At 46.4% G+C, this 57,671-nt stretch carries 48 protein-coding genes (2 of these 48 cut by a window edge); 31 read left to right on the forward strand and 17 right to left on the reverse strand.

What is annotated here, in order from left to right:
- The 6 genes from OXH39_19195 to OXH39_19220 form a co-directional block, all read left to right on the forward strand.
- Nucleotides 1-2,318 carry the 3' portion of a hypothetical protein gene (locus OXH39_19195; protein ID MCY3552587.1) on the forward strand. It extends 1,081 nt beyond the left edge of the window, so only the last 2,318 of its 3,399 coding nucleotides appear in the window; its start codon lies beyond the left edge, outside the window; the stop codon is at nt 2,316-2,318.
- Nucleotides 2,319-2,525: 207 nt separating this feature from the next.
- Nucleotides 2,526-3,377, forward strand: coding sequence for a sugar phosphate isomerase/epimerase (locus OXH39_19200; GenBank protein ID MCY3552588.1), 852 nt, complete (start codon nt 2,526-2,528; stop codon nt 3,375-3,377).
- Nucleotides 3,378-3,443: 66 nt separating this feature from the next.
- Nucleotides 3,444-6,410 carry a M28 family peptidase gene (locus OXH39_19205; GenBank protein ID MCY3552589.1) on the forward strand — a complete coding sequence of 989 codons (2,967 nt, stop codon included), beginning with the start codon at nt 3,444-3,446 and terminating at the stop codon, nt 6,408-6,410.
- Nucleotides 6,411-6,818: 408 nt separating this feature from the next.
- Nucleotides 6,819-9,809, forward strand: coding sequence for a T9SS type A sorting domain-containing protein (locus tag OXH39_19210; protein MCY3552590.1), 2,991 nt, complete (start codon nt 6,819-6,821; stop codon nt 9,807-9,809).
- A 70-nt stretch (nt 9,810-9,879) separates the two neighbouring features.
- A complete protein-coding gene (locus OXH39_19215; protein ID MCY3552591.1) occupies nt 9,880-12,612 on the forward strand; it encodes a T9SS type A sorting domain-containing protein in 2,733 nt (910 codons plus the stop codon).
- Nucleotides 12,613-12,739: 127 nt separating this feature from the next.
- Nucleotides 12,740-13,915, forward strand: coding sequence for an ABC transporter substrate-binding protein (locus tag OXH39_19220; protein MCY3552592.1), 1,176 nt, complete (start codon nt 12,740-12,742; stop codon nt 13,913-13,915).
- Between the two features lie 94 nt (nt 13,916-14,009).
- Here the strand turns inward: OXH39_19220 and OXH39_19225 are convergent, their stop codons facing one another.
- Nucleotides 14,010-15,131: an endonuclease/exonuclease/phosphatase family protein gene (locus OXH39_19225; GenBank protein ID MCY3552593.1), complete on the reverse strand. Its 1,122-nt coding sequence runs from the start codon at nt 15,129-15,131 to the stop codon at nt 14,010-14,012.
- 369 nt (nt 15,132-15,500) lie between these two features.
- Between OXH39_19225 and OXH39_19230 the strand changes: the two genes are divergently transcribed.
- The 5 genes from OXH39_19230 (at nt 15,501) to OXH39_19250 (ending at nt 20,120) form a co-directional block, all read left to right on the forward strand.
- Nucleotides 15,501-15,821 carry an SAM-dependent chlorinase/fluorinase gene (locus OXH39_19230; protein ID MCY3552594.1) on the forward strand — a complete coding sequence of 107 codons (321 nt, stop codon included), beginning with the start codon at nt 15,501-15,503 and terminating at the stop codon, nt 15,819-15,821.
- 177 nt (nt 15,822-15,998) lie between these two features.
- The gene (locus OXH39_19235; GenBank protein MCY3552595.1) at nt 15,999-17,573 is read left to right on the forward strand and encodes a DNA methyltransferase; all 1,575 of its coding nucleotides are present in this window, start codon (nt 15,999-16,001) and stop codon (nt 17,571-17,573) included.
- A 4-nt stretch (nt 17,574-17,577) separates the two neighbouring features.
- Nucleotides 17,578-18,357 (forward strand): TdeIII family type II restriction endonuclease, encoded by a 780-nt coding sequence (locus OXH39_19240; protein ID MCY3552596.1) that lies wholly within the window; start codon nt 17,578-17,580, stop codon nt 18,355-18,357.
- Nucleotides 18,347-19,372, forward strand: coding sequence for an aminoglycoside phosphotransferase family protein (locus OXH39_19245; GenBank protein MCY3552597.1), 1,026 nt, complete (start codon nt 18,347-18,349; stop codon nt 19,370-19,372). The genes OXH39_19240 and OXH39_19245 overlap by 11 nt, the downstream gene beginning before the upstream one ends.
- Nucleotides 19,373-19,391: 19 nt before the next feature.
- On the forward strand, nt 19,392-20,120 hold the full coding sequence (locus tag OXH39_19250) for a creatininase family protein (GenBank protein MCY3552598.1): 729 nt from the start codon (nt 19,392-19,394) through the stop codon (nt 20,118-20,120).
- A 154-nt stretch (nt 20,121-20,274) separates the two neighbouring features.
- Here OXH39_19250 and OXH39_19255 read toward each other — a convergent pair whose 3' ends face one another.
- On the reverse strand, nt 20,275-21,063 hold the full coding sequence (locus OXH39_19255) for an aldolase/citrate lyase family protein (protein ID MCY3552599.1): 789 nt from the start codon (nt 21,061-21,063) through the stop codon (nt 20,275-20,277).
- Between the two features lie 224 nt (nt 21,064-21,287).
- On the opposite strand from OXH39_19255, the gene OXH39_19260 reads away from it, so the two are divergent.
- From OXH39_19260 to OXH39_19320, 13 genes are all read left to right on the forward strand, one after another.
- The gene (locus tag OXH39_19260; protein MCY3552600.1) at nt 21,288-22,058 is read left to right on the forward strand and encodes a hypothetical protein; all 771 of its coding nucleotides are present in this window, start codon (nt 21,288-21,290) and stop codon (nt 22,056-22,058) included.
- Nucleotides 22,059-22,178: 120 nt separating this feature from the next.
- The gene (locus tag OXH39_19265) at nt 22,179-22,667 is read left to right on the forward strand and encodes a type II toxin-antitoxin system VapC family toxin (GenBank protein ID MCY3552601.1); all 489 of its coding nucleotides are present in this window, start codon (nt 22,179-22,181) and stop codon (nt 22,665-22,667) included.
- Nucleotide 22,668: 1 nt separating this feature from the next.
- Complete coding sequence (locus OXH39_19270; protein MCY3552602.1) at nt 22,669-23,007, forward strand: ribbon-helix-helix domain-containing protein; 339 nt, start codon at nt 22,669-22,671, stop codon at nt 23,005-23,007.
- A gap of 19 nt (nt 23,008-23,026) precedes the next feature.
- Nucleotides 23,027-23,275 carry a hypothetical protein gene (locus OXH39_19275; protein MCY3552603.1) on the forward strand — a complete coding sequence of 83 codons (249 nt, stop codon included), beginning with the start codon at nt 23,027-23,029 and terminating at the stop codon, nt 23,273-23,275.
- A 41-nt stretch (nt 23,276-23,316) separates the two neighbouring features.
- Nucleotides 23,317-23,580: a hypothetical protein gene (locus OXH39_19280; GenBank protein ID MCY3552604.1), complete on the forward strand. Its 264-nt coding sequence runs from the start codon at nt 23,317-23,319 to the stop codon at nt 23,578-23,580.
- A 45-nt stretch (nt 23,581-23,625) separates the two neighbouring features.
- On the forward strand, nt 23,626-25,446 hold the full coding sequence (locus OXH39_19285; GenBank protein MCY3552605.1) for a trypsin-like peptidase domain-containing protein: 1,821 nt from the start codon (nt 23,626-23,628) through the stop codon (nt 25,444-25,446).
- A gap of 59 nt (nt 25,447-25,505) precedes the next feature.
- Complete coding sequence (locus tag OXH39_19290) at nt 25,506-26,126, forward strand: hypothetical protein (protein MCY3552606.1); 621 nt, start codon at nt 25,506-25,508, stop codon at nt 26,124-26,126.
- A 23-nt stretch (nt 26,127-26,149) separates the two neighbouring features.
- Nucleotides 26,150-26,755 (forward strand): hypothetical protein, encoded by a 606-nt coding sequence (locus OXH39_19295; protein ID MCY3552607.1) that lies wholly within the window; start codon nt 26,150-26,152, stop codon nt 26,753-26,755.
- 279 nt (nt 26,756-27,034) lie between these two features.
- The gene (gene pyrR / locus OXH39_19300) at nt 27,035-27,604 is read left to right on the forward strand and encodes a bifunctional pyr operon transcriptional regulator/uracil phosphoribosyltransferase PyrR (GenBank protein ID MCY3552608.1); all 570 of its coding nucleotides are present in this window, start codon (nt 27,035-27,037) and stop codon (nt 27,602-27,604) included.
- Nucleotides 27,601-28,893, forward strand: coding sequence for a dihydroorotase (locus OXH39_19305; GenBank protein ID MCY3552609.1), 1,293 nt, complete (start codon nt 27,601-27,603; stop codon nt 28,891-28,893). The genes pyrR and OXH39_19305 overlap by 4 nt, the downstream gene beginning before the upstream one ends.
- A gap of 9 nt (nt 28,894-28,902) precedes the next feature.
- Nucleotides 28,903-30,051, forward strand: a complete 1,149-nt coding sequence (carA, locus tag OXH39_19310) for a glutamine-hydrolyzing carbamoyl-phosphate synthase small subunit (protein ID MCY3552610.1) — start codon at nt 28,903-28,905, stop codon at nt 30,049-30,051.
- A gap of 132 nt (nt 30,052-30,183) precedes the next feature.
- Entirely contained in the window at nt 30,184-33,465 is a 3,282-nt protein-coding gene (carB, locus tag OXH39_19315; protein MCY3552611.1) for a carbamoyl-phosphate synthase large subunit, read from the forward strand.
- A 162-nt stretch (nt 33,466-33,627) separates the two neighbouring features.
- The gene (locus OXH39_19320; protein MCY3552612.1) at nt 33,628-34,395 is read left to right on the forward strand and encodes a DNA helicase UvrBC; all 768 of its coding nucleotides are present in this window, start codon (nt 33,628-33,630) and stop codon (nt 34,393-34,395) included.
- 97 nt (nt 34,396-34,492) lie between these two features.
- Here OXH39_19320 and OXH39_19325 read toward each other — a convergent pair whose 3' ends face one another.
- Nucleotides 34,493-35,122 (reverse strand): hypothetical protein, encoded by a 630-nt coding sequence (locus OXH39_19325; GenBank protein ID MCY3552613.1) that lies wholly within the window; start codon nt 35,120-35,122, stop codon nt 34,493-34,495.
- Nucleotides 35,123-35,435: 313 nt separating this feature from the next.
- Between OXH39_19325 and OXH39_19330 the strand changes: the two genes are divergently transcribed.
- Nucleotides 35,436-36,863, forward strand: coding sequence for a sigma-54 dependent transcriptional regulator (locus tag OXH39_19330; GenBank protein MCY3552614.1), 1,428 nt, complete (start codon nt 35,436-35,438; stop codon nt 36,861-36,863).
- 26 nt (nt 36,864-36,889) lie between these two features.
- Here the strand turns inward: OXH39_19330 and nagB are convergent, their stop codons facing one another.
- The 5 genes from nagB to OXH39_19355 form a co-directional block, all read right to left on the reverse strand.
- Entirely contained in the window at nt 36,890-37,681 is a 792-nt protein-coding gene (gene nagB, locus OXH39_19335; GenBank protein MCY3552615.1) for a glucosamine-6-phosphate deaminase, read from the reverse strand.
- 122 nt (nt 37,682-37,803) lie between these two features.
- Nucleotides 37,804-38,592 (reverse strand): sugar phosphate isomerase/epimerase, encoded by a 789-nt coding sequence (locus tag OXH39_19340; protein ID MCY3552616.1) that lies wholly within the window; start codon nt 38,590-38,592, stop codon nt 37,804-37,806.
- Nucleotides 38,593-39,873, reverse strand: coding sequence for a tetratricopeptide repeat protein (locus OXH39_19345; GenBank protein ID MCY3552617.1), 1,281 nt, complete (start codon nt 39,871-39,873; stop codon nt 38,593-38,595).
- A gap of 138 nt (nt 39,874-40,011) precedes the next feature.
- Nucleotides 40,012-40,806 (reverse strand): hypothetical protein, encoded by a 795-nt coding sequence (locus OXH39_19350; protein MCY3552618.1) that lies wholly within the window; start codon nt 40,804-40,806, stop codon nt 40,012-40,014.
- A 455-nt stretch (nt 40,807-41,261) separates the two neighbouring features.
- On the reverse strand, nt 41,262-42,053 hold the full coding sequence (locus tag OXH39_19355; GenBank protein MCY3552619.1) for a LamG domain-containing protein: 792 nt from the start codon (nt 42,051-42,053) through the stop codon (nt 41,262-41,264).
- 305 nt (nt 42,054-42,358) lie between these two features.
- On the opposite strand from OXH39_19355, the gene OXH39_19360 reads away from it, so the two are divergent.
- The 4 genes from OXH39_19360 (at nt 42,359) to OXH39_19375 (ending at nt 46,126) form a co-directional block, all read left to right on the forward strand.
- Complete coding sequence (locus tag OXH39_19360) at nt 42,359-42,967, forward strand: NAD(P)H-dependent oxidoreductase (GenBank protein ID MCY3552620.1); 609 nt, start codon at nt 42,359-42,361, stop codon at nt 42,965-42,967.
- 176 nt (nt 42,968-43,143) lie between these two features.
- The gene (locus OXH39_19365) at nt 43,144-43,869 is read left to right on the forward strand and encodes a ribonuclease HIII (GenBank protein MCY3552621.1); all 726 of its coding nucleotides are present in this window, start codon (nt 43,144-43,146) and stop codon (nt 43,867-43,869) included.
- A gap of 23 nt (nt 43,870-43,892) precedes the next feature.
- Complete coding sequence (gene thiI / locus OXH39_19370; GenBank protein MCY3552622.1) at nt 43,893-45,050, forward strand: tRNA 4-thiouridine(8) synthase ThiI; 1,158 nt, start codon at nt 43,893-43,895, stop codon at nt 45,048-45,050.
- 80 nt (nt 45,051-45,130) lie between these two features.
- Entirely contained in the window at nt 45,131-46,126 is a 996-nt protein-coding gene (locus OXH39_19375) for a glycosyltransferase family 9 protein (protein ID MCY3552623.1), read from the forward strand.
- A 22-nt stretch (nt 46,127-46,148) separates the two neighbouring features.
- Here OXH39_19375 and OXH39_19380 read toward each other — a convergent pair whose 3' ends face one another.
- Genes OXH39_19380 through OXH39_19390 form a run of 3 tightly spaced genes read right to left on the reverse strand, consistent with a single transcriptional unit; the run spans nt 46,149 to nt 49,479 of the window.
- Entirely contained in the window at nt 46,149-47,234 is a 1,086-nt protein-coding gene (locus OXH39_19380; GenBank protein MCY3552624.1) for a dipeptidase, read from the reverse strand.
- A 32-nt stretch (nt 47,235-47,266) separates the two neighbouring features.
- Nucleotides 47,267-48,310 (reverse strand): iron-containing alcohol dehydrogenase, encoded by a 1,044-nt coding sequence (locus OXH39_19385; GenBank protein ID MCY3552625.1) that lies wholly within the window; start codon nt 48,308-48,310, stop codon nt 47,267-47,269.
- A gap of 29 nt (nt 48,311-48,339) precedes the next feature.
- On the reverse strand, nt 48,340-49,479 hold the full coding sequence (locus OXH39_19390) for a hypothetical protein (protein ID MCY3552626.1): 1,140 nt from the start codon (nt 49,477-49,479) through the stop codon (nt 48,340-48,342).
- 295 nt (nt 49,480-49,774) lie between these two features.
- On the opposite strand from OXH39_19390, the gene OXH39_19395 reads away from it, so the two are divergent.
- Nucleotides 49,775-50,509 carry a Stp1/IreP family PP2C-type Ser/Thr phosphatase gene (locus tag OXH39_19395; GenBank protein ID MCY3552627.1) on the forward strand — a complete coding sequence of 245 codons (735 nt, stop codon included), beginning with the start codon at nt 49,775-49,777 and terminating at the stop codon, nt 50,507-50,509.
- An 80-nt stretch (nt 50,510-50,589) separates the two neighbouring features.
- Here the strand turns inward: OXH39_19395 and rsfS are convergent, their stop codons facing one another.
- From rsfS to OXH39_19425, 6 genes are all read right to left on the reverse strand, one after another.
- A complete protein-coding gene (rsfS, locus tag OXH39_19400) occupies nt 50,590-51,045 on the reverse strand; it encodes a ribosome silencing factor (GenBank protein ID MCY3552628.1) in 456 nt (151 codons plus the stop codon).
- Nucleotides 51,046-51,101: 56 nt separating this feature from the next.
- On the reverse strand, nt 51,102-51,710 hold the full coding sequence (gene yqeK, locus OXH39_19405; GenBank protein MCY3552629.1) for a bis(5'-nucleosyl)-tetraphosphatase (symmetrical) YqeK: 609 nt from the start codon (nt 51,708-51,710) through the stop codon (nt 51,102-51,104).
- A 42-nt stretch (nt 51,711-51,752) separates the two neighbouring features.
- Nucleotides 51,753-51,986, reverse strand: coding sequence for a DNA gyrase inhibitor YacG (yacG, locus tag OXH39_19410; protein MCY3552630.1), 234 nt, complete (start codon nt 51,984-51,986; stop codon nt 51,753-51,755).
- Between the two features lie 60 nt (nt 51,987-52,046).
- Nucleotides 52,047-52,661 (reverse strand): nicotinate-nucleotide adenylyltransferase, encoded by a 615-nt coding sequence (gene nadD, locus OXH39_19415; GenBank protein ID MCY3552631.1) that lies wholly within the window; start codon nt 52,659-52,661, stop codon nt 52,047-52,049.
- A 96-nt stretch (nt 52,662-52,757) separates the two neighbouring features.
- The gene (locus OXH39_19420) at nt 52,758-53,525 is read right to left on the reverse strand and encodes an SIS domain-containing protein (protein ID MCY3552632.1); all 768 of its coding nucleotides are present in this window, start codon (nt 53,523-53,525) and stop codon (nt 52,758-52,760) included.
- Between the two features lie 475 nt (nt 53,526-54,000).
- Entirely contained in the window at nt 54,001-54,198 is a 198-nt protein-coding gene (locus tag OXH39_19425; protein ID MCY3552633.1) for a hypothetical protein, read from the reverse strand.
- Between the two features lie 625 nt (nt 54,199-54,823).
- On the opposite strand from OXH39_19425, the gene OXH39_19430 reads away from it, so the two are divergent.
- Nucleotides 54,824-57,671, forward strand: partial view of a leucine-rich repeat domain-containing protein gene (locus OXH39_19430; protein MCY3552634.1) — the 5' portion only. The gene runs 305 nt beyond the window's last position; the window shows 2,848 of its 3,153 coding nt (coding positions 1-2,848); its start codon is at nt 54,824-54,826; its stop codon lies off the right edge, out of view.

Raw genomic sequence — 57,671 nt, forward strand, 5'->3', positions numbered from 1 at the left:
GAAAACTGAGTCCGTTGGCACTAAAGCGTCCATCTCCGGTGCTGCACAAGCAGGAACGCGAAGACAAGGTTTACGCGACACTTGAAGAGAGTGCTGTTCAGATGAGACATGTTTTCAATCGGGATGCACGTATTCTTGGACTTATTGCCGAAGCAGGATCAGGAAAAAGTTACACAGCAGAATCCTATGTCCTCAACGGTGGGGCAATCAGTCTAACCGCGAAATCTCTTTTAGCTAACAAGGTGGAACAACGCTTTCAAAAACGGGACTTGCCATCGGTTGCCCGCAGGAAAACTCGAAGATACTTATGGGAGCAGGTGAAGGAGGTACCCATTGAGGTGCGGATGGCGAACCCTTTTCAACGCGGCAGTGTTTGTGAGGATCCTGAGCGATGTGCCGCGCTTGAGAATAGGGGTGGGAATCCAAGTGAAAGTATCTGTCCGCAGTGCCCAGTCTATGCGGAGTGTCAGGAGCGCGGCTATTTATCGCAATTCACCACATTAAAAGATGCCAAGGTACAGATATCCAGCCCGGCTAGGCTATTTTTGGATCCACAACATTCAGAAATGGTAGAAGAAATACTTGAGCAAGTGGACGACACAGAGCGACTTTGTATCATTGATGAAGCGGAAGCGTATACGATGTTTTTACCGTGCGATATATCAAAGAGCACCTTGGAAGCGTGGCGTGTGAACTGGCAAGGAAATGCCTTGGGTAACTTTGCAAATGCCTTGCTAAACGCGTTGGAAATCAAAACCGGATTTAATGATAATGCTGTCGGGCGGGTCCGCGCAGCGATGCACGCATTTGAAGGACAAGAAGAAACACTCGTCGAACAGATGTGTCAAGTCAATATACCCGGTAAAGTGGTGACGCGCGACTTTGTTGATGATGAATCCGGAAAAGCATTGGCACGTTTTACTATTGAGTTTAAAGACGGAGCCTCTGCTTACGTTCCTTTGGACGCTGCCGCTGCTGATAAACTTATGGCAAAAGGGCTACCTGTTTTTGAACTTGATACCTCTGAACTAAACGAAGACATAAAAATCCCAATGTCGATGACACAAGCGATCGAATTGGGGATCTTGGACGTGTCAAGCGTGGAGAGTATTCGGGCACTGCCGACAGTGTATAAGAATGCGAACTGGACGTTTTGGCATCAGCTCAAACGTTTTTTTGCATATTACACATGGGATGCCGATGCTCCAATGTCGTGGACTGGATATAACATGAAATTCTGGGTGCCACCAGTATTGCATCCGAGTGTCAAACGTCTTCTGTTCATGTCCTCAACGCTTTCTGAGCGCGATCTCCGTAGGGCGTTTCCAGATGAGGAAATTGAGGTCTCCCATATCAAACCGACAGCCTGGCTCCCGGGAAATCGGGTCTTTCAGATTCGCACAGGTATCTATCCACGAGAAGCGGTCTTAAACTACGACACCGATTGGGATGTTCTCGGTATGTCTGAAACGGGGCGGCGCTTTTTTCTCGGTATCCAATCGGAAATTGAGAAGGATCCGAGCGTTAAGCATGCAATCATCACCTCCGCACCGGTAACGCGACATTTGCAGAACATCGCAGCAAAGGAGAATGTCTGTTTTGTGACAGGTTTCAAAAAGATAGAAGAGTCAGACGACTCTCCTTTTGAAACAGCAGAAGTCATTTGGATAGTCGGCGCACCGTATTGGACCCCGGGTATTATTTGGAAACGGGCGCAGATTTTGTTTGGAAATGACGAAAAACCCCTCTGTTATGATCGGGTAGTGGAATCTGGTATCTATAAAGACGAACGTGTCCAGAGCATTTATGAACGGAATACCACCGGTTTACTTACACAGATTGTAGGCCGAGCGGGGTTGAACCGCTTCCCAAACAAGACAGTGGTATTACTCACGAGTTCGCCCTTGCCCAACATCACTGATAGACCTGAAACATTGCTTTTCGACTGGGAAGATTTTGAGATCGCTGGTGGGTTAGATAAACTCGCTGAGACAATAGCGGCTCGCGAGCATTTTGAAATTGAACGGGACAACCTCACTGCGGAATCCAGCAGGGAGGAGATAGAACATGTTTTGGGAATCTCCAAAAGCCAAGCAAATCGTGTGTTAATGAAACTTAGGGGCGGGAAACTCCAACGTATTCCCTTCCGCGAGCAGATTTTCTCGCTTCTCTCCAGTGGAGAGAAAAAGACAGCAAAACTCATTGAAGCTATTGAAGGACATCCAGGTTCCATAAAAAATGAACTCAAGCGTCTCGTTGATGCTGGTGAGATTGTGAAAGTCCGGCGGAGTATGTATGCTCTCCCACCTCAGCCATAAGTGTGGTTTTCAACCTCGCTTTTGCAAAATTACTCCTACCGAACCTTGACTATTAGACCTCGGCAGGACTCTTTAGCGAACTGTTGCTGGCGAATACCCAATAACAGAATGTCTCTGGAAAGCTATCCGAAAAAACTTGAAAACGCTTTGCAATTTGTGCTAAACTAAAAAAATATTACACGCTATTTTTAAGGAGAACAACACACAATGCCAAAGTTTGGTGTAAATTTATTACTCTGGGCAGATAAGTTTGACAGAGAGACTGCAGACCTGATTCCTAAAGTTGCTGAAATGGGTTTTGATGGTGTCGAAATCCCTATCTTCGATCCAGATACAGTGGACATCCCTTATACCCAAGCATTACTGAAGGATACAGGTTTAGAACCCATCGGATGTAATATCATGGCAGGGGACAGAAATCCAATTGACGAGGATCCTGCTATTCGCGAGAACGGAAAAACCTATCTCAAACGTTGTTGTGAAATTGTTGCTGAATTGGGTGCCGATACACTCGTCGGACCGATGTATAGTGCTGTTGGTAAACTCGTTGGACGCGCCAGAAACGAACAGGAATGGGAATGGTGCGTCGAAGGTATACAAGAGGTCGCAGAATTCGGCGGCAAGCACGGTGTCACGCTCGCGAGTGAACCGCTCAACCGGTTTGAAACCTATTTTGTTAACATCGCTGCAGATGCTGTTAAACTTTGTGAAGCGGTGGATAATCCATACTTCAAGGTGCATCTGGATACGTTCCACATGAACATTGAAGAAAAAAATCAAGCGGATGCTATTATTGCGACTGGCGATTTCTTGCATCACGTTCACTGCTGTGAAAACGATCGTGGGACACCGGGGACAGGACTTGTAGATTGGGACGGTGTGTTCGGGGCACTTGCGAAAGTGAACTACGACAGATGGCTCGTGATTGAATCATTTACACCGGCTGTAAAGGAAATCGCGGCTGCGACGTGCATCTGGCGCGACATCGCACCGAGTGCTGAGAGTCTTGCGATAGATGGGCTCGCGTTTCTCAAACAGAAGGCAGCTGAGTATTTGTAGTATACAGAGCGACCAAAATCGTACAAGTTTTTATAGTAAATTATGCCGGAGGTAGGAGGATTCGAGATGCATTGCATCAAACGGATCGGTTTTTTCTGCGTGATATTCTTTGCCATTTCTCTGTGGAGCGGAGTCGTGGCACAGCACGCGATGTCAAACGAAACAGAGGTAGATTCTGCTGAAGAATCCCAATTTCTCAGCAATATTCGACAACTCACTTATGATGGAAAACGTGCTGGTGAAGGTTATTTCTCCGAAGATGGTAACGCCCTTATCTTCCAAAGTGAACGTGAATCGGACAACCCATTTTATCAGATCTATCTTTTAGACCTGCTGACGGGTGATACACATCGCGTCTCTCCGGGTGTTGGTAAGACAACTTGTGCATTCTTTCGTCCAGGGACCGATGAAGTGCTTTACGCGTCAACACATCACGATGCTTTCGCGAAGGCGAAACAGGAAGAGGAACTGAAATTCCGGGCATCGGGGGAGGAAAGACGCTATAGTTGGGATTACGATGAAGCGATGGACATCTTCTCAGCAAATCGAGATGGCAGCAATCTCACACAACTGACAGATGCCCCAGGTTATGATGCTGAAGCCTCATATTCACCTGATGGTAAACTGATCGTCTTCTGTTCGCTTCGAGATGCATACCCTAAAAATCAACTCTCTCCGAAAGAACTAAAGCAGCTGGAGGTAGATCCTGCCTATTTCGGTGAAATTTATATCATGAATGCCGACGGTTCTAATCAGATACGCTTGACGGATTCACCCGGATACGATGGTGGTCCCTTCTTTACCCCTGATGGACAGCACATCGTCTGGCGGCACTTCACAGCTGATGGCAGTCAAGCGGACATCTATACGATGCGGATAGACGGTTCAAATGTGAGGCGACTGACCGATTTCAAGAGTATGTCCTGGGCACCTTACTTCCATCCGAGTGGTGCTTACGTTATCTTTGCTTCCAACAAACTCGGATTCTCTAACTTTGAGTTGTATCTCGTTGATGGGAGGGGCAGACACGAACCGGTTCGGGTTACCACAACCGACGGATTTGATGGGCTTCCTGTCTTCTCACCTGACGGTAACCAGCTATGCTGGACCTCGCATCGAAACAGCCAAGAGGTTTCGCAACTCTATATCGCAAACTGGGATCACCAAGCCGCTTTAGAGGCAGTGTTGGATGCACCGAAAAGCCAGAATTCACCCGCGCATCCTGTGCGAACGGTTGCTGACTCCGAATCTTCCAATAAAACCAAAATGAGCATCCGACAACACATCGAATTTCTGGCTGACGACGCGCTGGAAGGCAGGATGACCGGTTCCAAAGGGGCAGAGCAGGCAGCAGCGCATATTGCCACTCAATTCGCACAACTTAATCTCAAGCCGATCGGCGATAAATCGGATTACTTTCAAGAATTTGAATTCACAGCGGGAAGACGGCTTATAGATGGAGAAAATCACTTTCAGATCACAGGTCAAGTACACGGCTCCGAGCAAGTGATGGAATTCAGTGTGGAACGAGACTTTCAGCCGCTTTCCTTCTCTCGTAACGGTGTTGTTGAAGGTGAAGTCGTATTTGTCGGATACGGATTATTTGTGCCTGGTGAGTTAGGCGAAGGCTACAATGCCTATGCTGGCTTGGATGTAAAGGATAAAATCGTTGTTGCACTCCGCTATGTTCCTGAAGAGGTTGAACCGGAACGCCGTCAACAGCTGAATCGATATGCGGGACTCCGCTACAAGGCGATGCAGGCACGGGAGCAAGGGGCTAAAGCATTTCTCGTCGTTGCCGGTCCGAACTCTCCAAATGCAGGGAAGTTGATCCCGCTTGATTTCGACAGTAGCCTCGCGGATTCAGGGATTGTTGCCGCCTCAATAAGCGATACTGTGGCGAATGCGCTTTTTGCGCCATCAGGTAAAGACCTAAAAGATGTTCAATCCGGGCTTGACGTGGAAAATCCACACTTTCTCGGACAATTTCCGTTACCCGATGTCAAAGTCAAAATTGTTGTCTCGGTTGAAAAAGTTAAGAAAACCGATCAGAACGTGGTTGCCCTTCTGCCTCCATCCGAACTAACAGACGATACTGAATATATTATTGTCGGGGCGCACTACGATCATATCGGTTACGGTGAAATCGGTTCCCTCGCACGGAAAGGTGAAGAAGGACAGATTCACAATGGAGCAGATGATAACGCTTCCGGCACCGCTGTTGTACTGGAATTGGCGACGACACTCAGTGAGGCGTTCCAGAAACACCCAGAAAAGTTCCGCAGAGGGGTCATCTTCGCACTCTGGTCGGGTGAGGAACTCGGACTCATCGGTTCTACCCATTTTGTTAATCAACCCGTTATTCCTTTAGACAAAGTGGCGGCGTACGTCAACTTTGATATGGTAGGACGACTCCGTGACAACAAACTTATCTTACAAGGGGTTGGTTCATCTTCTGTGTGGACGAAATTGATTGAAAAACGGAATGTTCCCATCGGCTTTAATCTGACCCTACAAGAGGACCCTTATCTGCCAACAGACGTAACCGCCTTCTATCCAAAGGAGGTACCGGTGCTCAGTTTTTTCACGGGTGGACATGAAGACTATAATCGTCCAACGGACGATCCAGAGACGCTTAACTATGACGGCATAGAGCGGATTTCGGATTTAGCACACGGCATCGTTTTAGATTTAGTCGGTGCCACTGAACGTCCCGAGTACGTCCGAGTGGAGCGAAATCAATCAGAGGAAGGGAGTCGTGATACGCTCCGTGCATATCTTGGCACGATCCCAGATTATACAACCGAAGGCACCGGTGTCAAACTCTCCGGCGTTCGCGCAGGGGGTCCCGCCGATAAAGCGGGTTTAAAGGGCGGCGATATCATCGTCCAGTTTGGTGGACAGGAGATTACCAACATCTATGATTATACTTATGCACTTGACGCTGTGAAAATTGGGGAACCTGTTGAAGTTGTTGTTCTACGAGACGGGAAACGAATGAAGTTGACCGTTACCCCTGAAGCGCGGAATTAAGTTAGGACTTACGCATTTTTTTATGAGTCCCTACTATAGTACGCAAAATAGGCGAGGTTACATAGAGTTTAAGAATTTATAGTGAATCCCAAAAATAAAACAACATATTCGTAGCATAAACTTTTAGTTTGTGCCAGTCTGAATGCCCGTTAGAGGCATTCAGACTGTTTAAGAGTGCCCAATTTATCGTAGGTTTTACTATAATAAGGTATTGTTCACCCAACTTGCTACCTATATGATTTTGGACCCACGGATACTGTTTTTCAGCAAGCAGCATTCATTTTTGCGAAAAATTCGGAGTGTCCTGTGTTATTTTCGGTGCGAAGAGGCACAACCTAACAGGTTTGCGGCGTACTCGCCCAGATGCGACGTGCATCATGCTACAAGGTGGCAACTCAGGTTATTGTTATGAAACTCAAAGTGTTTTTCAGTCTGATGTTGTTGATGTTGTCAACGTTTCTATATGTATTTGACACAACTGCTGAAAATGAACCCTACACGCAATGGAATCTCCCCGAAGGTGCTAAAGCGCGGCTCGGTAAAGGCGGGATAAATGATATAACGTGCTCATCAGATGGGGCGTTGCTTGCTGTGGCGAGTCAGATCGGTATATGGATTTATGATGTACAGACACGCGAAGCACTTGCCCTGCTCACTGGGCATATCGGGTCGGTAGAGCGTATAGCGTTCAGTCCGGATGGAAAAACAATCGCAAGTGGCGGTCAGGACAACACCTTGCGTTTATGGGATGTGGATACACAGACAGAAATCGGCACACTTGAGGGGCATACCGGGGGACCAAATAGTCTATTTTTCAGTCCGGATGGACGCAGCCTCGCAAGTCGGGATGATGATCAAACTCTGCGTTTATGGGATGTGGATACACAGACGCAAATACACACACTTGAAGGATATACAGGGACGGTAGAGAGTGTATCTTTCAGCCCGGATGGCAAAACTATCGCAACTGGTGGTCAGGACGAGATTGTGCGTTTATGGGATGTTACGACGCGAACAGAAATAGGACTTCTTGAAGGGCATACCGAATATGTCAGTAGTGTCTCTTTCAGCCGGGATGGCAAAACAATTGTAAGTGGGAGTTATGACGGCACCGTGCGTTTGTGGGATGTAGAGACACAGACAGAAATAGGACTTCTTGAAGGGCATATCTGGCCTGTCAGTAGTGTCTCTTTCAGTCCGGATGGCAAAACTATCGCAAGTGGGAGTCATAACAATATTAACAACAACGTGCGTACGATTTACAACAACTGGGGGTATGACAGCCCTGTGCGTATATGGGATGTCGAGACACGGACAGAAATAGGTGTGCTTGCGGGGAGTTCCAACTCGTTCTCAAGGGTATCGTTCAGTCCGGACGGTCAGACAATTGCACAGATGACTATGTGGTCGGGCTACAGGGTGAAATTCGGGGATGTGGATACGCTGACAAGAACAAACAGATATAACTTCTTTGAACATCGCGTCTTCGATCATATTATATGGGATGTCTTGTGGGTTGTTGCTGCGCAAGCAGAAAATATATACACCATACTTAACGGACATACCGATGCTGTCTTAAGTGTCGCGTTCAGTCCGGATGGAAAAACAATCGCAGCAAGTGACGGTGATTACCCTAACTACTACAACCACTTTATTCGTATGTGGAATGTTGCGACGCTGACGGAAATAAACACACTTAGTCGTTGGGGTGATCGCAGTTTCGGTCTCACACGTGTCTCGTTCAGTCCGGGTGGAAAAACAATCGTCAGTATGTGTGGGCAGCAGGTAATATGTTTGCGGGATGCTGCGACGCACACAGAAATAGGCAAGCTTGAGATACCGGGTCACTGGGTAAATTTTGCTGTTTTCAGTCCAGATGGACACACGCTCGCAATTGGAGGGCATCAAAGTATTGAAATTGTGTGGTTGTGGGATGTGGAGACGGATACGAAAATAGGCATACTTTGGGAACATATTGGGGTGGTCAAAAGTGTATCGTTTAGTCCGGATGGACGCACCCTCGCAACTGCAGGGAGTATTGACGGCACAGTGCGTTTGTGGAATGTCGAGACACAGACAGAGATCGCTATACTTCGCGGGCATACCGGGTGGCTCAATGATGTGTCGTTCAGTCCGGATGGCAAAACAATCGCCAGTGGGAGTCATGACCGCACAGTGCGTTTGTGGGATGTGGGGACACGGACGGAAATCGGCAGACTTCAGGGGCATACCGCGGCTATCAATAGTGTTTCTTTCAGTCCGGATGGACGCACATTAGCCAGTGGGAGTCATGACGGCACAGTGCGTTTGTGGGATGTCGAGACGCTGATAGGAAAGGGCACCCTTAAGGGGCATATCGCTGCTATCAATAGTGTCGCGTTTTCTCCGGGTGGCAAAACAATAGCCAGTGGGAGTGATGATGGGACGGTGTTGTTGTGGAATATCACATCCGCTGACCATAGTAATACACAGGTTGACGCGACAGCACTGCTTCTGGGTGGCTCCCTCACAGCACAGATAGACCCCGGCAATGATGTGGATTACTTCAGTATCCCAATAGAGGTGCGGGGGCAACTCACACTTTGGACGACAACGACAGGTACCCTTGATACGATAGGCACATTGCAAAATAGTGATGGCACCACACTCGCAACGACTGCCAATGAAAACGGGGGTGAAGCCTTAAATTTCAGAATAGAACAGGTTGTGGAACCGGGGACATATTACATCAAAGTCGAAAGTTCTGAGCAAAGGACTGGCGACTATACACTTCACGCGGCGTTTATGCCTGCGACAGATGTCAACGCTGATGGTGTCGTGGATGTAGTAGATCTTATGATCGTCGCTGAGAACTTTGGTCGGTTGGATACACCGCTGACAGGGGATGTCAACGGCGACGGTGAAGTCAACCGTGAGGACATCAATGCAGTTTTAGACGCACTTGAGGCAGTAGCAGCCGCACCTGCCGCTGTATCCGCAACCGAAAGTCTCCAACGATGGATTGACCAAGCCAAGCAACTCAACCCGACAGATGCGCGTTTTCAAAAAGGAATCGCTGTGCTTGAAAATCTCCTAACGACACTTAGAGACACAGAGACGGTGCCGAAAACAACGGCACTCTTGGCAAACTATCCAAACCCGTTCAATCCTGAAACCTGGTTACCTTATCAACTCGCGAAACCCGCAAATGTCACACTGACGATCTATAGTGTGGAAGGTGCTTTAGTTCGGATACTATCACTCGGACATCACCCCGCGGGTCTGTATCATAACCGCAGTCGTGCGGCGTATTGGGATGGTCGAAATATGATGGGTGAACCTGTCGCAAGTGGTCTGTATTTCTATACGCTCACCGCAGGCGAGTTTACCGCAACGCGGAAACTATTGATACGCAAGTAGGGGCTGGGTTACCCAGCCCCTGCCATATCGTTTATAATAACCGACTTGATAATTACGAAGGAACAGTTCAATGCGTGAAACTCTGGTAAGACAGCAAATGTTAGTCCTTTATACGATCGCGCTTTTCTTAATGAGCCTATTTTTAGGGACACCTGCAATTGCAGAACGGGAAACGACGACATATCACTGGGAAATCGGTGAAGAACCTTCCGGGCAAGAAACAGTCTTTGTTCCCCAACCGATAGAGGTGGAAATCGAAAATACAGGGATCAACGCATTCTTAACAAGCAGCGCGAGTTACACACTATTACGGAGATACAACGTCTATTTATCGCCTGAATGGGATGCGGATAAAGCCTATCTACTTCTGCTGGCATTACAAGATATGACATACGGGTATGGTAGTCATTCTCCCCCTTGGTACCGGAACCCGAGTTATTGGGTATTGAGTGATGCGCATGTGGCAGAAGACATTGATCTGGGTCCCGATGTGGAAGTCGCACAAGGGAGTCTTCGGACAATAACAATCGCATCAGAGACTTTCACGTATGCACATCCGTTTGTCGCAAAAATAGATGGCATTCGAGGACGATATTTTTCCAAGCGACTGTGGCGAGCCGCCCTCAGATTTGCGACATACATACCCGGAGAAGGCATCCAACACCGCGCGATAGACAACATGCTACAGAGATACTATGGTGTTACGGTGCATGTCCCCGACTATGAAGTCTTAACGGAGGAACCGGCACATAATTTTAGCACATTTACCTATGAAGAAATCCTTGGTATCATGATAATGTTTGAAGAATATCCATCCGGCATGCATGTAACGCCAGGATTGAAATATCTGATCAGACGGGCACCCGATCCGTTTGTTAAATACACCGCACGCGCACATACGGGTGCGGGCTATATAGAGTTTACCGACGAAGCTTTTATAGATGGGATCACACACGAAACACAGCGGATCATTCTCCATGAAAAAGCACACTTCTTGTGGGATTATCTATTTGACAGGCAACTCAAAGCAGACTGGATTCAACTCGGCGAGTGGTTTTATGACGGTGAAAGGTGGATGACAACGAATCAGACCGAGTTTGTCTCCGACTACGCACATGGCGAAAATCCAAATGAAGATATGGCAGAAAGTATCGCTTACTATATCGTCACCCCAGATAAACTCAGGTCAAGATCGCCCGCCAAGTATGAATTCATACAGAACAGGGTTATGCACGGCACACGCTATATTTCTACGATACGCGAAGACCTCACCTTTGTCGTCTATAACTTATATCCCGATTATGTCTACCCCGGAGAAGTCATACGGGTTGATGTTACAGTGACAGGTGATTCAGAAGGAAAAGGGTCTAAACACGTTGAGGTTGAAATAGAAACCCATACAGAAAACGACTTGGATTACTCAACAGGTGGGTCTGTCGTCTTTCGATTGTTAGATGGGGATCAAGATCGTCCCGGTTATTTCGCTGTCCGATTACGCCCTGTAAGGGCAAAACAGAGCCATATATTGCGCGGACACAGGACTGTTCAATCGCATGAACCTAAAGGGCATTACACAATAACACAGGTGTATACATACGATGTGAATAGGCTCACAAGATATAATTCGGGGGGCTTCGGCTTGCAAATCTATATCAATAACGTATACGAAGACTTATACCCACCCGAATATGTGCCGAATTCCGCAAAGTTGTCCGTCTCAGACGCATACACCGAGAGAAACGAGCATTTCTACGCCGTAACCGCAACATGGCAAGTGAAAGAGGATATAACACTCTCCGGGTCTACTTATATAGAGCCAGAAAAAGGACAGAATCTTATCCCAGGGTACTACTACTACCTACAGCCCGAACCTTGGAGTGGACATCTGGTGCGTGCGCGTCGGGTCAGGCACGAAGGCGATATTTGGACATTGAGATCAACTTTTTACATCCCACATTATATGCCCGGTGGGGTATATGAATTAAAAAGTCTCTACTTTGAGGATAATATAAATAAGGAGAGTGCTTGGTTACCTAAGATTGATGAGCAGATACAAAAGGTAACAATAGAAACGATGACCCCGGATACAACACCGCCTACCCTCGATGTTAACAGGATCACTGTTGATGCCGAACCCGTAAATCCAGCAAATCCAAATGGCGAGACGCTCGTCACAGTCGCGTATTATGTCAAAGATGATATAAGTGGGTTTGAAAGAGGGCATATCGCTATCAGAGACCCGTTGGGAGGGGAACGAAGTTATTCTTTTCAGGGACCATACACTTATCGCGGGACAAATGAAATCTATTTTCAAGAGGACCCAACTGTTTATCGAAAATATACGAGTTTTATCCACTTGCCGGAAGGCAGTTTTCCCGGTGTTTGGGGGGTTATCGGAATAGGTGTTATGGACAAAGCAAGGAATAACATTAACCATGATTTTACTGAAATCACGCGCTTTGAAGTGGAAGAAGGAGCTGCTGCAGCCCCTGTAATTGCCGTACTTCCTGACAACACGCAACTTCTCGCAAACTATCCGAATCCGTTCAACCCGGAGACGTGGATTCCTTATGACTTGTCTGAGGCTACGGATGTGACGCTGACGATCTATGCTGTCAATGGACAGGTGGTTCGAGAGTTGGCACTGGGGCATCAGCCAGCGGGGATATACCAGAGCAAAAGTCGTGCGGCGTATTGGGATGGTAGAAACAGGCTCGGTGAACCTGTTGCCAGCGGTGTCTATTTTTATACTTTGACAGCAGGCACTTTCACGGCAACGCGGAAACTATTGATACGCAAATAGTATCAAATGACTATAGGATAGCTGGAAGGAGACCTATGTTTATTGACTTCCCAGCCAATAGAAAATTGAACAGGCTAACAGCCTATTCTACAGAAATTGTCCAAACTATAGGTTAAAGGAGATATTTATGAACACGAAAATTTTTAGGTTAATGCTATGCGTATTCCTTTCACTCTCAGTCGCGTTGCTGTCAGGGTGTGAACGAATACATGACATGGGGATGACTGACGAGATGATCCCTCCCTCTGATACCGACACAATGCCCACGCTTAAAGTGGGTTTGATTCATCCGCAGCCAAATTATACCAGTTTTGGTAAAGGGGCTGAACTCGCTCGAGGTGAAATCAACGCAGCGGGTGGTGTCCTCGGTATGCAGGTGGAATTCGTCTATAAAGAGGAAGTGACCGCCACCGTCGCTCAGGATGCCGCAGAATTAGCTGAAATGGAAGGGGTTGTTGCGATATTGGGGCCTCTCTTTTCGAGTCATGCTGTGAAAGTTGGACCGGTTATCAATATCCCAGTACTTTTGGGCGCAACAAGGGCAGAGGTGACGGCAGACGCGACTGACCCAAACGATTTTATGTTTCTCATTGCAGGCTCCAATGTGTTACAGGCGGAACTTTTGGCAAAAGTTATAAGTCAACAAGGAGCGAGCACCGCTGCAATGATTTGGCAGAACGCGGATGTCTATTCTGAGGGTTTTGTGCAATCATTTAAGGCAAGTTTTGAAAAACTTGGTGGGAGCGTAGTTGTCGAGCAAACCTATGAGAGTGGAGCAATGATGTTTACCGAACAACTGACTGCTGTTAAGGCTGCAGCCCCTGATGTCCTTCTTCTCGCCAGTTTTCCACCAGCGAACCCACATATAATGAAACAGGCACGGGATATGGGAATTGAATCTACCTTTATTGGTAGCGATGGTTGGGACGATCCGCTGATGTCTACGACTTTGGAGGATAATGAACCTGTTGACGGTTACTATTGTACCAACTTAGATCCGGATGGTGTAGATTTTAATGCTGCTTATAAGGCGAAATACGGCTCTGTTGACGGCATTGCAGCAGCAGGCTATGATGCCATGAGAATCTTGAAAATGGCGATCGAGGCAGTGGGATCAACGGATGATCCAGCTGCGATTCGAGATGCAATCACTAAAATCACAAACTACGAAGGTGCTACAAATATCTCTCATTTTGATGCGAATCGCAATCCAGTCAAAAGTGTCGGGGTACGGCAAATTCTTAATGGTATGCCGCAGGATATGATAATTGAGGCGGCACCTGAGATTAGTAGAGACGAGTAAGTCTAAAACGTGTCAAATTAAAAGCGCGCTGCAACGGTTTTTCAAACTACGTCGTAGCGCGCTTTACTTTTTTAGAAGGTCAAACGATTTTATACTACTCAAACGCGAGATGTGCAACGACTCCCGCGTGGTCGGAGGGCCACAATCCAGAGGCCAACTGTTCTAAAGGTGTATCCCCTACGGTGTGTGTTAAGACAGAAGCAGATGCCTCAAGGTTGCGGACGAAAATCTGATCAATCCGCATAAAATGGGCACTCTCCGCATTCAAGAGGTCATCAGCTTGACAACAGGTATTGCCGGTTCCCTCAGAGTCCATCTGCCAAACATCAACATATCCCGCCGATAATAAAATTTGGTAAGCAGCACCATCGGGGGCCGCTGTATTAAAATCCCCTAACAGGATGATTGGCAAAGTTTCGTCTTGAAGGTTATTTATGAGTTCTTGTGCTTGCGCCACCCGGCTTCCTTTCCCTAATGCCTCTGCCTCCAAATGTGTATTGACAACGCGGTAAGTCGTACCTGAGACAGTGGCATCTATAGCGACGTAGCCTCGCAAGACTTCGATGAAGAGATCGTCAATCGTAAGTTTACTGTTATAATTCATGCTCACAGGGCGCGAGACAGTGACATCGCTTCGGGCGAGAATTACATCAAAATCGGTTAGACGGATGTCGTCATATTCGGTAAATGATCCCATTGGCATTTCAATATCAAAATTTTGGACTTTCGCGGCGACCTGATAGTTTAAACCTTCCGTTTGAAGGGCTTCCATCATAATTTCGAGAAAATCGAAGAGTACTTCTTCAGCAGGCTCTCCACCTGTGAGTCTATCTCCCGGGCTCTGTCGGCGAATCAGTGAAATCTCTTGTAACCCGATGAGATGTGGTTGATATACTTTTATAGACTTAGCGATCGCCGCTGCGCGTCCCGGAAAGTCTGATGCTACAACGTTGTTATACATATTAGCGACTTCTTGGGGCACCTGTAACAGATTCTCTACAGTTAAAAGTCGGTCAGTGCTACCTCCGACGTAAACGTTGTAAGTCATCACTGTAAGCGGCTCCGCTTCAACTACGGCACTGTCATCCGGTAGCATCGGGGCTGATATTCTTTCGCAACCCGAAAGAACCAATAGGATGCCAAACAATAGGAGAATAATTTTTATGGAACTATCAAACTTCAAATACCGACTATAAACATTCATTTTTTTTAACATATTTACCTCCAGTGCCTCTATTTCTACATTGTGGCACACTGACTATAAGAGCAATCTTCTGATCACAACTGGTATTAATTTATTCCGGTGTGTTTTACACGGGAAATAGTGGAAAAAAAGAATAACACAAACCGGATAGTGTGTCAAACGAAATTGCTTGAACATCACTCACTGCTTTCGCTTGACATTTACCTGCATTTCCACTATACTTAAGGCAGTTCTAAAAGACTCATGGAGGTATGTATTGTGGTAAAATTCTACTATCAATTCTGTTTTCGTTGTTGGAAGTTGGCGTTTGCAAGTGTCCTGATGACAGTAGTTCTTCTTATCGGATGCAGTCAAAAGACAAGCGCACCGGAGATCCCTCAAATGACATCGCTCACTGGGACAATTGTGGAAATCGACGATCACGGCAATGCCGTGACCGATCTGGAAATTGCCCCATTTACCGAACGCGGTTGGAAACTCGGTGACACGCTTGAAGCGACGTTTGCAACAGGACAGAAAATTCAGATAAAATTCGTTGAAAACTATGGGGATGTTCCGGTCGGGGACTACTTGGGACGGTTTTCGACCTCTACCAAACAATTCAAGATTGCGATTAACATGGGCAACATCGTTGAAGCCTTGAAGTTGAAAAACCAGAGCAAAGTGATGCTTCAGAAAGTAGAATCACCCTCAACCAATTAGGAATTACGCAGAGTACGCTTTCGTAGCATGATGCACGTCGCATCTGGGCGAGTACGCCGCAAACCTGTTAGGTTGTGCCCTGAAACCGACTGCATTTTTTACAGGGTCCTCCTCTCACAGAGTCTGCGATGAGCAAAATTGCGTAAGTCCTGACAATTAAACGGAAACATACGAAAGATGCTTCTTACACTTAAACAGGCAAGCCAATGGGCTTCAGCACACCTCAACAAAAACGTTACACCCGCAAATATCACCTATTTAATCCAATATGGGAGAATTGACTCCGTTGTTAACAACGGATCAACATTGGTTACTAAGCAAAGCCTTGAAGATTACTACAGTTTGAACCGTCGAGAAACACGATGGAAAGATGAACTCGGGGACGATTTGAACTGGACGCTGTCTTTTGAAAAAATCAAAGAAGCAGAAACAACAAAACACGTTCATCGGTTACATCCATACAAAGGTAAATTTATTCCTCAATTAGTTGAATATTTTTTGGATGCACATACCGACAATTTTAAGCAAAGTGTTTATTTTCAACCGGGGGATATTGTGCTTGATCCGTTCTGCGGGAGTGGGACTACCTTAGTCCAAGCAAACGAACTCGGTATGCACGCTATTGGTGCTGATGTCTCGGCGTTTAATGCTTTCATCGGCAATGCTAAGGTCGCGACTTATGATTTGACCCATTTGTATGCGGAGAGTCAGAAAATCACGGCAGCCCTCAAAAATTTTGTCGCTACATCTGGGATAGCCGAATTTGAATCTAAACTTGCGGAAATGCTCGTTGATTTTAATAATAAATATTTTCCAATTTCCTTCAAACGCCAAGTCAGATTGGGTGAAATAAATCAGAAACAGTATGGAGGTGAGAAGGAAGCCGCTTTTTTAGAAACGTACCGTAAACTTGTTGCCGAGTACCAAATTGACATACAAATGCCAACTGATTCCGCTCGCTTTATGAAGCAATGGTACCTTCCAGGGGTCAGAGCCGAGATTGATTTTGTCCACAATGAAATTCGCAAAGTAAAAGAGGTATCAACACAAAGAGCTCTAATGCTTATCTTAAGTCGGACTATCCGTTCTTGCAGAGCCACAACGCACGCAGATTTAGGGACATTGCGGAAGCCCGTGACGACGACCTACTATTGCCGAAAACATGGGAAGGTCTGCAAACCGCTTTTCTCAATTCTCAGTTGGTGGGAGCGGTACTGTAAGGATAGTGTACAACGATGGGTTGAATTTAACAGATTAAAAACGGATACTTTTCAACACTGCATAACGGGCGATTCGCGGACAATTGACTTCTTCACGATGTTGAAACAGGTAGATATGCAATTCGCGCAGATTGCGCAAAAACAAAAAATCAAAGGAATTTTTACAAGTCCTCCGTATGTTGGACTGATCAACTATCATGAGCAACACGGTTATGCCTATGATCTCTTCGGTTTCAAAAGGTTAGATGAATTGGAAATTGGTCCACTGTTTAGAGGAAAGGGACGTGAAGCAAGAGAATCTTACATTCAGGGTATAGCAGGAGTTTTCAAGAATTGTCAGCGGTTTTTGGCTGACGATTACGATGTCTTTGTTGTTGCAAACGATAAGTTTAATATGTATCCGATTATCGCTGAGATAGCGGGCATGCACATTGTCAATCAGCACAAGCGTCCTGTCCTAAATCGAACCGAAAAGAATCGAGAGTCAGCGTATTCCGAGACAATATTCCACTTGAAAAAGAAAAAGGATTGAAGGGATGCATTCACAACGGCAGTTAATGATCAAAGAGAAGATTAAGGATTGTATGCTCGAAAAGTTCCAGTCGTATAGTCCTGAAACAAGTTACATGCCATTTCACCATCGTTTGCTTGGTAAAGATCGGATGGCTTTATATTCTTTCATTCACTCCTTGAATACAAAATTTGGCACCTCATTTTACGAACCGGTAGCAATGGCTTTGGCAAGTGAAAGGTTTAGGGTGGTCAGAACTCAAGTTAAACCCGCTGACAAAATTAGCACTCAAGCACATCAAAGGATCCAAACAATCATTGATGGATTGGGAACCGCGGATAGAAACCCAAATAAGCCTCTGGAAATCCAGGAAATCAGAGAAGTATGTCGAGCTGGAACTTTAGAAAAGGTTAAACTAACGCGAGTGGATATTTGGTTGGAAAACTATGAGGGTGAGTTGTTTTTATTTGACCTAAAAACTGTGAAACCTAACAAAGGTAATTTTAAGGAGTTCAAACGAACTCTTTTGGAGTGGACCGCCGCCGAATTAGCACGAGATCCAGGGGCAGCTGTAAACACAATGATTGGCATTCCTTACAATCCTTACGAACCAAAACGTTATGAACGATGGACATTGAAAGGAATGTTAGATTTAGAGCACGATATTTTGATAGCAGAAGAACTCTGGAATTTTATCGGTGGTGAAGGAACTTACACAGATTTGTTGGATGCCTTTGAAATGGCTGGTATTGAGTTAAGACCAGAGATTGATAGTTATTTCGAGAAATTTACATATGAAAGTTGACAATACTTTTGATAAAACGGAGCTAAAAAAATCCCTCAGTACTGCCTACGCACTACCTTTGCAGTCTATAACCTTTTTTCCTGAAGGTGAGGATAGTTACGGCTACATCGTTGTGTCTGAAACCGGAGAAAAGTATTTTGTCAAAGCCTCTACTTCTGTCCCAGATATCTGTCTGCAGGCAGCGTTGCGCTTGCGGCACCAGGGCAACATATCCGGCATTGTCGCGCCTTTGGAAACGAAAGGTGGCGCGCTAAGTATTCCGTGGAGAGATTTCCGGGTCTCGCTGTTTCCATTCATTGAAGGTAAAAGCCGGTGGGATTTATGGAAGGTCGGAAAAGATTTCACCGATACGGAACTCTCACAAACAGCGGCATTGCTCGCGACAATCCATGGAAGCACAGATGCAATTGCCTTTAACAGCCTTACAGTCGCAAAGTATGACTTGCCTTTACGACATGAACTTCACATAGTGCTTGAGGCACCGGAGAAGATACCGGCTCGGAATGGATACCAGAAGCGGCTTCTTGAAGCGATTATGCAACACAGATCAGAGGTTCTACAGACGCTTGAGAGATACGATGCATTAGGGCGTTCGGCGACAGCACAACAAACCCCCTTTGTGATTACACACGGCGATCCGACACCGGGAAATCTGATTTTGGATACTGAAAACCAATTACACTTAATTGATTGGGATGGTGTCTGCTTAGGTCCGCCTGAAAAAGATTTAGTCTCTTTCACAGGTGAGCGATTTGAGATAGTTCTGGAGGAGTATCTCACGGGGAGACAGAGAGACGTTTCCTTACACACAGACATTTTCGGTTTCTATATCTATGAATGGACACTTAATGAAATCCGAGATTATGGGACCAAGATCCTTTTTAAGAACAACGACGTGCAACAGAACGAATACGATTGGGAAAGTTTGCAAGACTATCTTCCGCCTAATCAGGCATTGATGGAAGACGGTATTGCGGCTGTCCAAAGCACACTTAATAGGTGTGGTGTTCTATGAAAATAATGGAGGTTAAACAATGTCTCAAATCAAATCCGTGCTACTTTGGGAAAACCAACGGCGATATTTCCGAGAGGCAATTGATGCTGGCACACTCAAAGGCGCGATTATTCCGACCGGTAGCACAGAACAACATAACGAACATTTGGCGATGTATCACGACACGCAAAGCGCGGTATATGTCTCCAAATTAGCGGCTGAAAAATTATTTCCACAAGTTATTGTGACAACACCTTTGGCGATTGGTGTATCTGAACACTGGATGGACCATAAGGGGACTCTCACGCTTCGTGCGGAGGTCTTCGGTGAGGTGTTATACGATGTCGCTGATAGCATGCGTCGGCACGGAATTGACAATATCCTGATTGTGAATGGACATGCGGGTAATGCGGGACCAGTCCATGAACGCTTAGATGGATACCGAGAGAAACTCGGTATCAATATCGAATTTCACTCCTATTGGGAGGCATACACTCCAGAGTTAGTTAAGGAGCAAATGGAATCCGGCATTTGTCCTGGGCATGCTGCAGAGTTTGAGACAGCATTTGCGCTCGCTGCTTTTGCGGAAAACGTTGATTGGAACGATGTAGATTATGACAGCGCAAAACTCACCATCTCCAACGAAGGACAGGCGACAGCCGACCGCGAATATCATCATCAGGCAAAATTAGCGACAGCCGAAAAAGGGCAAGCGATGATCGATGTCGCTGTGGATTGGGTAGCAGAGAAAATGCAGTCAATGCTTTAATAGTAGTTGTCAATCGTCAGTAAGAATAGTTGTCAGTCGTCAGTCAAGAGGGTCTTGGAGCAGTTACGTTCTTCGTAAAGGTTGGACGGCTTTAAGACTATAAAGAGACTTAGGATTACCAAAAACCTCTTGTAACTGACAACTGACAACTACTCTAATGTCCCTCAAGAGCCTTCCTTACCCCGTCACCCTGTTCCCGCCACCAACTATAGAGGATGGAAATGTCGGTGCCGATGCAGAAATGCCGAACCCCCATATCCAGATAGCGTTTCGTATCGTCGGCACTTCCAATTTCGGCGCGCGGTGGTACCCCCATTTTTACGGCAGTCTTGAACACCCGGTCGTGTGCCTCTTGGATTTCAGGCGCACCGCGCTGACCGACCATCCCGATGCTCATCGAATAGTCTGAACCACCCCACTGAATCATGTCAACACCTTCAACAGACAACACCTCTTCAAGGTTTTCAACAGTGCCTTTCTTCTCAATCATAATGACGTTGACGACATCACGAAGAGCTTGGACGTATTCTGGCCCACCTCCGTAACCCATATAGGAAAATCGGCGGGTTGCTACCCCATAGCTACCCCCATCTTCTGGTGTATCCGCGCGCGTGATACGAACGCATTCTTTTACATCTTCAACGTTTTGGCAATCCGCATAAAGCACACTCTGGAAACCTGAACCGATCGCACGTTGTGCAATGAAACCGCGTGGCTCTTGGTCGACTTTAATCATTGTAGAGATGTTGTGGAGTTCAGCCGCCCGACATAGGTTGTCCAGATCGTATAGATCAAACGGACCGTATTCGCCTACGAATTCCACGTAATCATACAAACCTGTATGTCCAATCGCCTCAACGATGGAGGGCCAAGTGGTATGGATGTGTGTACCAACCGTGGGTTTGTCAGCGTTGAGTAGTTCTCTAAACGTGTTTTTTCTCATAAGTTGCTCCTCTGTTTTTGAATATAGGACGTAGCCTTAAGCCTACATTAACATTAGCAGAGATATGTACTTTTTTCAACAATTTTCGGATTCCAACCGATGTCCAAAAACGCTTGTTTATAGACACAATTTCTGTTAAACTTGTAGTATCTGACTCGGATTAATTGATTTTTCTAAATGCTCTCCCTTCAAGATATAGATAGAGGTTTTTCATGAAAAGTTTGATGAAATTACCAACAAATTTTGATGATTATTTGACGATAGAAAACGCCGATCTTCGTTTCAAGGAAGCGACTGAGGTTGCAGAACGCGTCATCGGTGCCGGTGTAGAAATCTATCCGAATATGGACCATGCAGCGATTTTCTGTGATCCGCCTCATCTCGTTGCTGACGGTTTGAAGCAGCTGGGTTACGTCAATGGGTGGGATGCGCGGTGTTATCCGTCGCCTGTTGATGGCTGCGATTATATCAATGTCTCTGCGCAATTACCTGTGGATAGTGCTGCGCGCGGTGACGGATGGTTTGATTACGTCGCCGTCGTGCATCCCGTTGACAGAGCAGCACTGCAACACATGCTCGGTCAGGGATATGGAAATCCGTTTATCCATCATTTGACATGGGGACTCGTGCCTCTGGAACGCACCACCACTGATGATTTTGAATACGCCAGTCAAGTTGTACCATTTATGGTAAAGAAGCGAGAAGTCATCGGGAATGCAATCGGTGATGCGCCCGGTACTCTGATTATCGCGTTGCCAGAAAATGTACTCGCTCACCCAAAATTTGAAGAGACTTTACCGAGATGGCTCGGTAATCTTGATGAAGAGGAGTATCAAGTTGAATCGATGCAAGGTGGCGGTTTCCTGATCCAGTTCTTTGTGCTAACGGGGGGCAGGATTGAGGTTGCGTTGCGTGTAGATACGACACAGACCTTTAACCCGAAAAGCGTCCATAAAATCTCCGAAGACGAAATCAGTGCTGTGCAGGGAGAATAGCGAAAATTAACGCTGCTCCGTTTACGTTGACAATAGAGATTTTAAGTGATATACTTAACATAGTTTGTGGAGGATAGCAAAACACCTCAAAACCTTTTACACCCCTGGAGAATATAAACCTTGCAGCAGGAGACGAAGAAACGCATCTATATTGACACGTCAATTCCTAGCTCCTATTATACACTACGGACCGACGAAGATGCCCTGGCAAAACAAAGAAGAACTCAGAATTGGTGGAACGAATATGCGAATCAATTTAGTCTAACGTCAAGTGTTGCTGTTATTGGGGAACTTACCCGTGGAAGAAGTGAAGCAACACAAATGCGACGCGCTTTAATTGAAAGCATTGAACTGCTACCAATTACAGACCGGATCCTGCAAATTGGAAGAATCTACACAGACCGACTGATAATGCCACAAGACCCACATGGTGATGCACTTCACGTAGCAATTGCCTCATTTCATAATGTGGATGCCATACTCACTTGGAACTTGGCACATATTGCAAATCCTAATAAGATTCATCTCATCCAGCGAATTAATCAGGAATTGGGTTTGTCCACTCCTGATTTAACAACTCCATTGGATTACTTAGGAGGCACTGACTAAAATGGAAAACGAAAAGACTATAGAATGCAGCATAATGGAAGAAGTTCACGAAATGAGACGTAAAGTCTCTGCGGAATTTGGGCACGATCTTAACCGATTGGTCGCATACTACCAAGAAGTAGAGAACGAAATGCGGAAGTCTGGCAAATACAAGTTTGCAGCTCTGCCAAACGAAAAGCCTGAATTTGAAGAAGATGTTTTTGACTCGACAGTTTTTGTCCAGTTGGCTCCTGAAGAACTTGAAGCTATTGAAACACTTGCCAAGTCGCGTGGAATGTCTCCTGCAAATTTAATTCGAGAGTGGGTTGTCGAACGTATTGATCAAATACATGCCACGTAAAAATATAGGAGGTGGCACGATGCAGGGAGAAATTCACTCCGCGCCGACACTCACCTACCCTTCCTCGGATGGCAAACCTATGGCAGAAACAGACAGACATCGTAAATTGATGGTGAATTTCATTCAGATGCTTGAACACCATTTCCGAGAGGTTAATAACATTTATGTATCTGGGAACCTACTGATATATTGCGAGGAGGGAAACCCGCGAAAATCTGTTGCTCCAGATGTATTTGTCGTTTTCGGTGTCGGGAAAAAAATGCGGTAGAAAGACTGAATGTAAGTTTCCCAAACAAGGAGGATGTTTGAATGAACAAAATGTCGAAAGTTTGGCAAGATTTAATCTCGTCAGGTTATAGAATTGATGTACACAACAAGTCAAAAGATCATTACATAGACTACGACAATGATGGAAAACTATTGGTGAAACACAACGAAGTAGTTATATTTACTATAACGGCTACAAAAACAGAAGAAGGAGGCCAGATTCTGGAACATTTTGAAGAATCAGATGAATCACCGAGAGATTTAATGGAGGAATTTCGCTTGCGAATGCGAGAAGAGTTATTATAACTGTCCATTATTTTCTATCCTAATGATATTGTGAGAGTGCCTCTTATGAAACGAACTTCTCCCCTTACTTTATCACTACCGCTTGTTGTGGTCCTTTTCTTATCAAACGGAAGTCTTGCACAAAACTACGTTCACTATGCAACCCTTACAGGAAATATACTCCACAGAGGGCACACACTTGGTGTCGAAAGTTTGGCATTCAGTCCTGATGGGCGTACGCTCGCAAGTGGAGGTTTTAGGGAAGTTATCTTATGGGATGTAACGAAAGGACACCACAAAGTCACTCTTATTGGACACACCAGTAGTGCTGAAAATGTTGTTTTCAGTCCTGATGGGCGTACGCTCGCAAGTAGTGGTGCTACTTTAGACGATAGTATCTATCTGTGGGATGCTATTTCCGGTGGACACTTAAAAACTCTGATGGAAGATCCTCCGATGGGTGTTGATAGTTTAGCATTTAGTCCTGATGGGCACATGCTGGCAGCTGGAGGTTTCGGGAGTGGATCCCCTAATCCTGGAATCGTTATTCTATGGGATGTCGGTACAGGACAGCATAGAAAAACGCTCATCGGACACACCTTGTCCGTCTATAGTTTAGCATTCAGTCCTGATAGTCACATACTTGCTAGCAAGAGTTTTGACGGGACCATCCGCCTATGGGATGCTAACACAGGACAACACAGAAAAACGCTTAAGCATTCAACGGGTATGGGTAATTCTACTGATGTAGTTTTCAGCCCTGATGGGCATACACTTGCTAGTGGAGGTTGGCAGGAGATTCGTTTATGGGATACTAACACAGGACGACATAAAAGAACGCTCACTGGGAATATAAATAATAATGTCCATAGCACAGTTTTCAGTCCTGATGGCAGTATGATCGCCGGGGCAAGCCATCTAGCACATCTATGGGATGCTAACACAGGACAACACAAAAAAACACTCAAGCGTCCGATTTACCCGAATGGTCCCATTAATAGTGTAGTTTTTAGTTCTGATGGCTATACACTCGCGGGTTGGGCCTCTTATGTCGATAACATCTACCTGTGGAACTCTGGTACAGGGGCACATCTGCAAACCCTCATTGGACATACAAATGAGGTGCATAGCGTAGTTTTCAGTCCTGATGGACGCGTTCTGGCCAGTGCAAGTAATGGCACAATCCGCTTATGGCAAGTAAATACCCCGCGATCGGTGGATCCAAATCCTTCTACACCGCCAAAATCTACCGCAGACCAAGTCTATGACAACGCCATCCGCTCCGTAATGTGGATAGTCAACCCGGGAATAGGTGAAGGCAGTGGTGTCTTAATCGACAAACAATTCAGACTCGCCATTACCAATGCCCACGTTACAAACGAACAGGATACAGTTGACGTATATTTCCCCGCGCTTGATGAAAAAGGTGAACTCATTAAAGATCGGAACTTCTACCTGACAAGTAGCGGCGTATTAAAACGCCTGGGCTATTATACCAAAGGACACGTTGTCGCGAAAAACGAGGAGACAGATCTCGCAATTATCAGCCTTGAGGGTCTTCCCGAAACGGTTCGCGAGATTGACTGGAACTTTACCACACCAACAACGAATACTGGCGATTTGGTTTACATCCTTGGCAATCCAGCTGGACAAGAATTATGGCGGTGGACGCTCGGTGAATATCTCAAAGATCATGGAGATTTCTTGCACATCCAATCCGATGTGTTTGGTGGTAATAGTGGCGGACCGGTGCTTAACAAACAGGGTGTCCTAATTGGCATTGTCGCACGGAGTGATAGACACATGAATGCATTGGCTACCCCCGTGAGGGACCTAAACCGCTTGCTGTCTGAATCGCAATTGAAACATTCACGATCCCTGAGATAAAATTGGACATGCAGGAGCACTGTCTGTTATACTGACGCTCTGGAAGGAGGTCATCTTAAATGGCATATAGCGATTTTACTTTAGAAGCAGCGGTAGAAACGTTTCATCTGGAAATTGTTGAACCTGTAGGCATTTTCTCTAATTTAGAGAGTGTTGATCCGGGAGACGATTTCACAACGCGGCTCACAATGAGAGCCCAGTTAGCCGATGCTATAAACACAGATAAAGCGAAGTCGGAATTGATTATCTCTAATGTCATCGCTGAACTCCGCCAACACCACAATTGCCGCATCAGTTTCTTTTCAGGAACCGATTTCGATGTTGATGCGGAAAACGGATTAACCGGTGTGTGCGATTTCTTGATCAGTCTATCACCGACGCAGCTTTTTATCAGAGCACCTGTTGCTATCCTCGTTGAAGTCCCTCCGATTGCGGGAAAGGATGAGTCTATAATCATTGGTCTTGGTCCATGCGTCGCGAAGATGGTCGCTGCACAACACTTCAATGCAAAAAAAGGGAGTGAAATCCCTTGTATCTATGGGGCTACGACCAAAGGCACAGAGTGGATGTTTCTCAAATTGGAAGAGCAAAGACTCAGTATAGATCTAACGTCCTACCCAATTACACAATGCGATCAAATCCTCGGTATCCTCTCAAGCATGGTGGAGCAAAAGGCATAAGTCCTTATCGGAGGAACTAACAAATGGCATATAGTAATTTTACATTAGAAATGGTGCGAACAGCGTTTCAATTAGAAATAGTTGAGTCCGCAGACATTTTTTCTCAAGCATCAACAGTAGCACTACGGGAACGTTTCACAGACGAGTTAGCGGAAAGGGTGGAATTAGCCATCTCCAGTGGTACAGAGAAAGCACGCTCGGAGCTGATCGTGGCTGATGTGCTGTTTGAACTGCGAAAACATTTCGATCACCGTATCAGTTTCTTTTCAGGGATTGAGTTTAGCGTTGATACTGAACAAGGATTAACAGGCGTATGTGATTTTTTAGTGAGTCTGTCTCCACTACTCTCTTTCTTAGAGGCACCCGTTATCATTCTGGTTGAAGCAAAACGTGAGAATTTGATAGTCGGTCTCGGTCAGTGCGCCGCCGAGATGATCGCAGCACAACGTTTTAATGCTGAGAGAGATAATAACATTCCTTGCATCTATGGTGCCACAACCTCCGGAACAGATTGGAGGTTTCTTAAATTGGAAGGCGAAAGACTTTATATTGATAGAGTGGTCTATCATATCTCACAGTGTGACAAAATCCTCGGCATCCTCGCAAGCATGGTGAAACAAAAAGTGTAATCTTGGAAACCTGATGTCGCGCGTAAAAAATAAAAAAGTTTGCAATTAACATATAAATATGATATAATATAAAAAACTAAGGTGTTGAATGTCAAAAAACCCTTTTTAATCCAATCCAGAGAGGTTGAAAAAAGGATGCAAGATCGGAATTTGAATCGGAGCCAAAATTTAGACTGTAAAAATGAATCGGTTGGATGATGCCTTTCTCGTCTCATCAGACGGGAGGGGCTTTTTGTTTATTATGAGAACTCAAACAATAAACTGACACAGGACAAAAAGATGCCAATAACAGTTTCGCTGGGGCGTGAAAAAGCACAAGTGATGAATCCTGAAGAAATTCGCCGAGCGCTGCTCAGAATCGCTCACGAAATTTTAGAGCAAAACCATAAACACATCGGGGATCTTGTATTTGTCGGCGTAAAAAGTCGAGGGGACTTCATTGCACACCGCATTGCTGAAAACCTTGAACGCATCGAAAATATTGAAGTTGATGTCGGGGCGATTGATGTCACGCTCTATCGAGACGATATTAATCTCCATGAGACACAGATCCAGGTCAGCAATACCGAACTTCCTTTTGAAATTACCGGTAAATGGGTCATTTTAGTAGACGAGGTGCTCTATACAGGGCGAACCGTTCGCGCCGCAATGGACGCACTTATGGATTTCGGTCGTCCAGCTGCAATCCAATTGGCTACTCTAATCGATAGGGGACATCGGGAATTGCCAATCGCTGCAGATTACGTTGGGAAAAATGTACCGACTTCCCGAAAAGAATTCGTTCGGGTACAACTTGCTGAAGAAGGTGGAATAGACTCAGCCATCATTTATGAAAGGGAAGCGGAATGAGCGACGCGTTTATTACTAACGGACGTATTATTGATCCTGCGAATAATATTGATGAGGTCGGTGCTCTCTTCATTGCCGACGGTAAAATTGCCTGGGTCAATGGTAACGGGAAACCCCCTGAACCGCAGACGGCTGATGTGTATAATGCAACGGGGCTCGTTGTTGCCCCGGGTTTAATTGATATGCATGTCCATCTCCGTGAACCCGGGTTTGAGCATAAAGAGACGATTGCTACTGGTACGGCGGCAGCAGCCGCGGGCGGATTTACTTCGGTTGTCTGCATGGCAAACACATCACCAGTCATAGACACGCCTGAGAAGATTGAGCAAATTTACGACATCGCACACGAGACTGCAGAGACAAACGTATTTCCTTTCGGTAGTATCACCAAAAATCTTGCGGGTGATGAACTCACGGATATGCGCGGGATGCATGCTGCTGGTGCGGTTGGCTTCAGTGATGATGGCGTTACTGTCATGAATGCCGCACTCATGCGCGATGCGCTCGCCTTGAGTGCGGAAATCGGTTTTCCAATCATGGTTCACTGTGAGGAGCACAATCTCAACGCAAAAGCAGTGATGAATTTGGGAGAGACTTCTCGCAAACTCGGCCTTATCGGCAGCCCGAATGCTGCGGAGGACATCATCGTTGGGCGCGACATCATGTTGGCGGAAATGACAGGAGGCCACCTCCACGTGCTTCACGTCAGCACTGCCGGAGCCGTTGAGTTAATACGCCAAGGGAAACGACGGGGTGTTCATGTAACTGCTGAGGCGTGCCCGCATCACTGGGTTCTTACGGATAAAGAAGTGGAAAAGCAGGGAACGAATGCAAGAATGCATCCGCCCCTACGCACGCAAAACGATATTGACGCAATTATCAAAGGTTTACGTGATGGCACGATTGACGCAATCGCTACTGACCATGCGCCACACACGCCAGAAGAAAAAGCGCGAGGAATGCTTGATGCCCCAAACGGAATTATCGGTTTGGAGACATGTGTACCACTTGTGTTTACACACCTCGTCCGACCAGGATATCTCACGGTCACAGAGGCGATTGCGAAAATGACATCTATTCCAGCAACCATACTCGGTATTGATCGTGGGACCCTCTCTGTCGGATCAGTTGGAGATGTCACTATGATTGATACGGATTTAGTTAATCAGGTTGACGTGACAAAATCTCGCTCAAAAAGTCAAAACACCCCTTTCGCAGGCTGGGAGCTTAGAGGGTGGCAGACAATTACACTCCGAAGTGGAGTCGCGATTGGGAAATCGCTCTTATAGGAGGAGAGTATGAAAGCGATTCTCGCGTTAGCGGACGGAACAGTTTTTGAAGGCGAGCAATTTGGGGCGACGGGTGAAACCCTCGGCGAGGTTGTCTTTAATACAAGTATGACGGGTTATCAGGAAGTTTTGACCGATCCCTCTTACAAAGGACAGATCGTGACGATGACATATCCGTTGATTGGCAATTACGGTTGTAACGAAACAGACGTGGAATCTGTCGGTCCGCAGGTGGAAGGGTTTGTTGTTCGTGAATACAGCGCGTACCATAGCAATTGGCGTTCAAAATGGAGTTTAGATTCCTACTTATCAGAGCACGGTATTATTGGGATCCAAGGGATCGATACTCGTGCACTCACCCGTCGCCTCCGGGTTCATGGGGTAATGAATGGATGTCTCTCTACGGAAGATCCAAACCCTGAGCATCTTGTAGAGAAAGCTAAAGCGTGGCACGGCTTAGTAGGTTGGGACTTGGTACAGCGCGTAACATGTCCCAGTTCGTACGCATGGCAGAAGAGTTGTCAGTTACAAGAGGGGTCTGTAACTTCCACAAATACCTCTTTAACCGAAAACCGAAAACTGAAAACCGAAAACTATAAAGTCGTTGCTCTCGATTTTGGGATAAAATATAACATTTTGCGTCAACTCACCGAACACGGATGTCAGGTGCAAGTGGTACCAGCAAAAACGACTGCTGAAGAGATTCTCGCAGCGGAACCGGATGGTGTGTTCCTATCGAACGGCCCGGGCGATCCAATGCCAGTTGACTATGCAATTGAGACAATCCAAGGATTAATAGGCAAAAAACCTCTTTTCGGTATCTGTCTGGGGCATCAACTTTTGGGACTTGCCCTTGGTGGAAAAACGTTCAAACTGAAGTTTGGACATCGCGGTGCGAATCAACCCGTCAAACATCTCGAGACCGATCGGGTTGAAATCACCTCGCAAAACCACGGGTTCTGCGTTGATATTGATTCACTACCAAATAGCGTTGACGTTACACATATCAATCTAAATGATGACACACTTGAAGGGATACAGCATCGGGAGTATCCCATTTTTTCTGTCCAGTATCATCCGGAGGCATCGCCCGGTCCGCATGATGCAAGTTATCTCTTTTCACGTTTTACAGAAATGATGGACGGAAAGAGTCATTAGTAGACACGGGTCGGTTGCAAGAGGTGTTTTTTTACAAAAGCCTCTTAACTTTAACCATCAACTCGACTCCGTTATAAATGTTAAGGCACGAGTTGATGGTTAAGACTGATAACTGATAACTAAAAACTAATCATGCCAAAGCGAACAGACATAAAAAAAATCTTAATTATCGGATCCGGTGCGATTATTATCGGGCAGGCGTGCGAGTTTGATTACTCCGGAACCCAGGCGTGTAAGGCACTTAAGGAAGAAGGGTATGAGATTACCCTTGTCAATAGTAACCCTGCTACTATCATGACCGATCCAGACTTTGCCGATCAGACGTACATTGAACCGATTACTGCGGATACAGTGGAGCTTGTAATTGCCAAGGAGCGACCACAAGCGTTGCTGCCGACCCTCGGTGGACAAACCGCTTTGAACGTATCTGTTGAACTTGCAGAATCGGGGGTGTTAGATAAGTACGCGGTTGAACTGATTGGCGCAAAACTGCCCGCTATCCAAAAAGCGGAAGACCGCGCTCTCTTCAAAGAGGCGATGGTGAAGATTGGGCTGGAAGTCCCTCAGAGCGGTATTGCACATTCTGTGCAAGAGGCACTTGCACTTATTGAACAGATCGGCTTCCCCGCGATTATCCGTCCTGCGTTTACGCTCGGTGGTACGGGTGGCGGTATCGCTTACAACATCGAAGAATATGAAAAAATGGTCACGACGGGACTCGCCCTCAGCCCAATCAGTGAACTGCTCATCGAAGAGTCTGTCATCGGGTGGAAGGAATTCGAGTTGGAGGTAATGCGGGATGGAGCGGACAACGTCGTCATTATATGTTCCATTGAAAACGTTGATGCAATGGGAGTCCACACTGGTGATAGTATTACCGTCGCGCCTATCCAAACATTGACGGATAAGGAATACCAACTGATGCGGGATTCGGCAATTAAGATTATCCGTGAGATTGGCGTTGACACCGGCGGCTCCAATATCCAGTTTGCTGTCGATCCGAAAACTGGGAAACAGGTGGTTATTGAGATGAACCCCCGCGTTTCTCGGAGTTCTGCGCTTGCATCAAAAGCCACTGGATTTCCAATTGCGAAGATCGCAGCGAAACTCGCTGTCGGTTATAATTTGGATGAAATTCCGAACGATATTACCGCTGAAACGCCTGCCTGCTTTGAGCCAACAATTGACTATGTTGTGGTCAAGATTCCGAGATGGGCATTTGAAAAGTTCAAGGGAACTGATGAGACACTCACGACGCAGATGAAATCTGTCGGTGAAGCGATGGCTATCGGTAGAACCTTTAAAGAGGCGTTACAGAAAGGCTTACGCTCGTTGGAAACCGGCTGGTCCGGTTTAGATAACCACCCACTTGATGAACTCCCTTTGTCTGAACTTCCGAGCAAACTGAGTATCCCTAATGTTAAAAGGATCTTTTATATCAAAGCTGCCCTTGCACGTGGAATGAGCATTGAGGAAATCCATGCCTACACACATATCGACCCCTTTTTCCTCTACAATTTGAAAGAAATTGTAGACTTTGAAAAGACTTTGTCGGAACCCGATACACGGCAACATATAGGGCAGTGTTTGCAGAGTTCTGCGGCAAGTCAGGGCCCCCGGGAACATGAAACAGATGGCACAACCACGAAAAAACTCCTTCATCAGGCAAAGCAGTTTGGATTTTCCGATCGCCAACTGGGTGATATCTATGATGTGTCTGAAGAAGCCATTCGCAAATGTCGAACAGGACTTGGTATTGAGGCGACTTTCAAAACCGTTGACACCTGTGCTGCTGAGTTTGAAGCGGAAACACCCTACTATTATTCTACTTGTTCCAGTGAAGACGAGGTGCGCCCATCTGATAAGCCCAAAATCATGATTCTCGGTGGCGGTCCAAACCGTATTGGACAAGGGATCGAATTTGACTACTGTTGTGTTCATGCTGCCCTTGCACTCAAAACCGATGGTTATGAAACCATCATGGTAAACAGCAATCCGGAAACTGTCAGTACCGATTACGACACTTCTGATCGACTCTACTTTGAACCATTGACGTGTGAAGACGTTCTGAATATTTATCACAAAGAGAAACCCATAGGAGTCATCGTTCAGTTTGGTGGACAGACCCCGCTGAACCTTGCTGTTGCACTCAAAAATGCAGGCGTGCCGATAATTGGCACAAGCCCTGAAGATATAGCACGCTCCGAGAATCGGCAGCTCTTCAAAGAGGTGTTAGACGACGTTGGATTAATGCAACCCCCCAACGGTACTGCGACTTCAAGTGAGGAAGCCGCACCTATTGCGGCTGCACTCGGTTACCCTGTGATTGTCCGTCCGTCGTACGTTTTAGGTGGGCGTGCCATGCAAATAGTTTACGATGAGGAACTCCTGCATGAATACATGCAGTCTGCTGTTCAAGCGTCGCCAGAGCATCCTGTGCTTATTGACAAATATCTTGAGGAAGCGATTGAAGTTGATGTTGATGCGATATCCGATGGAGACCTTACTGTCATCGGTGGAATCATGGAGCACATTGAAGAGGCAGGCATCCATTCAGGAGATAGTGATTGCGTGTTGCCACCATATACACTCGTAGATGAACAGATTGAAAACCTTAAGACATTCACGTACGCTTTGGCGAAAGCACTGCGGGTGCGTGGCTTAATGAATGTCCAATATGCCATAAAGAACGATGAGATTTATGTGCTTGAAGTGAATCCGCGTGCCTCGCGAACCATTCCATTTGTGAGTAAAGCGATTGGTGTGCCATTGGCAAAACTTGCGGCACGCGTGATGGCAGGCAAGACGCTTGCTGAAGTCGGATTTACACGCGAGATTGAACCCGCGTATTTCAGCGTCAAGGCACCAGTATTTCCCTTTAACCGCTTTCCCGGCTCAAACACGCGCTTGGGACCTGAAATGAAGTCGACTGGAGAGGTTATGGGAATTGATACAGATGTTTCTCGCGCCTTTGCGAAGGCACAAAAGGCGTGTGGTTATACGCTGCCTATCGGCGGTAAGGTTTTTATCAGTGTTAAAAATAAAGACAAGCGTGCCATTATCTTCATTGCCAAGAAACTGACTGACATGGGCTTTGAACTCATCGCCACACATGGGACAGCAAAGGTACTGCTCCGCAACGGAATGGAGCCAGAACTCGTTTTCAGTATCGGTAAAGGCAGACCGACGATTCACGATTATATCAAAAATCATGCGGTAGATTTAATTATCAATACACCAACCGGCGATTTGCATCGTCCCAATGAACTCCTAATTCGCGAAATGGCGATAGCGCATGATATTCCGATTTTCTCAACGATACCCGGTGCAGCAGCAGCCGTCAACGCCATTGATGCGTTGCAACGTGGAGATATTACAGTCACGCCTCTTCAAGATTATTTTCAAATGCTTTAATAGTTATCGGTTATCAGTTTTCAGTTAAGCGTATGTCAGTTGCAAGCGTTCTCACCTACTATAAGGAGTTACCGACAACCTTGACCAAGAACTCGTCTACAGATAATTTTGCTAAAGCGCGAGTTCTTGGTCAAAACTGACAACGATAAAAAGGATATACAAATGGCGAACGATTCTATACAAAGAAATACTCGATGGGTTCAGACCTTTGATCGAATCCTTGAAATGCTGAACCTTGACCCAGACCGTCCGGTGAGTGTTTTACAGATTGAAGACGGTAGGGAGGTTGTCGTTGTACAACCCAATGCCTTCACCATCTCGCGTATTTACGCGACCGGTCGACCCGATGGTATGCGTCCGCACGGTATGGATTCCTATTATGATTATTTCTTCGCGAAATTGAAAACTTATGAAGAAGAACACAACACGCATGAAGGATTTCAATTAGAGTCGGAGGAATGGGAAATGCTCTTTGAGGAATCTTTTCATCGATACACCCGCTATCTTCTATTTGCAGGCATCAAACGGTGGAAGGATGTCCGGCGTGATACTGCTACCAATATCGCTGTAACGAATTTGGCACGCCAATGCGCGCCCTCCGAAATTGCTTGGCGGAGTTACCAGTATAAGGGCTATATGCTCATGATGCACAGCATCGCCAATGCAGAATTGAGTCTACAGGAAGACGACACAACGACAGCACTACAACACATTGACACAGGGATTCGACAGATTGGAGAATTCTGCGGTGAATGTTTACGCGAGGAACACGGCGAGGCAGAGAATATTACGCGTGAACGCTATCTCAGTAATCTCATAGAATTTCGATCCGATTTGGAATCACTTGATACAGAGGAGACTGACGCAGAAAGTGACGAAGAGGATATTTTGGCAGAGTTGGAAAGATTGCTGAACGAAGAAGATGCGTAGTGTGGTATCTGTGAGAGTTATTTAAGGGCACATCGGGACTATGGTTAACATTAAAGTGTCCCGAGTCCTTTTTAAAAAAAGTTAATGTCGTAGAATGTTATACCTCGTCTTCGTATGGTGCTTGTACGAGGATGCCTCCAAGAAATAAAAAGGCGATACCTCGAATTAACACATGCAATTGGACCCCAAGGTCTAAGAAAAGACCTACTGGAAAGGCAATTATTGAAAAAAAGAATAGGTAACTCGCGATTGAGTTTCCCCACGAATGAAGTGCGGAACCGTAACAAAGTAATAGCAGTGCACAGAGAAACGCCCCCGTCATAAAGAGTGCTTCGCCCCACTCTGCCCAGAGCTCATAAAGTGATGTGCCAATTGCAGCAGTAGGTGCACCGGCAAGTTCGGATAATGAGTTTAATGGCGCAGTTTGCGAACAGTGGGCGATCAGTTCTATGATAATCCAAGGGATGGCGAAGCTTGCTCCCAAAATACTTCGCGAACTCGCTTCGGAAGAGAGTAAACCGTAACCGGCTAATAGGGTTGGTACAAGTAAAAGTGTCGTAACGACCCCTATTCCGTGAAAAATCCCGATTTTTCCCAAGTCTGGTGAGAGTGAAGAAATAGACGATAAATCGAAAATAAACCAAATACTTGACGCAAGCATAAGGAAGCCGCTCAAGATACCAGTAAGCCCGCCGAGTCTATACAGCGAGCTGAGTTTTTTATCCATTCATTCCTCCGAAAAAGTGCAAATAAAATTCTTCGTCCTGCATGTTATAATAGCATAATCTTAATAGTTTACCCGAATTCAAAATTTTAAACAAATATTTTTTTCAATTATAGTAAAATCCGAAAATATGTTTACAGTTCGTCAGGGAACAAGAGCCCCATTATCGCTGGCGAGGTTTGGAACCTCGCCATAGCCTCATTACCGCTGGCGAGGTTTGGAACCTCGCCATTGTGTTGGTGTATAGGTAATTACGGGTTTTACTACAAAAACCTCGAGCGGAATCTTAAGAATATCTGTGGAAGGTGCTCGCATTATGAATGCCCAGAAAACCATACTTATTGTAGACGCCGACCGGACTGAACGTGAACTTGTCTGTGAGACGCTTGCAGGTAAAGGATTTCGTCTCGTTGTTACAGGGAACATGTATCAGGCATTTCATCAAATTGAGCACCTCAAGGTAGATATTCTCGTTGCACAACTGAGAGCAGAGCGCATTGACGGATTAACGCTGTTAGAAGCGGCGGCACAGCATCACCCAGATGTAGGTGTGGTTTTCATTACGGAACCCAACGTTCTGGAAACTGATGTCGGTATTAAAGCGATGCTCGCCTACAAAGACACCTATTTCCTACCGAAGCCGGTTAATCCTGTGCATCTGACAGCACTTCTGCATAGAATGCTGGAAAATCAACGCCTTGCCTTTGAAAATCGGCAGTTACAGTCACAAATAGATGAAAGAGAAGGCTTGCGGCGACTGACAGGGAATTCCCCTCAAATCACCAAAATTCGCGACATGATCACCCAGATCGCGCCCACAAAAGCAACTGTAATGATTTATGGGGCACGTGGTACGGGCAAAGAACTGGTCGCCCGCGCGATTCACCACCGGAGTTTGCGACACGGTTCTCTTATTGCCTTTAATTGTGCGACGCTCAACGAGAACCTCGCCGAATCCGAACTCTTCGGTCATGAACGTGGCGCGTTCAGTGGGGCGTATTATCAACGCAAAGGCAGATTTGAGCTTGCACACGGTGGTTCCCTTTTTCTTGACGAAGTCTCGCAGTTGAGCCTATCTAATCAAGCCCGTCTTTTGCGTGTTCTTGAAGAACGCGAGTTTGAACGGGTCGGTGGGGACAAAACAATTCAGGTTGATGTCCGTGTTATATGTGCCACGAACCACGATTTGGAAGCCGCATCCGAAAAGCGAGAGTTCCTCCCGGACCTCTATGATCGACTTAACGTAATCCCTATCCATCTCCCGACACTTCAGGAACGTATTGAAGATGTCCCACTTCTCGTTAAGGATTTTCTTGAAGAATTTTGTCGGCAGAACGGTAAGGCTCTGAGAACTATAGAACCCGAAGCTATCAGGACCCTAATGAAATATGACTGGCCGGGAAATGTACGCGAATTGAAAAACTGCATTGAAGGTATTGTTGTGATGTCCACGCAATCGACCATTCAACAGAACCATTTGCCCGAACGTATTCTCAATGCAACAGGGACCGAGTTTTCAAACTTACTTTCAGTTCCCAATGTCTGGGAGACAGCGGATCCGACTGAGAACGGTCAGCCTTTAAATGTGAAAGTTGGGATGTCATTGGATGAAATTAACCGGGAGGCACTGCGTGCTACCCTTGAATCTGTGGACAATAACAAAGCAAAAGCCGCAGAAATCCTCAAAGTAAGCCGACGAACAGTCCAACGGAAGGCGAAAGCATACGGATTGCAGGATGAATAGGAGTTGTAGCGCAGTATTTCTATTTTTCATTGTCTGTGAGACAACAATTTCTGCTTGTTCGCATAAGCCTGTTTGTAATAATCCGCGCGTTTCAAATTGGAAGCCGCCGCCTCGTCAATGATGACCACTGTGTGTGGATGCATCTGTAACGCCGATGCCGGAACTTCGGCTGTGATTGCTCCCTCTACAGCGTGGGCAATTGCCTCTGCTTTCGATTCACCACTTGCCATAAGTAAGCACCGTTTTGCTTCCATAATTGTGCCTACTCCCATCGTGATTGCCATTTTGGGGACTGCCTCGACAGTTCCACCAAAGTGTGGCGCGTTCGCCTCCAATGTACGCTGCGTCAGGGTCTTAATGCGGGTCCGAGATCCAAGGGAGGAACTCGGTTCGTTAAACCCAATGTGTCCATCTGTTCCAATGCCAAGTACTTGGATATCAATGCCACCTGCATTCACGATTGCTTCTTCGTAGTTCTCACAGAATTCTTCGTGTGCTTCCACTGTACTCTGCGGGATATGGCAATTATCGAGAGGGATATTGACGGCGTTAAAGAAGTGAGTCTCCATGAAGGTGTGGTAACTATATGGATGGTTCGGGGGGATCCCGACGTACTCGTCTAAGTTAAAAGTCGTCACAGATGAGAAATCGAGACCTTCTGTTTCGTGCATCCGTCCCAGAGCCTCATAAAGTCCAATCGGTGTGCTGCCAGTAGCAAGCCCCAGAACGAGATTCGGTTTCTTTAGGAGCGCGTTTCGGATGATTTCTGCCGAAACTGCTACAAGCTGCGCATAGGTCGGTTGAATAATAACTTCCATTTATTTTGTAAATGCCTCTTTCAAATGTACTGGCATTTCTTGTCCGCAATCAGAATGATAAAAGTTCTCAGTTAGATTAAAAACACAGAAACGCTTCTATTCGCTATACCATTTAATTTGGCTTAAACGTTCCCAGCGATAATTCTATCCATATCGTCGCTAATGCCGTGTACCCTGCCTTCAGGATTGTCTCCATCAACTGGTAGTTCTGCCGTCATGTAGTCATCATATCCGATCTCTTCAAATGCCACCATGACAGCGTTCCAATCGATTGTGCAGTCTTCAATCAGATAGGTGAACCGACTTTCGTTTGCATTGAAACCCTTGACGTGTACTTTAGAAATACGACTTCCGAGAGAGCGAATCCAATGTTGTGGATATCCGTACAACACAATATTGCCGACATCGAAATAGGCTGTTATCGTCTCACTCTCGAATTCATCAAGGTACTGTGAGAATTCCATCGGGCTGAGTAGAAATTTATTCCAAACATTCTCAAGGGCAATTGTAATATCTTTTTCTGCTGCTGCTGGAATCAACTTACGAATTTCTGTTTGTGAACGTCTATATGCTGCTTCATAGTTGGTTGCCTCGTTGACAACAGCCGGAACGAGCAGAACAGCGTCCGCACCAACAGCCGTTGCGGTTGCTATGGAATCAAGCATTCCATCTCGCGATTCAGCACGCACCGCATCATCTGCATCGGACAGCGGACATGCCCAGTGTTTGCTGTTCATTACGCTGAACACTTCCAACTGGTGTTGTGTTGCGATCTCTTTTGTTTGCAGTCTATCGGTATCGTTGTCAAGGGTGCCAATTTCAACGCCGTCAAATCCGGCTTCTTTCGCGAGTTTAAATCGCGCTTCGGTTGAATTGCCGGGTAATGAGCCTATACATATTCCTTTTTTCATTTATCGTTCCTTTGTGGCTTGCGCTGCCTGAATTTTCGATAGTAATTTTGCGTATGCGTCCGCCTCTGGTGCCAACGCGATGGCTTGATGAATCGCTTCTAACGCTTGGGCATATTGTGCGTTGCGGTAATAGGTGTACGCGAGCGTGTCGTAATGTCTCGCAGTTGGAGCCAAGGAGACAGCATGTTTAGCTAAGTCAATCGCCTGTTGCATCTCTTTACCAAGTCCCGCATAGACACGCGCCAAGTTGTTATACCCTTCTGCTGCTGTTTTGTCCACAGCGATGGCTTGTTTGAATACCGAAATTGCTAATTCAAACTGCTGCTGGTTGATATAAATGGCACCTAACTTCAGCCATACCTGGGCATTGTCTGGGGCGACTTCTGCGGCTTTCTGGTAGGCAAGAGCCGCTTTTTCAAACGCCCGCTGTTTGATGAACACTTCGCCAAGATGAGTGTATGCTGACAAATCAGACGGATGCACCTGTGTAGCAATTTTGTAAACCCGGGATGCAGCTGTTAAATTGTTATATGCCTCGTGAAGTTCCCCTAATTTGATGTAGAGCATCGGCATGTTTGGATTCTCGTAAAGTGCCTCCCGAAACTGGTGTACCGTATCCTCATAAGTTTTCAGGTGTTGAAACTGTGCCATAGCGACCTTGGCTTGTTCACTATTTCCAAGTTTCCGATACGTGAGGGCGCGGCGGTAATGTGCTTGTGCCCAATATTGGTTGCGCACGAGTGCAGCGTCGTAATATTCTATTGCCTGTTGCAAGCGATTCTGTAGTTCTGAAACCCTTCCCAACCCATAATAAGATTCAGTATGGTTTGGATTCAGGCGAATCCCTTCACGATAAGCATTTTCAGCTGCATTCAGTCGATGTTGAAGCACATACACGTCACCGAGATGAATGTGTGCTTCTGCAGTTTCGGGTAACAGTGTGAGTGCTTGTCTGAGATGATTTTCAGCAGACGATAATTTACCTTGTGTCTTGTAAACGATCCCTAAATGCAGGTGAACGTTCCCGTGCACCTTTTGTGGTGCTGTCAGTGCCAATGCTTTGTGATATGCCGTCACTGCCTCGCTCAGATTATTCAGTTCTTGATGGACAATACCGATGTAGCATTCGGCAAGGCTGCCAACACTTTCGGATGTTGAAAATTCTCTTCGGATAGATTGGAATTCGGCGAGTGCCAGATCGTACTGTTCCGCATCAAGGTAGCGAACACCGCGTTCAAATCTGCTGTTGAATTCCTGCTCAGCGTCACACCACCCTTGCATCAGTGAAAACCGAGTAAGTAGAACGACATAAAAAAGCAGGCTTATGAAGGACAGACGACATTGATGCGTAAACATGCGGGGATGAAAGAGTAGGTATGGGACGGCACGGGAGCCGTCCCTACATTTCAGGGTGTGAAATTAGTCACGACGCTTTTTCAGTTGCCCCCACGTAGTGGCAACCTTGTCTTCAGGTTCAACAGGAAGCAGTCCTCCGTCCATAATGTCTGTAACCTCTTTCGCACTGACAGCTCTGTCGTAGACGTAGAGATCGTCAATATAGAACTTCGCAGCGTTATACCCCGTTTTACCGATGTAAAGTTTCTCGTCCCCTTGCGCGTGATCTTTCGGAACAGCTATTTTCACAACTTCTTTTCCATCAACATAGAACTTCAACTCGGCATCCTCTTTGACACCTGCAATGTGATACCATTTACCGGTATCAAATGTGTCGTTTTCTCCGTCGGGACCTGCGCAATGCGTGCCTGCGTTACCGGGATTAAACCGATAGTGGATGTGCAGCGGCACACGGTTACAAGTCCATATACCGGGTGAACGGTCAGAGCCGGGTGCCTTTTTCGCTATAATTTGATCCCAGCCACCAGAGTTCGGATCCGTAAAGTTGAGCCAGAAGAGATAGGAGTTGTCCCCATAATCTGCTAACTCTTTGAAGGAATCAACTTGTACACTGTCCCCGGGCTTTGCGAATAACATTGAGCCTTTACCGTGGACGACTTCATCCTTGACGATCTTCGCGCCATCAACTATTTCACCATCATTTCCACCGCCGGTTTCATCTTCAAGATTTCCACCTTTTGCTTCATCGAAACTGAAGTAAAGGATTAAACCCTTATCTTCGACCTTTGCGGCATCTGTGGTGAGTGCGCTGCCTATTATTAAGAGGGCAACGGCGAGGACATACATAACTAAACGCATGAGTAAACCTCCTCATGTCTAAAAGAAAATTAGCGTACCGTGCGAGTCGCCTATAGTCTGTGGCTTACAAGCCTACTGTGAAAGAATAAGAGACCCGCGTTTTAACTCACGCAGATATAATACACTAAAAAACTTAAATGTGTCAAGGAAAATCTGCGTATGGAATTTTCTGATACGCAGCTCTCTTTGCTGGCGAGGTTTGAAACCTCGCCCAGCAGTGGGCGGACCTTAAGGTTTACCAGAAACTTGCGTAAGTCCTATTTAAAACGAAGAGGGATTAGAGATGGATGGAATTCAAGGCAGTTGTTGTGTTGCTGTGGACTTTTTGTTTACTGTAGCAACAGAGGATAGGTTTGGCTCTGGGAAGCAGTAAAAGCTGTGACGGACAGGCAGGCGCAGATAGGAAAATAAATGTGGGACGACGTGAGAGCCATCCCACATTTTATGGTGTGAAATTAATCACGATGTGTTTTCAGGTGTCCCCACGTCGTAGCGAGCTTGTCTTGCGGTTCCACAGGGGTGAGAAGACCACCCTCCATGACGGTTGCTACCTCATCAGCACTGAGTGCTCGGTCGTAGATATAGAGGTCATCAAGGTAGAATTTCGCCGAGTTATAACCCGTTTTACCGATATAGAGTTTCTCTTCGCCTTGCGCGTGACTTTCCGGAACAGTCTGTTCGTCGACCACTTCGCCATCAATGTAAAACTTGAATCCGTTACCTTCTTTGATACCAGCAATATGGTGCCAATCGCCGGTGTCAAAGGCATCACCTTCGCCGTCAGGACCGACGCAGTGGCTCCCAGCGTTACCTGGATTGAACCGGTAGTGGATGTGCAAACTCACGCGGTTACAGGTCCAGATACCGGGCGAACGGTCAGAGCCTGGCGCTTTTTTCGCGATGATTTGATCCCAGCTGCCGGAGTTCGGCACGGTGAAATTGAGCCAGAAGAGATAGGAATTGTCTGTATAATCTTCCAATTCTTGAAATGATTCGACCGACACACTGTCACCGGGTTCGTCGCATAACAGGGATCCTGTGCCGTAGACGACTTCATCGGACATAATATCCGCTCCATCGATCATGCCATCGTTTCCGCCGCCTGATTCATCTTTAACTGTATTACCATCTGCTTCATCGAAACTGAAGTAAAGAATTAAGCCGTCGTCTTGGACTACAGCGTGTGTGGTGAGTGCACTGCCGACTATTAGTAGCGCAGCAGCAATTAGATACATGATTAAACGCATGAGTAAACCTCCGCATGCCTAAAACATATTGATGTGCTATGCGAGCAGCTTGCGTTAAGGTAGGTTTCCAACCGACCCCTTAAATAAAAGCACCCGCGTTTTAACTTAAAAGATATGATACACGAAAAAACTTAAATATGTCAAGAAAAATTTATATCCACACATCTTGCATTTTCTATTACGAATGGATGATGTCTGGTTTCAGATATGTTACAATTAAAAGATTCTGATTCTACCGGTGCATAAAAATTCTTTGACATACCGTTATCTCTATGTTATGCTAAGATGCACTTTAGTCAGTATAAATGAATAATACTAAATCGACGCTGAAAGGGATGCCTAAAATGCAGGGGACCAATAATCAACCCATCTATGTCGTTGCGATCTGTGGGAGTCTACGGCAAGGTAGTTCAACACATGCCGCACTCCAAATCGCTCTTTCCGCTGCGGAAGAAGCAGGTGCCGAAGTTGAATTGCTTGAACTCAGCGAATACGACCTCATTTTTCAAGGTTCTGTAGCAAGTGAAAGCGAATATCCACCGGGCGTGTTCAGACTACGGGAAAAGGTGAAACGGGCACACGGCATTCTTCTCGGATCGCCCGAATACCACGGCAGCTTCAGCGGTGTTCTTAAGAGTGCCCTTGATTTAATGGGATTTGATGAATTTGAGAATAAGGTTATTGGGCTTATTGGCGTGTCCGGTGGACGAATGGGAGCGGTGAACGCGCTTTCGATGTTACGGACGGTAGGCACTGCCCTTCACGCTTGGGTTGTGCCGAATGACGTATCAATCCCGAATTCATCTCAAGCGTTTGATGCGAACGGTAATTTACACGATGCTGAATTAACGACGCGCGTTAAGGCGGTAGGCAAGCAGGTTGTTGAATTTGCCTCCCTTCGGAATTCAGCTTAATAGCAGTCGGCTCTCGGGTATCAGCCGGCGGTAAAGAGATGTTTGTGGCAGTTCCGAAAGCCTCTTGACCTTAACCATCAACGCGAAGAAACACCCAAGCAAAAACCCTCTGATATAAATGTTAAAGCACGAGTTGATGGTTAAAGCCGAAGACTGAAAGCCGATACCCCCTAAAAATGAAAACTATACATAACTGGAATGCATGGATCGGCACAGACGAGGCAGGAAAAGGTGATTATTTCGGTCCGCTTGTCGTCGCAGCCGTTTATGTGGACAGAGACTGTCGAGAAATCTTCTCCGATTTGGGCATTACTGATGGAAAAACGCTGTCAAATCGTCGTATCCGGGACCTTGCCGAATTGATGCACGATCAGTATGAACGGCATATTGTTGTTGTAGAAAGAATGCCCACTGAATATAACTCCCTTTATACCAATCTCCGCAGACGAGGGCAGAATCTGAACCACCTTCTTGCATCACTCCATGCGGAAGCGATTCATACCTTAGCGACTCGGATAGGTGCGAAATACGCACTTGTTGACAGGTTTTCTAAAGATGATCTCATCACACAGCAGCTGCACCAGCGAGTGAATGGAGAGCCTCGTTTACAGCATTTAACCTCTCGCGCCCCTTTGGGGATGGAGATAAAGCAGATTCCAAAAGCAGAACGCGACATTGCTGTTGCTGCCGCCTCTATTATTGCTCGTGACGCTTTCTTGAGTGGCATGGAAACACTTTCCGAAAAATATGAAATACAATTACCGAGAGGTGCGTATCAGGTCGTGGAAGCAGGTAGAGAGTTTATTTCGCTGCATGGCAGTGATGCATTAGGGGACGTTGCTAAACTCCACTTTAGTCTAACAGATGCTGTCCGTGCTTCGGAGACAACTAACTTATTTTAGATTTTTATAGCACGAGAAAAGTTATGGAAGAATTGTTTAGTGTTCATTACGGCGAAGTTGGACTCAAAGGCAAAAATAGAGTGTTTTTTGAGAAACGACTTACGAATAACATCAAACTCGCGCTGCGTGGCACAGGATATGCAGAGGTAGAGCGGCTGCATGATAGAATTCTTGTTCACCTTGAACAACATGCTGATACCACGGAAATTAAAAGACGCTTGCAGCAAGTTATGGGCATCGTTTATTTTGAACTCGCTTGTCGTGCTGAGAGGGATATTACCGCGATTAAAGAGGTGGCGTTACGGCAACTCCAAAATGTCTGTTACGAGTCCCTTAAGGTTGAGACGAGACGGACAGATAAAACGTTTCCATTAACCTCTCCGCAGGTGAGTGCGGAGGTCGGTGGGTATCTCATCAAGGAAACAGGTGCGCGTGCCGATATGCATAATCCCGACCTGGTTTGTTGGGTTAAAATAACACAAGATGGGGCTTATATCTCCACAGAGAAGATTCAAGGGATTGGTGGATTACCGGTGGGCGTGAGTGGTAAAGTACTTGTTATGTTGTCCGGTGGAATTGATTCTCCAGTCGCCGCATGGCAGATGATAAAACGTGGTGCAAAAGCCGTTTTTATTCACTTTTACAGTTATCCCTATACCGATAAGGCTTCCTTGGAGAAGGTCATCGAACTCGCTCAGATTTTGGCGGTGTCAAACTACCGCAGCGCGGTCTATCTTGTTCCATTTGCTGAGTTACAGCAAGTTATCGTCGCTTCAACACCTGCTCCGTTCCGGGTCCTGTTGTACCGGCGAATGATGACGCGGATCGCTCAACGCGTCGCGACTATGGTGAATGCAGAGGCACTCGTCACTGGCGAAAGCCTCGCACAGGTGGCTTCCCAGACCTTAACAAACCTCCGAACAATTGAAGCGATTGCCGACATCCCGATTCTGCGTCCACTCATCGGTGAGGACAAGGCTGAAATTATTGAAAAGGCACAACGTATAGGCACTTTTGACGTGTCTACACGTCCACATCAGGATTGTTGTTCCCTTTTTGTCCCCAAGCATCCTGCTACCCGCGCTTCGCTTACTGAATTAGCCGATGCAGAATCAGGTTTGGATATAGAAACACTGGTTGAAAACGCATTGAACAATCTTGAGAAAACAGTTGTCGGTTAATAGTTTTCAGTAACTCGTTTGTAGAAGGAAAACGTTTGCAACTCGCTTAACCGAAAACTGACAACCGAAAACCGAAAACTATGAGAATACTACTCATTCGGCTCAGTTCCCTTGGCGACATCGTGCTTACGACACCGGTTATCCGAGCTGTCCGTTCCCATTTTCCGGATGCGTACATTGCTATGCTTGTCGCAAAGCAGTCGGCAGATGTCCTCCGAGAAAATCCGCACCTTGATGAAATAATTACGTTTGACCGGTTCGCTAAAAACAAGGATACGGGTGAGATGTTGCGGGTCGTCCGTATCCTACGCGAACGGAAATTTACACTGACGATTGATCTTCAGCGGAAGTTTCGCACTGAGCTGCTAATGTATCTCAGTGGTGCCGCCGAGCGTGTTGGAAAAGGTAGATTCTGCACCGTCCGCGTCCGTGAGCGGGGAAACAAGCACGCTACAGCACATTACTTCGATCTGTTATATGCAGTCGGAATTCCAGCGGTAGATCAGAGATTGGAAATGTTTTTCGCGTCATCTGAACGCGCAGATGCCACACAGCGATTTGACGCTGCAGGCATTACTGAGACCGGTTTAAAGGTGGGACTCTTTCCGGGGGCAGGCTGGAAGTTACGCGAATGGATGCCCGAACGCTTCGCAGCTATAGGGGATAAGCTGGTCCAACATTTCAACGCTGATGTCCTGATTTTTGGTGGACAAAGGGAAACGGAACTCGTACATACCGTTGTGAATCTAATGGACGCGCGTGCCTTTGCATTTGCGGGAAACCTTCAGATTCGGGAGTTAGCCGCCTGCATCGAAAAGTGCGATCTCTTTCTCACCAATGACACCGGTCCTATGCACATTGCCGCAGCGGTGGGGACCCCCACCGTGTCTCTATTCGGTCCTGGGAACCACATCCGATTTCAACCGCTCGGCGAGTTACACCAAACTATCCGCCACGCTGTGCCCTGCAGCCCCTGTAAGCAATTCACGGATAAGTGCAAGGATAATATCTGTATGAAAGGGATTGGTGTAGATGAGGTATGGCAGTCCGTTTCTCGCACACTTGAGAGAACCTGACAACAGGGATTAGACCTTTCCTTTATCCGCAGGCCGCCTCAAAGACGCGTAGATGGTTTTCACCGAGCACCTTTCGTATATCGTCATCGGAATAGCCACGCTCGCTCAGACCTTCTGCAATTTTGAAGAATTCACTGGCATCTTTGAGCAGGTCGCCACCACCGTCAAAATCCGAACCGATCCCGACGTGGTCGATGCCAGCGATGTCAATTGCATAGGCGATGTGGTTAAGCAATTGCGCCAGGGGGGGCATTTTTTGCCAGCCGTCCACAGTGATAAACCCCGGGACGAAGGTGATTCCTACAACGCCGCCGTTGGCTGCTAAGGCTTTCAGCTGCTCGTTACTCAAGTTCCGCGGGTGACGACACAACGTTTTGCAGTTGCTATGAGAGGCGATGACGGGGTATTCCGAGATTTCCAGAACGTCCCAGAAACCACGCTCGCTAATATGGGAGACATCCACAAGCATTCCAAGACGGTTCATCTCTTTGACCAATGCCATACCGAATCGCGTCAAACCGCCGCCAAGGTCCTCCTCGTCGTTTCCTGTTGATGCCCATGTATTCAGGTTATGTGTCAACCCGATTGAGCGGACACCAATTATATAGAGTGAACGGAGGATATTCAGGCTCCGTTCGACGGCTTCGCTGTTTTCAATGACGAGAACTGCAGCGAGTTTACCTGTCGCCTTTGCTTCACGAATATCGCTCGCCTTCCGTGCGATACAGATGTCATCCGTGTTTGCTGTCACCTCTGCATCGAACCAACCGAACGCATCTAACGCATAAGCGAGGTGATTTTTCCATGCGCGTGTCACGTCAACAGCGAAAAACGCTGCATCGATGCCACCCTGCCGCATTTTTGGAATGTTAAGTTGGATACCAACGGCTTCCTCTCCAGAGGGGACAGGACCGCGGAGATAAGCGATAGTGCCAGTCAACTCCGAGGGATTTTGGACGTTTTCATTGTACGGGTTGGCTGACCCAATCCCTACGCCTCGGCGGATATGCGCCACGATAGCATCGTTGTGTGAATCGATAACGAGAGACTGCTCATGTAGCGTCGAAATCTGGGGGGTTGATCCTGTTTGTTCGTTTTTCTTTTTCATAGTTTTAATGTAGGGGTTGGGTTACCCAATCCCTAATCTAATATCGTTTGTATCGTCCGCTCGGCGATATCGGGGGTAACCCGTAAAGTTGTTGCGACGGTATACGGGAGTTGATGTTGCGTGACGTAGTCAGATAAATTAATAAGCGTTTCGGTGATTGCATCCGGAGCAACAGCGGATGGCCGGTAGTTGATTTGCAAACACTCTAACGCGTGGCGGTACTGCATCCACGGTTGCGATTGGAGCACAGCCATCAGTAAAATACCGAGCCCTACCAATTCGCCGTGTAAAACTGTTTCTCCATTTGTTGTTTCGTCGATGGATGATAAATGGTTCTCAATTGCATAGACAAAATGGTGTTCGCTCCCTTCTTCAACACGGCTATGCCCACATAGATAGCAGACCTGCACCTCCATACAGAGCAGGTCGAGTAGAAGCTTCAACCCTGTAGGGGTACCGCTACCAATTTCCCGTGCGTTATCTAAGAGGGTTTGGAGAAGGGTGCCTCCTATATCAATCGCTTGTGGTGTGACCCGCTGAGTTGATGGATTCGCACCCATCTTTTCGGCTTCCTGCCAATCCCACATTGCTGTTGCAATTGAGAGGACATCTGCAGCACCACTTGCTCGCATTGAGGCGGGCGCGTTGCACAAGACATCCATATCTATGATAACGGTGTCAGGTGCTTTTGAGGGAAGATAGTGAACGCATCCATTTTCTCTAACGCCTGTTGCATTCGTCAAAAAAGCATCTGTTGACAGAATAGTAGGAAGAGCGATCAGCGGAAGTCCGTTTGCTGCGGCAACGTACTTAGCAGTGTCAATCGCCAAGCCCCCACCAATACCGTAAATGACTTCACCCGCGCACGCTTCTGCGAGTGCTGTCATATCCGCCTTCGTATTTCCGTCAACATAGATAGTCTGTTGCGAATGGACATCAATACCCTTGACGGCTTCCCATGCTGGCTCTGTTGTGAAAACGACTGCTTCGCGCCGTTCCTTAATGTCAGCAAGGGAGCATCTCACAATACTCGGCAATCGTCCAATTTTTTCATGAGAACAATCATCTAACAACATCAGAACCCTCTTATGAGATTCGAGCGACTTTACTTGATTGACGATGGCAACTCCACGAGATATATCTGTCGGGAACCTTCGTGAACCGAGTCGAAGGTAATTGTTTTTCCATCAGGTGCCCAACGTGGGTGTAAATCGCATCGAATATCTCCAACGAACTGTTCTTCGTGGTGGAATTCACCCAAGACAATTTTTCGGTTTTCAGCGATATTGTAAACCATGAGTTGCGCCAAACGCTCTGTCCCGCGAGGGTATGTATCACAAAGCAACCATTCTCGATTTGGTGAGAATGAAGCGTGTCCATCGTTCGGCAAGACCCCGCGCCCGAGGGGTGTGAAGTCGCGCAGCCCATCTGTAAATTCAACGAATCCCATCTCGCCCAATATGTCTGATGAAACAAGAATCCGCGTGGGTGTTCGCCAATCGAAATGGGAAACTCGGTAGCCGAATGGAATTTGCATTTCCAAATCGGAACCGTCGGGGTTCACTGTCCAGAGCGAAGTGTAAAATCCTGTTTCCTGTCGAACTCGGCAGAAGAATAGGAGACGCGTTCCATCTGTATTGAACAGAACGTGATTAAACCATGTCCGCTTCCCTACCACCTGTTTGTCTCCACTCGCTCGGATGACATCGGCAATAGAGAGAACAAGCTTTGAACTCCCGTTTTGGAGGTTGAGTTGATATAAGCCATCGTCCTCCGGTTGCGCTTCAACGTCAGTGGATTTAGTGTCTGTAGCGTAGCCGACAACGGCGCGGCAGTGCGCCATCCGTCCGTAGTTCAAGCCAATCGCGAGCGGCGCAGTTGGCGACACTGCAGCGATCGCACCCTGAATCGTTCGGACAGTACCTGTGGTTGGATTCATCGTACGTGACACAAGTGTGCCATCTTCCCAATCATTGAAGGTGAATTCCGCGCCAGCACCGCCCTTAATCCAATGCATCATACTTCCCTGTTGGAGATTAAAAGCGGAGGTTTTCGCGTGCGGGATAAATTTGTGCGTGTCCCGATGGATTAGCCCAACTGTTGCAACATCTTCGGGCAGCGGACGGTGGGTATGAAAATCTGTCTCTAATGCGAGATGATACCTTGTGGTACTATCCCAAGGATTAATACCGTAATACCCGAAGAAATGGTGTTTTGGACTCGCAGATAACCTTTTTACCTTCATATAAACAATTCAATTAATTTGACTTATGCGTTACATTATGGTATATCATACCCCTAAGACATCGATTGATTTCAGATATAGTGTCATCAAAATAGTCATCATAACATGATTGTTTTATTGATTAGGAGCGAATTTTGAAACCGAAAGATGAATTTTATCGTTTTCTCATTTAGTTAACACTGAAAAAGAGAAAGATACGTGGTTCCTCTGAATAAAAATTTGGTACCTTCCTTAATGTAGCGCGCACTAAGCCTTTTCGTATTCTTAACCACAGACGATCCAGGCGATACAAAAAATGCAGTTTGTAGCAAAAACAGATACAGGTAAACTTCGTGAGCGAAACGAAGACCTATATTATTTTGATGCGCAGCTCCAGTTGTTTGCCATTACTGATGGTATGGGCGGGCATGAGAGCGGTGACATCGCAAGCCGTATTGCTCTCGAAATTATTCAGAATTGGGCACAAGCCCAAGTGTCTCCACACACCGATTTGGGCCCCATGAAAAGGCTTGAAGTTCTGACTGAACTTGCCGAGGAAGCAAATCAGCAGATCTATAGTGCTTCTGAAAGTAGTCGCAAAGCACGCGGCATGGGTACAACTCTTATCGCAGGCTTCGTTACGTTTAGTTACCTCACTTATGTTCACGTCGGTGATAGTCGGCTCTATGTTTTACGTGATGAAAAACTGACGCAGATAACGACAGACGACTCTTTCGTTCAAAAAATGGTCGAAAAGGGCGAAATAACAGTGGAGGAGAGTCGTACGCATGAAAAACGAAATATTATTACAAAAGCCATCGGTTTGATGCCAACCGTCGCCGTCAATGCCGATGCTTATCCACTTGTCCCGGGGGACATTGTTCTCGCTTGTACCGACGGCTTACATGACTTAATTATCGATGACCGCGAGATTGCTGAAATTATCTTGGCTGCCGATGATATTGAGACGGCAGGCGAGGAACTCATCAACAAGGCACTCGATTATGGTGGCACCGATAATGTCACGGTTCTTCTCGTTGCTGTCGATTAATCTACCCCCCGGTATGTAAACAGTCCCTTTCCTTTTCTTTCCCACAGATTTTTTAACAACGTGTCTCACCAAAACGCAATCTATGCCTCTGGCGTGTCCTCCTCATGTTCACCAAAAACCAATGCGCCATCTGGGTCTATCTCTTTCTCCCATGTCTCTTGATGTGAGGGTATCGTTAATTCTGGCAAGTCAATCCTGCCAGCTTCAGCCCATAAGCGTTCAAGATTATAGTAGGCACGCCTCTCGGCAAGAAAGACATGCACAACGAAATCAACATAGTCTAATAAAATCCAATCTGCTTTGCGCTCACCCTCCTGATGCCAAGGTCGCTGTTCCCACTTAGTTTCAAGTTCTTCAAGAACTGCCTGTGAGATACCTTCTATCTGTATATCCGAGACACCGCTGAAGATTGCGAAAAAGTCTGTGAAACCATCGAGTTCACGGAGATCAAGGATAATTCCGTCTTGTGCGCGGCGACTCATCGCTGCAGCTGCAGCGGCTTTTACCATATCTAACGTGTTCTTTTCATTTTCCATTATGTTTCCTTCCAGGTTTCAAGTCCTTTCTATACGACGGCACGCGAAGATCACCCTTATTCTTCAATCTCACGACTCTCTAACGTGCTGTTGTAGGTGTGAAGTGTATTCGGGTGAATCAGCACCCCTTTCTCCAGAAGATGCGCAATCTTTGAACGCGCTACGTAATGTACCGCCCGCTTCAATGCTGTATAAGCCAGTTCCCTCGCCGTATCTGCCTCTTTGTGGGTCCGTGTCGGTTCTGCAAAGTCCGCGACGTATAGGACCTGTGAGAGAAGCCCCATTGATGGGCTGCCTGTTGTATGATTCCGAATGGCTTCAAGTATCTCAAGTTCAGTTACAGCAAACTTTTCAATTGCGAGTTTTACACCGATGAATGGATGCAGAAGCGATGAATTTGACTTTTCAATTGGATCGAGATGAATTTCATAGCGTTTGACTTCGCTGTATAATTCTTTAGGACTCATCCATTTTGCGCTGTCGTGTAAAAGCGCAGCAAGGTTGGCATGCCAGACATTTGCGCCGTGAACACGTGCGAGGTCAATTGTCATTTCTTGTACAGAGAGAACATGCTGGAAACGTTTCTCGCTCAGCTTGTCTGAAAGATACTCTTGAATTTCAACTGACTTTGGGTGTGCCCGGAGTTCTGCTAATGTACAATCCATTTAATTTTTGTTAAATTCTTGAACTTCGTTAACCTTGCTCAGTTAGTCTGTGTCGTCATCAATGTCTGCTCCGAGTTCAACAAGGAGCTCTCGCTCGGTATCTGACAATATCATGTCCGGCAACGGAGTACGAATGGCGTATTCCTCGTTTAGCCATTTTGACAAATCTGCTGCCTTACATCGCGCACTACAGAAAGGGAAATTTTTCGGTAAAGGGGTTCCCTCTTTCCAGATAAAATCGTAGACTGCTCCGCATATACCGCATGTATGTTGCACGTTTTTTATTCCTTATTTTCTGACGCTCAGAACCTCAATTTCTTAAACGGATTTTCAGAATTATTGATACAACTGATACCGATGAATATAGGCTTGAACATCTTCTGGCACAAGATACCGGATTGAAAGCCCCTCCCGAATCCGTTCCCGAATAACCGTAGCGGATATATCAACCCCTGTTATTGGAAAGGTCGTAACTCTTTTCCTGATTTCTAATGGAACACGATTCAGATCGTAACTCGGACGTGTTGTGGCGATCATAACACATTGTGCCAACACCTCGTCAAAGTCTCTCCAGACTTTATACTCAATGAGCGAATCTGCCCCAATAATCCATGCGAGTTCGGTGGTTTCCCCATAGCGTTTTTTAAGCACTTTCAGCGTCTCAATCGTGTACGACGGACCGGCTCGTTCCAATTCAATTCGTGACACCTCAAAATGTGGATTCTCCGCGATTGCCGAGAGGACCATCTGGTACCGATGTTCCGGTTCAATAATGTCACCATCTGCTACTTTGTGTGGTGGTCTGGCAGAAGGGATGAACAGGATCTTGTCGTAGCCTAATCCTGTCCGAACCTGTTCGGCACTGATCAGATGTGCATAGTGAATCGGGTTGAATGTTCCACCCATCACAGCGATTCTATTGGTGGTCGTTTTTGGTGTCGGAATGTCCATCGGATGCAAACTTGCTTCAGGGAATCCGGCATTTTTTCGTGCTTCTTAAAGTATACGGATTTGCGCGGGAAAAGTCAACGGAAAAATCGTGTTGTGCTAACTTCCCTGTACACGAGCCTTATAATCGTCATAAGCCCTCTCAATCTGCTTCGCTGATTCTTCGGGACTGAGGAAATGGGCACCGGTCAGTACAACTGGCGGTTTTCCACGTTCTGTCAAAAGTTCAGCGACTCGGCATTTAATTGCATTGACGATCGAGAGCGTCCCAATGCTGGATGTGGGACCGACTGGATACGCCAGATTTGGGATGTCCACGACGGCATCACCCGGTGGGTTGCAGTTGTCAATCGTCAGGTCTGCAATTTCAAACAGGCGTTTGCCAGAGGCGTGTTTCGATGTCGATGAACGGCTGTGTGCGATGGAAGTCACTGCTATAAGAGGTAAGTCCCGCGCTTTCGCTCCCATTGCCATTTCGATGGGAAGGATATTTGTGCCAGAATTGGAGAACACCATCATGCAGTCGTGCGGACCGAAGGTGAAGTTGCGTAAGATCACCTCTGCGTACCCTGAAACGTTTTCCAAAAATAAGGCTTGGCGCTGCCCGTTGCAACCGACAACCTGGTTGTGGAACGTAACCGCCAATTCAACGATAGGAAAGAAACCCGGGAAGCTGCCGTAACGTGGGAAAATTTCTTCGACCGGCATACGCGAATGCCCCGATCCGAATAGATAGACGAGACCGTCTTCTGCTATTGTCTCTGCGCACATCTCAGAGGCTTGTGCGATTGCGTCGGTTTGCGTCGCCTCAATCTGTTTTAGAACGTCTTGTGCAACGTGTAGATAACGTAGATGGGAAGTACTCATAATATTTTTGTTTGCTGTCCCTTGATGGCTTAATTTGTGAATTCTTCATAGAGCGTTATAACGAAATGTGGATGTCCATTTTACCATGATTTGCGCGTTGTTGCAATCTTTTAGACTGAACTTACGCAGCACCCTTTGCTGGCGAGGTTTCAAACCTCGCCAGCGGTGTGCGGGACGTAGGTAGTTATCAGAAAATTGCGTAAGTCCTATTAGAGTAAAACCTGAAAATATATGAGCGATTGTTCAATAAAACACCTTTTCTTTTCGGGTGAAATGATAATAAAAAGGCGAGGTTAGGAACCTCGCCAATGGGTTGAAAATCGCCACACACGACAGAAATCCACACCTACTTTGAAATGAAAGTAACGTTAGAAAAGAATTTTACGTGCTTCTTCTCATAGAATAACAGTGATACACGTATTGTTCCTTTAAGGCTCTGTTTTTCGTGTACACGCGTATCTGGTATTTCGTTTGGTCATTGGACAGCCAACCGCTCCGAAACCGCGTTCTGCGTTGCTGCCATAGCACTCCGCAGTGAATGGAAATAATTCCGCTCGGCTCTCTTTATCCGTTCTTTATCGCCTTCAGTGCGTGCTGCTACGAGGGTTTCCCAGTTTAATGCCAGCATACGGTTTGATTTCTTTAGCACTCTCCAATACGCTTCTGTAGTCATTATGTCTCTCCTTATGCTATTGGTAGTGTTTTGCCTTAAGAAGATAGCGCACCGTTTCTCTTCGCACTACACTTCTCCTTCTATAAGAATAGAAACGTTAGACTACAGATTCAGGTTTCAAATGCCCGCTGAAATTTATGGTGAGGTTCGGAAGGAAATCCCACCTTCCATCCTGCCAACTTTCCAAAGCATTTTGTCGCGTCCTCTGTTAGGTTGCGCACAAGTCTTTTGCGCCATAAGTCTCATCTTCCGCCACGTCTGATATGAAATAGGCATCGGAGAGGTCTTGGGAAAAGCCGCGTCAATCGCAAAGTGTTAGATAAAGTCATTATTATTTTGTTATTTATAGCAAAAAATATGACCTAATACAACATTCGCATAAACCTTTATAATAATTGACTTTATCACAATTTTTAAGTTAATTAAAACCGAGATTTGTGATACTCTATACTATTAATAATATTAACCTATGTGAAAATATGAAGTTTCTAATTTTGGTGTCGCATGACACAACAAGACGCTAAGAAGTGATATTTTCCAAGTTCTCAAGGATATGGAGGAGCCGCGAGTCTTACGGAAAGTACTTCACTTGAAAAAATTTAAAAATTGAAAGGAACTGAAAACTATGAAACGTTTTTACACACTTTGTGTTTTTTTACTCGTTCTGAATAGCTTGCTTCTAAGTGCTTATGCCCAAGACAATGGAGTAGAGAATGAACCACCGGATCCTGCTACATGGATGCCGGATGCGAATCTCAGAAATGCAGTGAGGACTGCGCTTCATCTCAACGCAAACGAACCCCTCACACAACAGAAACTGCTAAACTTGAATCTCCTAAATGCTCCTCAGCTCGGGATAACGGATCTCACGGGTCTGGAATATGCCACGAACCTCAGCAAGTTATCGGTTGGCGGGAATCAGATTAGTGATCTCACACCTCTGGCGAACCTAACGAATCTAACAAGTCTGTATATCGGGGGCAATCCCATCAACGATATCAACCCCTTGGCACATCTAACGAACCTCAAACGATTGAAACTGCGTTGGACTCAGATTACTGACATTCGTATATTAGCCGATTTGGTAAATCTTACATACCTACGTCTTGAAGGCACTCCGATTACAGATACGTCCCCGCTTTGGAACCTTCCCAGCCTGAGTGATGTTGACATTGAGATACCGAGTCTCATCCCTGATGCCAATTTACGGGCGGCGGTGCGGACAGCATTAGGTATAGAGACGAACTTGCGCATCACAAGAGACGCAATGAAAAGCCTAACAACACTGAACGCCACTCAGCTCGGGATAACGGATCTCGCAGGTCTGGAATATGCCACAAATCTGACCCACCTATATATCACGAACAATCTTATCAGCGATATCAATCCTCTGGCATACTTAACGAACCTCAGAGCGTTATCGATTGGCGGGAACCAGATTAGTGATCTCACACCCTTGGCGAACTTAACGAATCTAACAGGTCTGTATATCGGAGGCAATCCCATCAGCGATATCAATCCCCTGGCACATCTAACGAACCTCAGGCGATTGGGAATGCGTTGGACTCAGATTACTGACATTCGTATATTAGCCGATTTGGTCAATCTTAAGTATCTACGTCTTGAAGGCACCCCGATTACAGATACGTCTCCGCTTGGGAATCTTCCCAGTTTGAGCGATGTTGATATTGAGATACCGAATCTCATCCCCGATGCCAATTTACGAGCGGCGGTGTATGCAGCATTAGGTATAGAGCCGAACTTGCGTATCACAATAAACGCAATGAGAAACTTAACAACACTGAACGCCACTCAGCTCGGGATAACGGATCTCACGGGTTTGGAATATGCCACGAACCTCAGATCGTTATCGGTCGGCGGGAATCAGATTAGCGACCTCACGCCTCTGGCGAACTTAATAGGGTTAACGAGTTTGTATATGGAAGACAATCTCATCAGTGATATCACTCCCCTTGCAAACTTGACAAATCTTAGGCAATTGGGAATGCTTCGGAATCAGGTTACCGATATTAACGTCTTGGCAGGTTTGGTCAATCTTGAGTATTTACGTCTTGCGGGGAATCCGATTACAAATCCGTGTCCGCTTGAAAATCTTCCCAACCTAACCGATGTTGATATTGAGATATCCAGTTTCATCGCCGATGCCAATTTACGAGCGGCGGTGCGGACGGCATTAGGTATAGAGGGAAGCACATGTATCACAAGAGAGGCGATGCAAGACTTAACAACCCTGAAAGCTGCTCGGCTCGGGATAACAGATCTCACGGGGCTGGAATATGCTACGAATCTGACCCACCTATATATCACGAACAATCTTATCAGTGATATCGCTCCCCTGGCATATCTAACGAACCTCAGAGTGTTATCGATTGGCGGGAATCAGATTAGCAATCTCACACCTTTGGCGAACTTAATAGGATTAACGGGTCTGTATATGGAAGACAATCTCATCAGTAATATCAATCCCTTGGCAAACTTGACAAATCTCAGGCGGCTGGTAATGCCTCGGAATCAGGTTACCGATATTAACGTCTTGGCAGGTTTGGTTAATCTTGAGTATTTACGTCTTGCGGGGAATCCAATTACAGATACGTCTCCGCTTAGAAGTCTCCCTGGGTTGACGGATGTCGATGTTTCTATCGCCTCCCCACCGCAACAGGAGAATCCACAGCCGCAAGGCGAATCAACTCACTTTGATATGGATCCGCCCCAAGATGATCGGCGACAAGACGATAGCGGCCAGTCCCAACAGCAACAATCGCCAACGATTCCGCAACCACAGTCAGGGCAACAGCAACAATCGTCAGATCCTGAACCACAGTCAGGACAACCACAACAACCGTCAACGGATCCGCAAACGCCAACGAATCAGCAACCACAACAACCGATAACGAATCCACAACCGCCAACGAATCAGCAACCACAACAACCGTCGACAGATCCGCAAACGCCAACGAATCAGCAACCACAACCGCCAGCGAATCAGCAACCACCAGCACTTCCACCATCAGAGCTCCGGCAACTGCCACCAGTGCTTGAACCCGAACCCGAACCTCCACAGGCACTACCGCAACAGCAACAACCGGAAAACGAAGAGGAGGAAGAGGACGACGAAGAAGAAGACGAAGAGGAAGAGGAAGAGGAGAGGGACTACCAAGCAGAATGCGAAGCACAAGGGGGACAGTGGTTCGATGGAGTCTGTGTCCGTCGTCCGACACCGCAGGAACTTTGCGAAGCACTCGGGGGAACATGGGATGAAGATAGCGAAACCTGTGACGGCGTGGAAGGCTGGGCCCCGTCCTATCCTAAAAACGTGTTCCTTTTGGATCGGATAACGCTTGAGCAGTTGGACCCGGCGACGTTAGAGGCACAACTTGACATCTGGTTCGCCGAAAGCGACGGGTCTGTCCTATACCTACGATCCATTGCGTTGCTTGAAAACGTTTTGGCTA

Source organism: Candidatus Poribacteria bacterium (assembly GCA_026702755.1).
Lineage (GTDB): Bacteria > Poribacteria > WGA-4E > WGA-4E > WGA-3G > WGA-3G.

Coding starts and splice junctions, on each gene's coding strand:
- OXH39_19200 (MCY3552588.1), top strand. CDS start 2,526: ATGCCAAAGTTTGGTGTAAATTTATTACTCTGGGCAGATAAGTTTGAC.
- OXH39_19205 (MCY3552589.1), top strand. CDS start 3,444: ATGCATTGCATCAAACGGATCGGTTTTTTCTGCGTGATATTCTTTGCC.
- OXH39_19210 (MCY3552590.1), top strand. CDS start 6,819: ATGAAACTCAAAGTGTTTTTCAGTCTGATGTTGTTGATGTTGTCAACG.
- OXH39_19215 (MCY3552591.1), top strand. CDS start 9,880: ATGCGTGAAACTCTGGTAAGACAGCAAATGTTAGTCCTTTATACGATC.
- OXH39_19220 (MCY3552592.1), top strand. CDS start 12,740: ATGAACACGAAAATTTTTAGGTTAATGCTATGCGTATTCCTTTCACTC.
- OXH39_19225 (MCY3552593.1), bottom strand. CDS start 15,131: ATGTTAAAAAAAATGAATGTTTATAGTCGGTATTTGAAGTTTGATAGT.
- OXH39_19230 (MCY3552594.1), top strand. CDS start 15,501: ATGACATCGCTCACTGGGACAATTGTGGAAATCGACGATCACGGCAAT.
- OXH39_19235 (MCY3552595.1), top strand. CDS start 15,999: ATGCTTCTTACACTTAAACAGGCAAGCCAATGGGCTTCAGCACACCTC.
- OXH39_19240 (MCY3552596.1), top strand. CDS start 17,578: ATGCATTCACAACGGCAGTTAATGATCAAAGAGAAGATTAAGGATTGT.
- OXH39_19245 (MCY3552597.1), top strand. CDS start 18,347: ATGAAAGTTGACAATACTTTTGATAAAACGGAGCTAAAAAAATCCCTC.
- OXH39_19250 (MCY3552598.1), top strand. CDS start 19,392: ATGTCTCAAATCAAATCCGTGCTACTTTGGGAAAACCAACGGCGATAT.
- OXH39_19255 (MCY3552599.1), bottom strand. CDS start 21,063: ATGAGAAAAAACACGTTTAGAGAACTACTCAACGCTGACAAACCCACG.
- OXH39_19260 (MCY3552600.1), top strand. CDS start 21,288: ATGAAATTACCAACAAATTTTGATGATTATTTGACGATAGAAAACGCC.
- OXH39_19270 (MCY3552602.1), top strand. CDS start 22,669: ATGGAAAACGAAAAGACTATAGAATGCAGCATAATGGAAGAAGTTCAC.
- OXH39_19275 (MCY3552603.1), top strand. CDS start 23,027: ATGCAGGGAGAAATTCACTCCGCGCCGACACTCACCTACCCTTCCTCG.
- OXH39_19280 (MCY3552604.1), top strand. CDS start 23,317: ATGAACAAAATGTCGAAAGTTTGGCAAGATTTAATCTCGTCAGGTTAT.
- OXH39_19285 (MCY3552605.1), top strand. CDS start 23,626: ATGAAACGAACTTCTCCCCTTACTTTATCACTACCGCTTGTTGTGGTC.
- OXH39_19290 (MCY3552606.1), top strand. CDS start 25,506: ATGGCATATAGCGATTTTACTTTAGAAGCAGCGGTAGAAACGTTTCAT.
- OXH39_19295 (MCY3552607.1), top strand. CDS start 26,150: ATGGCATATAGTAATTTTACATTAGAAATGGTGCGAACAGCGTTTCAA.
- pyrR (MCY3552608.1), top strand. CDS start 27,035: ATGCCAATAACAGTTTCGCTGGGGCGTGAAAAAGCACAAGTGATGAAT.
- OXH39_19305 (MCY3552609.1), top strand. CDS start 27,601: ATGAGCGACGCGTTTATTACTAACGGACGTATTATTGATCCTGCGAAT.
- carA (MCY3552610.1), top strand. CDS start 28,903: ATGAAAGCGATTCTCGCGTTAGCGGACGGAACAGTTTTTGAAGGCGAG.
- carB (MCY3552611.1), top strand. CDS start 30,184: ATGCCAAAGCGAACAGACATAAAAAAAATCTTAATTATCGGATCCGGT.
- OXH39_19320 (MCY3552612.1), top strand. CDS start 33,628: ATGGCGAACGATTCTATACAAAGAAATACTCGATGGGTTCAGACCTTT.
- OXH39_19325 (MCY3552613.1), bottom strand. CDS start 35,122: ATGGATAAAAAACTCAGCTCGCTGTATAGACTCGGCGGGCTTACTGGT.
- OXH39_19330 (MCY3552614.1), top strand. CDS start 35,436: ATGAATGCCCAGAAAACCATACTTATTGTAGACGCCGACCGGACTGAA.
- nagB (MCY3552615.1), bottom strand. CDS start 37,681: ATGGAAGTTATTATTCAACCGACCTATGCGCAGCTTGTAGCAGTTTCG.
- OXH39_19340 (MCY3552616.1), bottom strand. CDS start 38,592: ATGAAAAAAGGAATATGTATAGGCTCATTACCCGGCAATTCAACCGAA.
- OXH39_19345 (MCY3552617.1), bottom strand. CDS start 39,873: ATGCAAGGGTGGTGTGACGCTGAGCAGGAATTCAACAGCAGATTTGAA.
- OXH39_19350 (MCY3552618.1), bottom strand. CDS start 40,806: ATGCGTTTAGTTATGTATGTCCTCGCCGTTGCCCTCTTAATAATAGGC.
- OXH39_19355 (MCY3552619.1), bottom strand. CDS start 42,053: ATGCGTTTAATCATGTATCTAATTGCTGCTGCGCTACTAATAGTCGGC.
- OXH39_19360 (MCY3552620.1), top strand. CDS start 42,359: ATGAATAATACTAAATCGACGCTGAAAGGGATGCCTAAAATGCAGGGG.
- OXH39_19365 (MCY3552621.1), top strand. CDS start 43,144: ATGAAAACTATACATAACTGGAATGCATGGATCGGCACAGACGAGGCA.
- thiI (MCY3552622.1), top strand. CDS start 43,893: ATGGAAGAATTGTTTAGTGTTCATTACGGCGAAGTTGGACTCAAAGGC.
- OXH39_19375 (MCY3552623.1), top strand. CDS start 45,131: ATGAGAATACTACTCATTCGGCTCAGTTCCCTTGGCGACATCGTGCTT.
- OXH39_19380 (MCY3552624.1), bottom strand. CDS start 47,234: ATGAAAAAGAAAAACGAACAAACAGGATCAACCCCCCAGATTTCGACG.
- OXH39_19385 (MCY3552625.1), bottom strand. CDS start 48,310: ATGTTGTTAGATGATTGTTCTCATGAAAAAATTGGACGATTGCCGAGT.
- OXH39_19390 (MCY3552626.1), bottom strand. CDS start 49,479: ATGAAGGTAAAAAGGTTATCTGCGAGTCCAAAACACCATTTCTTCGGG.
- OXH39_19395 (MCY3552627.1), top strand. CDS start 49,775: ATGCAGTTTGTAGCAAAAACAGATACAGGTAAACTTCGTGAGCGAAAC.
- rsfS (MCY3552628.1), bottom strand. CDS start 51,045: ATGGAAAATGAAAAGAACACGTTAGATATGGTAAAAGCCGCTGCAGCT.
- yqeK (MCY3552629.1), bottom strand. CDS start 51,710: ATGGATTGTACATTAGCAGAACTCCGGGCACACCCAAAGTCAGTTGAA.
- nadD (MCY3552631.1), bottom strand. CDS start 52,661: ATGGACATTCCGACACCAAAAACGACCACCAATAGAATCGCTGTGATG.
- OXH39_19420 (MCY3552632.1), bottom strand. CDS start 53,525: ATGAGTACTTCCCATCTACGTTATCTACACGTTGCACAAGACGTTCTA.
- OXH39_19425 (MCY3552633.1), bottom strand. CDS start 54,198: ATGACTACAGAAGCGTATTGGAGAGTGCTAAAGAAATCAAACCGTATG.